Here is a 57,671-nt window from a genome sequence, read left to right as displayed (position 1 = left end):
GTGCGGTGATTTTGACGTTTGTATTGCCGTTTAGCGTACCGGTGCCGATCTTAAGTGCTATGGTGCTGGGCGTCAGTTTTCTGCTATTGCTGTTGGGAAAATACCGCGTGTTGGATGGTGTGTCTAAACTGATTATGATCTCGTTGACCATCGCCACAATTACCGCTGTAGCGATTGCAATGATGCGTGGTGCGGTGGCTGCGCCGGATTATGTAGCAGCAACGCCATGGAATTTAGGTGCGTTGGCGTTTATTGTGGCATTGATGGGCTGGATGCCGGCGCCGATTGAAATTTCTGCGATCAATTCCATGTGGGTGGTAGCAAAGCGCCGCTTGACTAAAGTCTCTTATCGTGACGGTCTGTTTGATTTCAACGTCGGTTATATCGGTACTGCAATATTGGCGCTGGTCTTTTTGGCATTAGGTGCGTTGGTGCAATACGGTTCCGGTGTGGAAGTGGAGAAAGTCGGTGGACGTTACATTGCTCAATTGATCAATATGTATGCGGTGACGATCGGTGAATGGTCGCGGCTGTTGATCGCTTTTATTGCTTTTGCCTGCATGTTCGGCACTACCATCACGGTGATTGACGGCTACAGCCGCAGCAATGTGGAAGCCATACGCTTATTACTGAACAAACAAGAAGCCCGCCAAGGTTACTTGAACTTGTCGATGTTTTTCACCACGGTGGCAGGTTTGGCAGTGTTGTTTTTCTTTAACAATGCACTGGCGCCGATGTTGCAATTTGCGATGATAGCCTCGTTTGTCACCACGCCGATTTTTGCTACCCTGAATCTATTGCTGGTGTTAAAAGGCGAGCATAAAATCAGCAAAGGCTTATATTGGCTGTCTGTCATAGGCTTGATTTATTTAACCGCCTTTGCGCTGTTGTTTATCGTACAACAACTGGGATTGTTGGGATAATCCCCTATTTTACAATATTAATCGTGTATTTTAACTTTTGTCAGCAGTCTGGGTCTGTCTAGACAGACCCTAGTGTAGCCATCTCCATAAATAAAAGCCAAGTGCGGTGCAAAGCAGGGCACCCAAGAGGTGGGCGGACACCACACCGAATCCATTCAGCCATTTGTCGCTCAGCAGCTTTTCGATTACTTCCGCCGAAAATGAGGAAAACGTGGTGAAGCTGCCCAGAAAACCGGTGATTAAAAACAACCGCCATTCGGCACTGACGGTGGGAAAACTGAGAAATACGCCCATTAAGATGCCGATCAGCAAACTGCCGAGGCAGTTGGCAAGCCAAGTACCGAGCGCCATTTGATTAAACAGCGGATTAAGCCACAACGCCAGCAGCCAACGTGCCGTAGCGCCCAAACTTGCCCCACCGCACAATAATAATAAGGTTTGCATTTTTAGCCTTTTCTTCTAGCTTTGATAGGGCTTGGTGCTGGCAAGACACGGATAGGTTGCGTTCATCTGTTGCGCCCAGCAATCTAAGTGCGGTACCACTTCTGCTGGATTGATGCCGATAACATTCAGGCGGAAATGGAAGAAATCGATCACGCACACCACATATAATGTGGCGATATTCAGTTCCGTACCCAGCTGTTCTAAGCGTTGTTCCAGATAACGCAACGAGCGGATATTGCGTTCCATCATCTGCTGATGACGGCTGTGCCACCACTCTGCCGGATCGCGCAGCATACGCTCGCCCAAATACATCAGGGTATTTTCCATGATGCCGTCGGCGATGGCGTGGAAATTCAACAGCTGCCAGCGGTTTTCCCCTTGCGGAAACAGCGACGGTTTTTTGCCGAGACTGTCGAGATATTCTGCGATTAAGCTGCTGTTAAACAGCCACTCGCCCTGATCGGTTTGTAATGCCGGAATACGCCCGAGCGGATTGTCCTGATTGTGCGGCGATTCCGCTTTGGCGGCGACGGTCGGCAGCAGCTCAACTTGTTGTTCCAGTTGATGATAAGCAATCACTGACCGCACTTTGCGCACAAACGGGCTAGTAGTGGAGTACCAAAGTTTCATGCTGACCTCTTAGACCAAATTAAATAGCGCACGCAAATAAGCGGCGACCGATTCATCACGGTTCAGTCCGATTTGCTGCAAGTGCGGTAGTGCTGCTTTCACTCGTGGATCGGCATTGCCCATCACACAGCCGCGCCCGACTTCGCTCAGCATCTCAATATCATTCATGCCGTCGCCAAAGGCGATGCAATCGCTGAGCGCATATTGGCGATCTTGCAGCAAATGCGCCAACGCATTGGCTTTGGTCACCCCTTGGTTCATCACTTCTAGGCATTGCGGAGTGGAGTAGGTGATACTGACTTGATCCGCATAGCGCTGGCGGATTTGTTGTTCGACCATTGCCAAATCGGCAGCAGTGCGCCCGACAAAAAACACTTTTTCCGTGCCTCTGCCGTGATGGCGGCTGAAATCGATCACGTTGTAATCAAAACCGGAATCTTTGTGGTATTTGCGTAACTGTTTTAAATCCACATTGATAAACCACCCGTCGTCTTGATAGGAATTCAGAATCACATTATTGTGGTCAATCTCCAGATTCATCAACTCAAACGCAATCTGTTCCGGCAAGCTGTTGCTGTAGAGCAAATTGCCGTGCAGATCATGAATTCGTGCGCCATTGGAGGTGATCATCGCGGCACGTTCAGATTCAATTTTGTTCAAAATATGTGAAACGTCAATATGGTTGCGTCCAGAAGCCAAGATGATATCAATCCCTTGATCTTCCAAGCGTTTAAGGGTTTCGGCACTGTAGCTGCCGACGATATGTTGGCTGGTGAGCAATGTGCCGTCCAAATCGGAAACAACAGCACGGAAAGAGCGGTTAAATGACATAATCTATCCTGAATGAAGAAAAAACAAACTGACTACGGCTAATCATAACAAAGTGCGCTATGCTTTGTACGCTTTATTCGTCAAATTATAAATAAAGATCAACAGACCCTACTGTAGCGTCGGGGATTTATCCGCCACCGGCTGCACCAACACCCACGGCGCCAGCACCACTGCCCACAGTTGTTGATTGGTCTGATAAAAATCCAGTGCCTGCTGTTCGCTGACCGGTGCGATTTTTTGTTGTTCGATCAGCTCGGCAATATAAACACTGTTATCCTGCAACATCGCTTGCGCCACTTCCAGCAAATTTAAGCTGGGGGAAAGATACAGTACCCGCCCGCGCGCAAAGTGCGGTTGCAGCTCGTGCCAGTGGATTTTGGCGGTGTGTTGGTTGAGATCGGAGTTATCAAATGGCATAAATTGACTTGATTAGAAATTTGGGTAAATTATAGCAGAAATAAGAGCCACTGGGGGATTCAGAATGCTCATTTTAAACCTTAGTAAAAATCGTTGTTTAGCCTTGTATGACTTACCGTGCAAGGCAGATAGTTCCGTGCACGATTTTATCGTACACGGCTAAGCATAATTGAGGGGCTTTGCGCCTCCTCTTAAGTTATGTTTGTCAGCGATTTAAATGATTTACTGCTTTTGTGCTGCAAAAACAGCATTCCAACTGGTATTATCATTAGCGGCTGCTAAACCACCTAATTGTTTTGCATTTTCCCCGAAAAATTGTCCCTGCACTTTTCCTTCTACAACTTCATTGACTGAAATTGCTTTCCCATCAAATTGGTTGCCGGTAATGTTTGCTTCGATGGTTACTGCTGTCATACTGGCATCTAATTTACCATTCAGGGTTTTGTTGCCAAAATCAACCTCAAATGTTGCCGCTCTTGTATTTCTACTTGTTTCATATCTACCTTGTGCTTCTGAGGAATAAAGGAATTCTCCTTTATAGGTGGCTTGACCTTCTTGTGGTATTTGTGCAACATTTGTTGGGATTCCGTTATAGAATAAATATTCATTTTCAACACCGAACACACCACCAATTTTGACTGAGTCATAGCTACCACAGCAAGTATTTTGATTGTTAAGTGCTGCCCAAGTACCACTATTTATCCCTGGGATTGTTATATGGATTGTCTGACCATCAACAATAATTGATGATAAATTAGTAGTATTTAAGTTTTCTATAACTCCATTTCCATTTTTAATTTTTAAAACTTGCCCCGTAGTATTATTGGTTTCCGTATTAGGTGTGTTCGGGGTATCAACATTGGTAGTCGGAGAAGTGGCATTATCGTTGATCGTTGTTGTGGTATTGCCACTGTTATCGCCACCACCGCCACTTCCGCCACAAGCGGTGATTAAGCCGAGGCAAAGTGCGGTTAAACTCAGTTTGATGAATTGCATAGGTCATTCCTTATTTATAGAAGTTATGGCTGAAAAGATCTTTAGAACAGACTTGTAAATATTACGTGAAGATAGCTTACACTTCAAATGGGATGCTACACGCATGACACAAAGTATGATCGTGATCAATTTTTGGCGGCTTTTTAGGCGTTAATCTTGACGAGAAAAGCATAAAAAACGCCACTGATTGTTATCAATGGCGCTATCTAAACCGAGAATGGAATTTTAAGTTATGCCGACCGCACTTTGGCAGCGGCAATCGCTTCAGTAACTCGTTGTGGAGCAACGCCGCCTTTGGCGCAGCGTTTGTCGAGGCAGGATTGCAGTGACAGAATCGGGTAAACATCGTGCTCGATGACCGAATTGAAACGTTTGAACTCCTCAAGGCTTAATGCTTCCAAGGCTTTTTGTTGCTGAATCGCATACACCACCACTTCGCCGACAATGTGGTGCGAGTCGCGGAACGGAATGCCTTTGGCGACCAGATAATCCGCTAATTCGGTGGCATTGGAGTAGCCTTTCAGTGCGGCTTCTTGGGTTTTTTCACGGTTGACTTTAATGTCGTCCAACACCAATGTTGCCATATCCAAACAGTCGTGCCAGGTATCCAGTGCGTCAAAAATACCCTCTTTGTCTTCCTGCATATCTTTGTTATACGCCAGCGGTAGACCTTTGACCGTCATTAACATGCCGTTTAACGCCCCAACCACACGCCCGGTTTTGCCGCGAATCAATTCACAGGCATCCGGATTTTTCTTTTGCGGCATTAACGATGAACCGGAAGTGACTTTGTCCGACAGCTCGACGAAATTGGCTTCGCCGCTGTTGAAAATAATCAAATCTTCGGCGAAACGGGAAAGATGCACCATGCTTAACGAAGCGGCAGACAGCAGTTCTATGATGTGATCACGATCGGACACCGTATCCAAACTGTTATGGGTGGCAGAGGCGAAACCGAGATCCAGCGCCAACTGCTCGCGGTCAATCGGATAGGCTGTGCCGGCCAGCGCTCCGCAGCCGAGCGGACAACTGTTCATGCGTTGATAGGCATCAGCAAGGCGTGAATAGTCCCGTTCTAACATTTCGAAATACGCCAGACACCAATGGGCAAAGGTGACCGGCTGTGCCCGTTGCAGGTGGGTGTAACCGGGCATCACCGCACTTTGATTGGCTTCGGCGGTCGCGATCAGCTTGTGTTGCAGCTGGCGGATGGATTTTTGCAGTTCGGTGACTTGCCGTTTACACCACAGTTTGATATCCAATGCTACTTGATCGTTACGGCTGCGGCCGGTGTGCAATTTTTTGCCTAAGTCGCCGACTTTTTCGATCAGTTTGCTCTCGACCCAGCTGTGAATATCCTCATGATCGTCTTGCAGGATAATCTGTGGATCGGCGGCAACCACGGCGTGCAACGCTTGCAACGCTTGTTCCAGCTGTTGCTGTTCAGCGGCAGTTAAAACCCCAACGGCAGTCAAGGCTTTCGACCAACCGATTGAACCTTCGATATCCTGCTCCGCCAAGCGGTAGTCAAACACCAATGAATCGTTAAATTGTTTAAACCGCTGATCCGCCGCTTGCGTGAAGCGCCCGCCCCAAAGTGCCATAAAATTCCTCTTTTGTTGTTTAAATTTTTAGTTTTTTAGTAACAAGACGTTGAGCTTTTTAATCCGCCCCGCATTTGTTGTCTATGTGTTGTCTATGGACAAATCCGTGTGCCGACAATTTCGCCGCTTAACAGGGCGGTCAGCTTGTCGGGATGTTTCCAGTTGGCGATGTCCACGCCACGACCTAAATCTTTTGCCGCTTCCAATGCTGCATTGACCTTGACGATCATGCCGTCGGTGATCACCCGGTCTGCAATCAACTGGGCGATTTGCGTGCTGTCGAGTTGCGCAATCCGTTGCTTATTGGCATCCAATACACCGTCCACGTCGGACAACATCACCAGATCCGCATCGATCAATTTGGCGATGGTAATCGCCGCTTGATCGGCATTGACGTTCATCAAGCGCCCTTGTTTGTCCAAACCGATTGAGCTGATAATCGGCAGAAAATCCGCTTGTAACAGTTGTGTCAATAGCGTTGGATCATTGGCAGTCACATTAGCAACGTGGCCTAACTCCTCATCAAACGGCTGCGCTTCGGTCATATTGCCGTCGCCCAGAAACAGCCCGACCGCATTCAGCTGCATGCTTAAGGCTTTTGCCAGCAGGGTTTTATTGGCAATACCGGCCAGTGCGCCGACGATAATATCAATCTGATCGCTCGGCGTGATGCGCAAACCGTTCTTTTTTGCCACCGGCAAATTCAGCTTTTTCATCAAGTTATCCACCACAATGCCGCCGCCGTGTACAATCACGATTTGGCGCTGGTGTTGTTGGCGATAGTGGCGAAGTGCGGTCAACAGGTTATCCATGGCTTGAGGCGTGTCGAGCAACACACCGCCGACTTTTAAGACTAAGGCTCTCATCAGCTGCTCCTATTAAAATAATCCGGCGGTTTCCGGGAAGTTATAACGGATATTGGCACATTGCACCGCCTGTGCCGACGCGCCTTTCAGCAAATTGTCCTCTGCACCGACGATAATAATGTGTTGATCTTTGACGGCAAAGGCAATATCACAGAACGGGGTGAATTCCACCTGTTTAATTGCCGGAAAATGACGACCGCACAAGCGCACCAATGGGCGGCCGTGATAGGCTTGCTCAAACGCCGCTTGCACTTGCTCGGCGCTGACACCGGCTTTCAGTTTGGCGGTGATGGTCGCCAAAATGCCACGTTTGAAATTGCCCAAGTGCGGGGTGAAAATCACGTCGCAGCCCAAATGGTTGGCGATTTCCGGCTGGTGGCGGTGGTTAAATACGCCGTAAGCGTTCAAACTGACTTCGCAGAAACTGCTGGTCAGATTGGCTTTGCGTCCGGCGCCACTCACACCGCTGACGGCATTAATCACCGGCAGCTGGGAACGGTCAATCAAATCATTTTCCAGCAGCGGTTTCAGGCTCAGTTGTGACACGGTCGGATAGCAGCCGGCAACCGCCACCAAATCGGTCTGTTTGATCTGTTCGTGGTTCCATTCCGCTAAGCCGTAAACCGCACTTTGCAACAGTTGCGGATGTTGGTGTTGGAAGCCATAATATTGGGTATAAAATTCAGCGTTATTTACCCGATATGCCCCGGACAGATCGAACACTTGGCAGCCGGCATTGAGGAAAATCGGCGCATAGTCGTGGCTGACCTCATGTGCGGTAGCCAAAAAAACCGTATCAAACTGCTGTGCCAAGTTGCCGATTTCGGCGTTGTCGGCAGGCAACGGCTGCAACGGCAGATCGACCAAACTGCGCAGCTGCGGATACAGATTGGAAATCGGTTTGTTGGCATCGGCGCTGTTGCTTGAAACATACAAGCCGCTCAGTTCAAACTGTGGATGACGGTTTAAGATCAGGGCAAGTTCGGCACCGGTGTAACCGCTGGCACCGACAATGATGGCTTTTAATTTTGACATAGGGTAGGCTAATCCTTATAAGTGGCAAAAAGTTAAAGCTATTGTATGTGATTTATACATGATTTGCACCACGTTAAATAAAGTTTAAGAATGATTAATTATGCATAATTTTGCATAATTATTGAAGTTAATCCCCCTATTATCAGGAAAAAATATGTCAATACCGCACTTTCTCGAGTTATACCGCACTTTAATCGGTTTGCCGACCATCAGCAGTTTGGAGGCGGAGCAGGATCAATCCAACCGCACTTTGATCGAAACTCTGGCGGATTGGTTGGCAACGCTGGGCTTTAAAACCGACATCATCGCGGTGGAAGGGACGCGCGATAAATACAACCTACTGGCGAGTTACGGTGAGGGCGAGGGTGGACTGCTGCTGGCCGGACACACCGACACCGTGCCGTTTGATGCCGGGCGCTGGAGTTTTGATCCGTTCAAACTGACCGAACAAGACGGCAAATTTTACGGCTTGGGCACGGCGGATATGAAAGGCTTCTTCGCCTTTGTGGTGGATACGGTGGCGAATTTGGATCTGAGCCAACTGAAAAAACCGCTGCGTATTCTTGCCACCGCCGATGAAGAAACCACCATGCTCGGCGCCCGCACCTTTGCTAAACATGCGCATATTCGCCCCGACTGTGCGATTATCGGCGAACCCTCTGGATTACAACCGATCCGCGCGCACAAAGGCTATATGGGCAATGCGGTGCGGGTGATCGGCAAATCGGGGCATTCCAGCGATCCGGACAAAGGGATCAATGCGATTGAAATTATGCATCAAGCGACCACGCATCTGATTGGACTGCGTGATACGCTGCGTGAAAAATACCGCCACGACGGGTTTGTGATTCCGTATCCGACCATGAACTTGGGCAATATTCACGGTGGCGATGCCCTCAATCGGATTTGCGCCTGCTGCGAACTGCAATTCGACGTGCGTCCGTTGCCGAATCTGGAATTGAAAGATCTGAACGAGATGATGCAGCAAGCGCTGCAACCGTTAATCGAACGTTGGGGCGATCGTGTGACCCTAACCGCACTTTACGAACCGATTCCCGGCTACGAATGCCCGCATTCGGCGCAAGTGGTACAGGTGGTGGAAAAACTGCTGGGAGAAACCGCGCAAACCGTCAACTACTGTACTGAAGCGCCATTTATTCAGCAGCTGTGCCCAACTTTGATCCTCGGCCCCGGCTCGATCGAACAGGCGCACCAACCGGATGAGTTTTTGGAAACGAAATATGTGCAACCGACTAGAGATTTATTGGCGAAGCTGATTGGGCATTTTTGTTGGTGATTTTTAATGTTAATTTATTAATGGCTCATGAAATTATAATCCTTCTCCCTTGATGGGAGAAGGTGCCCGAAGGGCGGATGAGGGGGAATCAGCAAGAATAAGGATAATAGTATTTGTGCCTTCATAATCACAGTATACTATTTTTACTTCATCGCCTCTTACTTCTTTCAGCCGCATACTTTTCAGGATACCACCCGAATATGAAAGGGCTAGATAAAAGTATCTATAGAAGCATGGAAACTCAGATTCAAAGACGTATAAAAAATCTAAAACCAGGAACTGAAATAAGAAAAGTAATAATTGCTTGGGATGAACTTATTTAAGTCCTATTAAAGGAGAAGAAATGGCAAAAGAAATATATAAAAATTATCCAGAAATTTTAAAAGCTTTAGGGTTATGAAAATAAAATATAGAATTACAAACAGTTTTGATAAAGAACAAGTATTCATATTGGAAAAATTAGGAATTGAAGTAGAGGTTGGATATGATAATTTTTATCTTTATGAAGACAATATTCACTTTGCAGAAATTGAAAAATTGGTAATTGAATGGGGTATGGGAAGTTATCCAGAAACAGAATTTTCTGAGTCTGACAGGGAAAAGGCAGTATATTTAAATATAAGTCCAACCAAGATATTTGGCTACCCTCAGCCAGAAGATGCCGAATACGAATATCCTTTTGATATTTATCCATATCTTAAAGATGTTTTTGAAATAGCAAAAACAGACCTTGAATATGGTGTGTTAAAAGGTAAGCAAATAGGTGGCTTTAGGCTAAAAAAAGAGCCGAATTGGGGGCGTTCATCGATTGGGTCAGCTCATTGGATTTCAGATTTTATTTTTGCAAAGCCCGAGGTCTATCAGGAAATATTTCAACCCTTGGGAATAAAATGTATGCCGGTATTGGAATATAACACAAAGAAAGAGTTAAAAACTGTAGTCCAGCTTGTACCTCAAGGAATAGCTAAAGCAAACCTGAATATAAAGCAAGAACAAATCAACGAAATACAAGAAGTAGAGAGTTGGGGGATTAAAAAATATATATTATTTGACAATGATTATTATCCAAGCTTTGACAGTAATCCGGGAGATTTCGATTTTTTTGTTACCCAAGAATATTTTGGTTCCGGAGGAATAACAAATAGAGAGGTTATTATTTCCCAAAAACTGTATCGGTTGCTCAAAAAACATAAGATTAAAGGATTGTATTATTCCCCTATGAATTTTAAATAACAAGAAATGGAACTGAAGGACACACTTGAATAAAATAAGAAAAGATTGGAATAGATTCTACGACCTATATAAGAAGTCGGGAACATCTCCGACAAAGCAAAGTATTTTGGATTACGCAAAACATATAGGAAAAAAATACGGATATTTATTTAATCCACCCATAAAATAATAAATAAAATGACTGAAAAAATTGAAATGTACAAAGATTTACCTGAACACTTGTACGAATTATTTGATAAAATGACAGATGAAGCGTATGAATTATTTTTGAATAAAAAATATGATGAATCTTTAAAAAAGTATGAAGAGTGCTTGGGAATATTTCCTGATCCAAAAGGAGATTATGGCGATTATTCAAATGTAATAGAATGGATGATTGAAAAATATTTAATAATAGAAGATTATCAAAACGCAATTATGTGGGTCGAAAAACTTGGAGATTATGTAAAAAATAAAGAAATAATGGGCGACTGGGAGTTTTTGAGAGGCATAGTATATTTTGAATCAAAAGATTGGAATAAATCTCTAAATAATTTTAAAGCAGCTGTAAAAAAAACAGGATTGCGAATATTCAGAGAACAACCTGAAAAATACATAGATTTCTACAAAAATCCTGACAAGTATATTAAAGAGCAATAAGGTATGCACGAATTATCAGATGAGCTATATGATTCCATAATGGATGATTTGGAAAGAGGTGATGACTTATCCGAAAAGACACACTTCAAAACGGCGTTAGTCAATTACCAACGTGGGTTAGATAAAGTACCCAACCCTAAAGCAGATTGGGAAATAGCACTGCATCTCTATACAGCATTAGGCGATTGTTATTTTAATTTGGGAGAATATGAAGTTTCAAATGATAGCTATAATCAAGCTTTGAAATGTCCGGACGCACTGGATAACGGTTATGTGTGGTTAGGTCTTGGACAATCCTATTATGAATTGGATGATAAGGAAAAGGCAAAAGATGCTTTGATGAGTGCTTATATGCTTGAAGGAAATGAAATATTTGAAGAACAGGATGAAAAATATTTTGAGTTAATAAAGCAGTATGTAGGCGAGGATAATATTCCTGACCAAGATAGTGAGTCCGATAATCCACAAGGTGATTTGCCTCGTTCAAAGAACCGCCCACCCGGCACGACTTGGTCGTTGCTGGACGAAGAATAAGAGATAAATAAGGTGAAAAGAAAAAGCTGGAAAAAAAACAAAGGTAAATTCTTAGAATTGTTTGAAAAAAATGTGAAAGACCCTGTTAGAAAAAACCCTGAAATACTTAGAAAATCAGGTTGGAAATAAAATATATTTAGAAATGAAAAAGAACATTTACTCCTTAAGGGAACATGAAGATTACGAAAAAGACAGCTATGGATATGCTGAGTCTCCTGATGAAGTGGATTCGATATAGATATACCAAGGTCAACCTTTAAAAGAAGGCGAAGAAGATAAAAATTGGGAAGTGCCAATATTTTGGACAGAGTATGGCAAGTTGGCTGATTATCTGGATAACGATTGTAACTGGGCATTATGTTCGGCTAAGATGAGAGATGTGATAGAAAAGCATGCCAATAACAGTTCTGAAATAACGTGGATACCCGTAAAAGCAAGAGATGGGGAAACGATAACCCCTTATTATGCTATTTTGATTGAAAAAGCATTCGAAGAAAATGTGGCGGTTAATTACGAAAAATCAAGAAAATTAAGAGATGGAGAAATCTATTCACCCCATTTCAATTACGATGTGGTTAAAGATAAAGACATATTCACGTTAGAGGATTACCCTAGTTATGTCTTCATTTCTGAAAAATTAAAAGATATTCTTGAAAAATCAGGGGTAACAGGTGTTGGTTTTGGAAACTGGCATGCTTCTTAAAATATATGTGATATGAGTCAAGCAAATGTGTTTTTTATAATAAAAAGTGAGGATTATGATGATGTACCCTATGGCTTCGTATTTTCTGAACCCGACATTTCTCCCAAAGAAATAAAAAATGTAAATAACCCTGACCTATGGGAACCACTGACAATGGAACTAAGGGATGGCAAATTTCCTGATTTTTTGGTTAATGACCTTGATATTCCCCTTTTCTCTGAAAGACTGAAGGGTATAGTTGATTCCTTTGTCAGTGATGCTAATTATATCAATTGGTTTCCATTTGCCATAAAAAGTAAAACCGAAATAAGAATATACTATTTCTGTAAAATAAACATTTATTCAGACGATTGTATGGATTTTGATAAATCTATTAAAGACGGAGAGATGATAATAGTTCCATATTTTATAACAAGTGGAATAAAAAGCATTTTCAGAGTAAAAATAGATTCCGGTTATTTATTTGTTTCAGAGGATTTAAAGAATGTGATAATTGATAATCAAATAACAGGTTTGGAATTTGCTAATTGGGATAAAATTGATTCCAATACATTAATAGAAATGAAGGATGATAGTCCGATAATAAATCAACCCTACAAAATCCACGAAGGAAAAGCATACACCAAAAAAGAATGGGAAACGTTTCGAGAAGAACAAAAGAAAAATCGCACACCCGGCACGACTTGGTCGTTGCTGGACGAAGAATAAGATATAAAAGCATGCTATTTTTTACCTCATTACCTCATTACCTCATTACCTCATTACCTCATTACCTCATTACCTCTTGCTTTTTTCAGCAGTATCCTTTTCAGGATACCACCAAATTTTTAATCCAACCCCAGCACCTTACGCCCATTGACACTGGCGATGTTGATCATCGCTTCGATATCCGGGAAGCGGCAGCCGGCGGCGAGCAGGCTGAGCTCTTGCCACATGTCGCCTTCGCACAACGGCACCATGTAGTCACAGATATTGTCGGTGCCGATGGCGACGGTGATGCCTTCCGGAATCATTTCATCGGCTGGGGTCAGAGCGTTGTGGAACGGCATTAAGTCTTCTTTACGGTTGCTGTCGATCCATGCCATCGGGCAGGCGATCATCATCAGTTGCGCTTGACGCATTTTTTCATATAGCCGATAGCGGTATTCTTTAGGATGTGCGCCAATGGAGATGCCGTGAATGGCGGCAACCCGCCCTTGCATACCGTGTTCGATGGTTTTGTCGCACAGCATCTCAGTCTCTTTTTCGCGCGGTGTGTTGAATTGATCAACGTGAACGTGGCACATAATGCCGCGTGATTTGGCGGCATCCATCAAAATATCAAATGCTTCTTCACCGCGTCCGTAATCCAGTTCATCACGATACGGCAAGCCACCGATCATATCCACCATATCGGCGCCGATGTCAAACCATTTGCGTGCGGTTGGCTCGATTACACCTTTCAGCGTTTGGTTGGCAAATTTCAGAATAATATCGTTTTTATACATTTCACGTGCACGGTGGGCGGCGATAATCGCTCGGTCTTCACAGACCGGATCGATGTCCACAAAGGTACCAAATGCCGTAACGCCCTGTTGAATCATCATCTCAATCGCTTGGCAAAAGCGGGCGTAGTAGTCGTCGACACTGGAGTTGCGTTTGATTTCGTCGACTAAATCCCATTTTTGTTGCAGATTGCAAGTGCGGTAAATATCAATTTTTTCCGGCGTCATGGTGAAAGCGCGGTCGGCGTGGGCGTGAGAGTTGACCCAACCGCCTTTTTTGATAATTTCATCGCGAATATAGGTATTAAACGTACGAACGTGTTGCATTGCGGTTACTCCATAAATTAGCTGTCAAAATAGGAATCAATCGAATGGTGCGTAAAGTTGCGGAGCTAAATTGCGGGCAAAAAAAATCCCCACTGGCGGAGGATATTTGTTGATCAGATAACAATAACGACAATAGGTTATGCAGAGATCGCATAACGGTTTTATTGGCGACAAAAGTGCGGTTATTGTTAAATGAGCGAGTTTGCATAATTCTAGTTCCTGATGGGCACTAGAATGATAGTATAAATAGTTGCGGCGCGGAAATAAAGCGTTTTTTCAGAACAGCAATTGCCGAGGCGAATTTTTAGGGTTGTGTTTGAGGTTTCGACAATGCTTATCGCTGGAAGTTATAATTTATCAGATGTAATTATGGTAGCGTTTTCGGCAATCTATTATACTAAAGCACTATTTTAAAACACAGTGGGAATAAAAAATGAAGTTAAGTAAAAAATGGTTTGCTATGATTGCCATGGCAGTTGCCGTGCTGGGCTTGAGTGCCTGTGATCAAGGTAAATCAACTGCAGCTAAGACCGAAGCAAAAGAAGCGACATTGGCAGAAACGTTGGCAAGCAGCAAAATATTGCGTGTCGGCACCGAAGGAACTTATCCACCGTTTACTTTTCATGATAAAGATGGCAATTTGACCGGTTTTGATGTGGAAGTCACTCGTGAAGTAGCAAAACGTTTGGGATTGGAAGTGCAGTTTTTTGAAACGCAGTGGGATGCGATGTTTGCCGGTTTAAATGCTAAACGTTTTGATATTATTGCCAACCAAGTGGACTTAAGTAATCCGGAGCGCCAGCAGAAATATTTGTTGTCTGAACCGTATAATTTCGAGCGCTCGGTGGTGGTGACGCCGGTCGAAACACCCAATTTAACCGCACTTGATGAAGTCAAAGGCAAAAAATCTGCACAAAGCATCAACAGCAGCTACTATGTGCTGGCAAAGGAAAACGGTGCTGAGATCTTACCGGTCGAAGGCATGGCGCAGGCGCTGGAATTGGTGAAACAAAAACGTGCCGATTTAACGTTGAACGGGCAATTGGCAATTTTAGATTATTTGAAACAGCAACCGAATTCCGGTTTAAAAATTGCTTACCGCGATGACAATAAAATTGGCTCCGGCTTTGTCTTTTTGAAAGGTAACGATGAGGTGGTGGCGGAGTTCAACCGCACTTTGAATGATATGCGCGGTGATGGAAGTTTAAAAGCCCTTTCTGTCCAGTGGTTTGGCGATGACGTTACTGAATAATCTGCTGTCAGCATTGCCGTTTTTAGATCAACAACAAGCGTCGATGCTGATCGACGCTTTTTTGCCCATGCTGCGTGGAGCGATTTTTAACACCGTTCCGCTGACGTTGTTGTCGTTTTTGTTCGGCATGTTGATTGCCGTGTTTATTGCGCTGATTCGGGTGATTCCACGTACTAATCCATTTTATGCGCTCGGGTATTATCTGGCACGGGTTTATGTCTCTGCGATTCGTGGCACGCCGTTGCTGGTGCAGCTGTTTATTATTTTCTATGGTTTACCGAATCTTGGAGTGAAGCTGGATCCGTTTCCATCAGCGGTGATCGCTTTTTCATTAAATATCGGTGCTTACGCTTCTGAAACGCTGCGTGCTGCTATTTTGTCGATCCCGAAAGGGCAATGGGAAGCCTCGTATTCAATTGGCATGAGCTACGCCCAGACTTTCCGCCGCACCATTATGCCACAGGCGATGCGGGTTTCGGTGCCACCGCTGTCTAACAGTTTTATCAGCTTGGTCAAAGATACCTCATTGGCGTCCACCGTGTTGGTGACCGAGCTGTTTCGTGAGGCACAAAACATTGCCGCCACCACCTATGAATTTCTCTGGATTTACAGTGAAGCAGCGTTGATTTACTGGGTTATCTGCTTCTCGCTGTCATTGCTGCAAGGCAGGCTGGAAAAGCACTTCTCTCGCTATGGTTAAGGATCTTGATGTTACAGGTAAAAGATATTCATAAACGATTTCACGGCATTGAAGTGCTGAAAGGGATTGATTTACAAATACAAAAAGGTGAAGTAATAGCGATTCTCGGGCCGTCAGGATCGGGCAAAACCACTTTTCTGCGCTGTCTGAATCTGTTGGAAACGCCGGATCAGGGTGTGCTTGAATTCAGCGACCGCACTTTGCAGATTGATTTTTCACACAAAATCAGCAAACAGCAGACATTGCAACTGCGCCGCCGTACTGCGATGGTATTTCAGCAGCATAATCTGTTTCCGCACCGCACGGTGGTGGAAAATGTGATGGAAGGCTTGATTGTGGTGCAGAAAAAAGATCCGGCGCTGGCACGGCAGGCAGCGCAAACGTTGCTGGAAAAGGTCGGATTGGGCGATAAATTGGATTACTATCCGTCACAGTTGTCCGGCGGACAGCAGCAACGAGTTGGGATTGCACGCGCATTAGCGGTGCAGCCGGAGGTGATTTTGCTGGACGAACCGACATCGGCACTGGATCCGGAATTGGTCAACGAAGTGTTGCAAACGTTGAAATTGTTGGCAAAAGAGGGCTGGACGATGGTGATCGTCACCCACGAAATCCGTTTTGCGCAAGAGGTGGCAGATCGGGTGATGTTTATCGATCAAGGCAAAGTGGTGGAGCAAGGTGAGGCGAAAGCATTTTTCAGTCGTCCGCAACACGAGCGTACCAAACAGTTTTTGCAACAGGTCGATCCGATCGATTATGCCGATTATTGCATTTAAGATAGTATTCTCATCAAGCAGACCCTAAAGTGCGGTGCGATTAAACAACAGACAACAGGAGCAATATGAAAGACAGCACACTGATAGATTTGTTCCTTAATGAACTGTGGTTAGAAAAAGGGTTGTCGGAAAATACCATCGCCTCTTACCGCTTGGATTTAACCGCACTTTGCCTCTGGCTACAACAGCGGCAACTCAGTTTGACCGCTCTTGATGTGTTTGATTTGCAAGCTTTTCTTGGCGATCGTTTGGCGCAGGGGTATAAAGCCACCAGCTTGGCGCGCTTGTTAAGTGCGATGCGCAAACTGTTTCAATATTTATATCGTGAAAAATATCGCAGCGATGATCCGACCGCACTTTTAACTTCACCCAAACTCCCGTCTCGCTTGCCGAAATACCTGAGCGAAGCACAGGTTACTGATTTGCTGAATGCGCCTGCAACCGACGATCCGTTGGAGTTACGCGATAAAGCGATGTTAGAACTGTTATACGCCACTGGCTTGCGTGTGACCGAATTGGTCACCTTAACCCTGAATCACCTCAGTTTGAATCAAGGTGTGGTGCGGGTGATTGGCAAAGGCGACAAAGAGCGGTTGGTGCCGATGGGCGAAGAAGCAACCTATTGGATTCAACAGTTTGTATTATACGGACGTACGGTGCTGCTGAAAGGGCAGAGTTCTGATGTGTTGTTCCCAAGCTTACGCGGCACGATGATGACTCGCCAGACATTCTGGCACCGGATTAAACACTACGCCTTATTGGCACAAATCGACCAAGACAGCCTCTCGCCACATGTGCTGCGCCACGCTTTCGCCACGCATTTGGTGAATCACGGTGCGGATTTACGCGTGGTGCAAATGCTACTCGGCCATAGTGATCTCTCCACCACCCAAATTTACACTCACGTTGCCAAAGAACGTCTGAAAAAACTGCACCGACAGTTTCATCCGAGGGGGTGATTTTGATTAAAGTAAAATATTGCCCTTATCATTAAAGTGGATATCGATAATATCGTTATATTCCCGCCGTTCCATTTTGATGAGCTCGTAATCATCGTCCAAAATAGGAAAAATATAAACTGGCGTTAGCCTCATGTGTGATCCTTGTACAGTTTTGTTTAACTCAATGTGTAAATGACCGTAGTGTAAGCCACCATCAATAAGATGTTTAACACCATTTTTATTTGTCTTCCAATATTCAGGCTCATGTTTTGTCGCACTCCAACGTGAATATGTGTTGTAGCTGAGTGGAATAAATTTTCCATCGTCTGTTTTGATCATTTTCTCTCCACGTAAGCCATCAGCAGCGACACCAACATCATAAATATGGATGCCTTTGCCGTCTCCATCACTATCTACCCAACTGCGTTCAAACATTTCATCGTGTCCAGCGATAACGGCAGCTACGTCATATTTCTCAAATAATGGTATAAAAACTCGCATGGCCACTCCAGATTGATTGTCACTGTATTGATGATTTGGTGGAGTGCCGTGTATACCACTAGAATAGGGGGCGTGATGAAACTGTACTAAAATAATTTGTCCATTTTGTCTAGCATCCTTTAGCTGTTCCTCTACCCATTGCCATTGTGCAGTACCCGGATTAAATCCTGGTATATCTGATTCACTTGGCATTTTCCCAGGGTATAATTGGCTGAAAGCATTATCATAATATGCTTTACTGAAGCTGCCTTGAGTATCAGTTGTAATATACTCATCACTTTCGGTATTCTGCGCACTCCATAAGTGCGGTTTCAACACGGAATCATTGCCTGTATATACCTTTCCACTGAAAATTTTTTGTTCGGTATTTTCATCAGGAATGCCTTTAGTAGAATCAAGGGTTAGTAATGTAATTGGCCCAATGTCAGTCCGGTAATATGAGTCTTTAAACTGTGGATTCTTTTTATCACCAGGGGTATCAAAATAGTCATGGTATTTATTTCGGGATATAACCGGAGGGAGTGGATTATCAGCATTACCATAGCCATCGTTTAGTGCAGCATAGGTTTCCCAATTACCTAATGCAGTCAAAAGCGGTGTGTGACTTGCAAAATCACTGAATTCACCGGCAAAATGGCGAAAAAATTCATCCCAAGCAGGTTGATAGCCGGATCCCTGTGTTAAATCTCCCGCGATTAAGAGTGCCGCGGGTTTTGCCTGTTGAATAATGCGTAAATTTTCGTTTAAGGCGCGTTGTTGATTGAGCGGATAGCGTACTAAAAACATTCCGTTACGAGAGCGGTTACCATATTTTTTATCAAAGGCAGAGTTTTGTTCCGGACGTGGTTCTGAGCCGGCTCGATATGGATTAACTGTGTGTATTTCCCATTCACGGTGTTCTAATTTGCCGTAAGGCTCTGTTTCAGTATCAGAAAAAGCAATTAATGTGATTTTTTGCCAGTTTTTATTAGTCGGATAAGTCTTAAATTCATTGGAATAGTTTTTTCCATCTTGTGAAACAGTATAGCGGTACAGAGTATTAGGTTCTAAATTGTTGAATTGAACAGAGTGTTTATAGTTGTTATTGGATAATAACCAAGAACCTTGTTCGAGAGTTTCTGTTTCACCGTTACCGCTTTTATATTCTAAAACTTGTTCTAGCTCTTTTGTAGAATATTCCATTAATTTTAGATAAAGCGGGGAAGATTTTAAACTCGTTGTCTGCTGATTCTCCGTATTTGTCAGGGTTATTTTGCCAATATTATTCAGTTCTGAAACCCAATTAATAGTAATGCTATTGCTGGCAGGTGCTTGCAAATAGGGCAGAACCCTAAACCCGGGCTGTGGTGTAGGTAATATTTTATAGGATTCATTTAGTACTATTTTTTCAGTATTAGGTATGTGAGTTGTTGCAATAGCAGTAACAGATAAAATGCTCAGACAAAATACGGTATAGATAAATTTTTTTTTCATATAAAATCCTTTATTAGTAAAAAATGGATTTACGCTAACAACGATAAGAATAAGCAAGTTTTACTAATTGAAGCTTACATAGTGTGTATGCTTGATTTGAATCTAGTATAAGTTGTGGACGATATAACAGATAACCCATTAAGCCATCATTATTTTGCCATCCAGTGAATTTAAATGACTGTTAACAACAGAAGTCTCTAGTTATGAACCGTACGCTTAACGGTAATAACGGTAAGCTTACGTTGCTATAGGACATTTTGGAATAATAATCCCCTTCCCCCAAAAAAATGAAGAGAAAAATTTAAAAAATGTGATCCATGATTAATTTTATCTAATTTGGTATATTCTTCCGAAGAAGTACAAAGTATATGCAGAGGTCTATTTTTACGATCCGGATCGTAAAAAACATCGGCACCCGTTTTTTCTTGACCGCACTTTTCTATACTGCTTGCTATTTCTTATTCAAGAGAGAGGCAAGATGTCGTTAGCGATTGTTTATAGTCGGGCGTGTATCGGAGTGGAAGCGCCGTTGGTCACAATTGAAGTGCATATGAGTCGTGGCAAACCGGGATTGACCTTGGTCGGCCTGCCGGAAACGGCGGTGAAAGAAGCGCGCGATCGGGTGCGCAGTGCGCTGATTAATGCGCGTTTTGAATATCCATTGTACCGCATGACGATTAACCTGGCGCCGGCGGATTTGCCAAAAGAAGGCGGGCGTTACGATTTGGCAATAGCATTGGGCATTTTGGCGGCCTCGGGGCAGATTTCGGCGGAGAATTTGGGACGTTATGAGTTTTTGGGTGAATTGGCATTAACCGGTGAACTGCGTGGCACGCAGGGCGTGATCCCGGCGATTATCGAGGCCGGAAAAGTCAAACGTAAATTGATTATAGCCAGTGAAAATGCGGAGCAAGCAGGGTTGCTCGGTGATTATCAAACTTATTTCGCTGATTCGTTGCTGCAAATTGCGACATTTTTGCAAGGACATGATGAATTGCCTTCGGCGCAGCTAACCTCATTTCCGGTACAGCAATTGCCACAGGAAAGCCGTTGTTTAACCGATATTATCGGGCAGCAGCATGCTAAGCGGGCACTGACAATCGCTGCTGCCGGACAACATAACTTGCTGTTTTTAGGGCCGCCCGGCACCGGAAAAACGATGTTAGCAAGTCGGTTGACCGCACTTTTGCCGGAAATGAATGAACATGAAGCTATAGAGAGTGCTGCCGTTGCCAGCTTGGTACAAACTCGATTACATAGCCAATATTGGCGTCAGCGACCATTTCGAACTCCACATCACAGCGCCTCACTTGCGGCACTGGTCGGTGGCGGTTCTAGCCCGAAACCGGGCGAGATTTCGCTGGCGCACAATGGTGTGTTGTTTCTGGATGAACTGCCTGAGTTCGAACGTAAAGTGCTGGATGCACTGCGTGAACCGTTGGAGTCGGGCGAGATTGTGATTTCTCGTGCTAATGCCAAAGTGCGGTTTCCGGCAAAGTTTCAACTGGTTGCAGCGATGAATCCGAGCCCGACCGGGCATTATCAAGGCTTGCACAACCGCACTTCGATTCAGCAGGTGATGCACTATCTCAATCGGTTATCCGGTCCGTTTCTCGATCGCTTTGATTTATCGATTGAAGTGCCGTTATTGCCGGCCGGCAGTTTGCAACAAGGCGGAGAACGTGGTGAAACGAGCGAACAAGTGCGGTCAAAAGTGGTTGTAGTACAAGAAAAACAGCTGGCACGCAGCGGAAAAATTAATGCACATTTGAGTGGTAAACTGTTGGAACAACATTGCGCATTGAGTTCGGCAGATTCGTTGTTTTTAGAAAATGCGTTATTAAAATTGGGACTGTCGGTGCGTGCGTATCACCGAATTTTAAAAGTCTCGCGTACTATTGCTGATTTGGACGGTTGTGAACAGATTGAACGACAACATTTAACCGAAGCCTTGGGATATCGTGCGATGGATCGATTATTGGCTCGTTTGGCGAATCAATCTGAGCGTTAAGTGTGCATGATAAGTGGTGGGATAACATGCGGTTTTCTCGATTTTTATAAGAAATTAGTTTAAATCTTCTTCATCTTGTTTAAAAAGCAATCGAACAATGAAAATTTGCCATTTTTTTGCAAAAAATGCTTGTCAGGGGAATTTATATCCCTATAATACGCCTCACTTGTTTGCGTCGCCGACTTAGCTCAGTAGGTAGAGCAACTGACTTGTAATCAGTAGGTCACCAGTTCGATTCCGGTAGTCGGCACCATTACTTAAGCAAGTAAGCGTAAATAAGTAGCGTGGAGGGATTCCCGAGCGGCCAAAGGGAGCAGACTGTAAATCTGCCGGCTCAGCCTTCGAAGGTTCGAATCCTTCTCCCTCCACCATTTTTTCATTCAAATCCAGATGATTGGGGTAGATGAATAAGAACGCGGGCATCGTATAATGGCTATTACCTCAGCCTTCCAAGCTGATGACGCGGGTTCGATTCCCGCTGCCCGCTCCAAAGCGCTGATATAGCTCAGTTGGTAGAGCGCACCCTTGGTAAGGGTGAGGTCGGCGGTTCGAATCCGCCTATCAGCACCACTTTTCTATTCTTATTGCAATCCCATTCAATTGAAATCAATTTCTACATTAGGTTAATGTGGTAACTGAACCATCGATAACCGTGTTTGTTTAGAGGGACTAAAATGTCTAAAGAAAAATTTGAACGTACAAAACCGCACGTTAACGTGGGAACAATCGGCCACGTTGACCATGGTAAAACAACCTTAACCGCAGCAATCACCACTGTATTGGCAAAAACCTACGGCGGTGCTGCGCGTGCTTTCGATCAAATCGATAATGCGCCGGAAGAAAAAGCGCGTGGTATCACCATCAACACTTCACACGTTGAATACGACACCCCGACTCGTCACTATGCGCACGTTGACTGTCCGGGACACGCCGACTATGTGAAAAACATGATCACCGGTGCGGCACAAATGGACGGCGCAATCTTAGTTGTTGCGGCGACTGACGGTCCGATGCCACAAACGCGTGAACACATCCTGTTAGGTCGCCAAGTAGGCGTGCCTTACATCATCGTATTCTTAAACAAATGCGATATGGTGGATGACGAAGAGTTATTAGAATTAGTTGAAATGGAAGTGCGTGAACTTCTGTCTCAATACGATTTCCCGGGCGATGACACGCCAATCGTACGTGGTTCTGCGCTGAAAGCGTTGGAAGGCGATGCTGAGTGGGAAGCAAAAATCATCGAATTAGCCGGTCACTTGGATACTTATATCCCGGAACCTGAGCGTGCGATTGACCAACCGTTCCTGTTACCAATTGAAGACGTATTCTCAATCTCCGGTCGTGGTACAGTAGTTACCGGCCGTGTTGAGCGCGGTATCGTGCGTACCGGTGACGAAGTTGAAATCGTCGGTATCAAAGCGACCACCAAAACCACCGTTACCGGTGTTGAAATGTTCCGTAAACTGTTAGACGAAGGTCGTGCAGGGGAGAACATCGGTGCGCTGTTGCGTGGTACAAAACGTGAAGAGATCGAACGTGGTCAAGTATTGGCGAAACCGGGTTCAATCACACCACACACTGATTTCGAATCAGAAGTGTACGTATTGTCGAAAGATGAAGGCGGCCGTCATACTCCGTTCTTCAAAGGCTACCGTCCACAGTTCTATTTCCGTACAACGGACGTAACCGGCACCATCGAGTTACCGGAAGGCGTGGAAATGGTTATGCCGGGCGACAACATCCAAATGGTTGTTAGCCTGATTCACCCAATCGCGATGGACCAAGGCTTACGCTTTGCGATTCGTGAAGGTGGTCGTACAGTAGGTGCGGGTGTTGTAGCGAAAATTATCAAATAATTGCGCTGCAAGATATCTGGAAAAGGGTGAACTTCGGTTCGCCCTTTTTGCTATTTGCCGCCTGACAAAAGAGACCATGCTATGTTACCGATTAATCTGTTTTATGGCTTGCTAATTCTATTAATTTTGCTGCCACTTATTATTTTCCGCTTTAGTCGCTATAAAAACGCCTTGAAAACAAATCGCTATTTAGCATTAAGCTTAGTGGCTTTGTCGAGTTTACTGTGGGGGATGGCAAATCAATTAGTGATTGTGCGTGATGACAATCAGTTTCAGGAGTATGCGTTGTTTTTTCCGCAGCAATATCAGTTGGCAAACCAACAACAACTTACAGTACCTTATCAATTCGGCTGGCGTAAAGCCGCTGTTGTTAATGACGGTCAGCTGCCGTTAATTTATGAAACCGTGAAATATGGTAGTTCGGATACTGAAGTGCAGATAATCGGTGTGTTGCCTTATGCGTTGTTAAAAAATCTGCCGGAACCGATCAGTTATCGTTTTACCCAACCACCAAGTGCGGTGCGTTTAACTTTTATCGGTTCAGATTTAAGGGGCTGGATACATCGCTGAAAAGATTAATCAATAAAACCGCGCTTTTACAAACCAAGATAAAGTGCGGTTTTTTAATTACTTTTAGAATAATCGGTTAAGCATTCAAAATCTGTTTGATTTCAGCAATACTCAAATGGAATTGGCGTGGGCATTTATGCCATACATCGAGCATTTTACTGTATTTGTCCCACATCGGGGTTTGTGCATCACAGCCGTTCGGGCATTGAATCAAATCTCGGTATTTTTTATCGTTATCCGCAATAAATCCGAGATAATTTAAATATTTTTTCTCACGAATTGCGCAATACCCCAAAAATTTCAAACGATGAACAGTCAAATCTTCTTTATGATGCAGATTGTTATAAGAGACTTGCAACGCTTGATACATCTCTAAAGTGTTGATTACTGCTTTGCACTCTTCTTCACTTATCTCACTGAAATCTTTATATAATTCTTTCAGATCCAGTTTATAACCGCCTTTAATGATATTTTGGTTACGTTTATATTTTCCGGCATTGTCTTTGTCGAGCAGTGCCATCAATTCATACTGATTGATTAGAATCAGGCGTTGTGTGAGTGTCAGTTCCATAGCATATTCCTTTATTCAATAATGATTAATCGATTTCTTTGAGTTCGTCTTCTGATAAAGTTTCTTTAATTTCGCTACCTTGCTTACCGTCGCTGACTTTAAATTCCAGATTTTGGAAATAAGCTTCACGCACCGTGAGATAGCTGTCTTGCGATTGTGCCAGAATAGGGTCTTGGCTGAGTAAATTGGCACGACGATCAACGGCTTGTACGCTAAATTTTAATACCGACCAAGGACCTAATAATGACAGCGCCGGATAGGTATGGTCAACCAATCTGCCCAAATCTTGGCGTGGCGTTGCAGGACCATACAGCGGCACCATCACATAAGCCCCCGTGCCGACACCATAGCTGCCGAGCATATCACCGAACGAACGTGAACCCGCAGGGCGTAAGCCTTCGCTGGCACTGGCGATATCCATCATACCGGCTAAACCGAAGACGGAATTAATCCAGAAGCGGTTGAAATGTACCATCGCTTTGCTAAATTCACCTTCCAATAAACGGTTTACAAAGCTTGCCGGTTCATCTAAATTGTTGGCAACATTGACAAGTGCGGTTTTAGCCGGCTGCGGCACATATTCTTTCCAGCCTGTAGCAATAGGTTTTAGCAAATAGGGATCGGCAACGTTATAGTTGAAATCCCACATGGTGCGGTTAAAACCTTCCAACGGATCTTGGCGTTGTCCGGTAGTTTCGTCGATACTTGAGCAGGCACCGATCGTTGTGGCTAATATCAGTGGCAGCCAAAATTTAATCGAATTAGATTTTTTCATATTGCGGTTCCATTGCAAAAAGAGTGGTTTTATTTTAGCAAGTTTAGGGGTAAAGAACAGCTTTTATTCGTTTCGCTAGTCGGGTAAATAGCAATAAAGTTGAATTTTTATTCATTTTATTGCATATTTTTTCATTTGGTATATAGTTTAAAAATTATTTGTCTTGAATTGCGCGTTTTGCTCCATTACAATAATTTGCTCAATTTTGCTACATTTCAGATACCTTTTATCCAGCAGGAGCAATGAGTAATGCATCGGGCTACAGCGCCAGTGTTTATCTAAAATTGAATACAAAATGATTATTCCGGGAGAGATTCATGTCTGAACCAGCCATTTTAGTCTTAGCTGACGGCTCTGTTTTCCACGGCACTTCGATTGGTTATCAAGGCCATACCATTGGCGAAGTGGTTTTTAATACCTCAATGACGGGCTATCAAGAAATTTTAACCGACCCGTCCTACACCAAACAAATTGTCACCCTCACCTATCCACATATCGGCAACACCGGCGTCAATCAAGAAGACTGCGAATCGGATAAAGTCTATGTTTCCGGCTTGGTGATCCGCGACTTACCGATGATTCACAGTAATTTCCGCAGTGAACAAAACCTCACCGATTATTTAATTGCCAATAAAATTGTGGCGATTGCCGATATTGATACCCGTCGTTTAACCCGTTTGCTGCGTGATAAAGGTGCGCAAGCCGGCTGCATTATGGCGGGGGAAATTGACGAAGCCAAAGCGCTGGAACTGGCGAAAAGTTTCGGCAGCATGGCAGGTAAGGATCTGGCGCAAGAAGTGACTTGCGACAAGGTTTATCGTTGGGAGCAAGGCGAATGGAAATTGGGTCAGGGCTTCAGCCATAAAGATGCCGGACGCTATCATGTGGTGGCCTATGATTTTGGGGTGAAACATAATATTTTACGCATGCTTGCCGAGCGTGGCTGCCAAATCACCGTGGTGCCGGCAAAAACCAGTGCACAAGAGGTGCTGGCACTGAATCCGGACGGTATTTTCTTATCAAACGGCCCCGGCGACCCGGAACCGTGCGATTATGCGGTGAATGCGATTCAACAACTATTGCAAAGTAAAAAACCGATTTTTGGTATCTGCTTGGGACACCAATTGCTCGGTTTGGCGGTGGGCGGTAAAACCAAAAAAATGACCTTCGGACACCACGGTGCCAACCATCCGGTGCAAAATTTGGCGACCGAACAAGTGTATATCACCAGTCAAAACCACGGTTTTGAAGTGGACGAAGCCAGTTTGCCGGACAATGTCAAAGTGACGCACCGCTCTTTATTCGACAATTCGGTGCAAGGGATTGAATTGACCACCCAATCGGCGTTTTCTTTCCAAGGACACCCTGAAGCCAGCCCGGGGCCACACGATGTTGCCGAGTTGTTCGACAAATTTGTGCATGAAATGGAAGTGGTGCGCCACACCCATACGCCGCAGGTTGTGGTTTAAGCGGGATTGCAACGATGAAAAGCTATGCTTATCAGTTGGTTAATGTGTTTGCCGAGCAACATTTTGGCGGTAACCCGTTGGCGGTGTTCCCACAAGCGGACGGACTGAATGAGCAGCAAATGCAACGGATTGCGCGCCAGTTTAATTTGTCGGAAACCGTGTTTGTACAACGTAGCGATAGGCAAAGTGCGGTCAGAAAGCTGAAAATTTTCACCCCTGAGTACGAAATGCCGTTCGCCGGACACCCGACCATCGGCGCAGCGTTTGTGTTACACCGGCAGTTGGGGTTGTCTGATAATTATCAGTTACAAACCGAGGCGGGTTTGGTCAGCCTGCACCATCAAACCGACACGATTACTTTTGCCTTAAATAACGGTGTACAGTTGCGAAATTCGGGATTAAGCAAAGCCGATTGTGCCCAGATGTTAGGCTTGCAACAGCATGATATCGCCGCCGAACCCGTTTGGGTGAATACCGGCACGGAGCAACTGTTGTTACAACTGACTTCGGCGCAAGCGGTGGCAAATTGCCGTATCAATACCGCACTTTTACTGCAAAAAGCCGTATCACAAAGTGGAGAAGCGCAGTTGTATGTGTGGTTTGAACAGCAAAACAAAGCCAAAGTGCGGTTGTTCTTTTCCGCACACGGCGAAGTGCGTGAAGATCCGGGCACAGGCTCTGCCGCTGCCAACTTAGGCGGTTGGGCGCTTCACAGCCAACGCGCACCGTTAAACTGGCAGATCACCCAAGGCGATGAAATTGGACGACCGAACCGCTTGAACTTAACTGTGGATGAGCAACAGACCATTTATGTCGGCGGCAAGGTAATCCCCGTCGGACAAGGTGAATTTTGGATTCCTGAAGATTAACGAGAATATTAGCAAGAGAAAAAACTATGCCAAAACGTACCGATATAGATATGTCTGATGGCGCTTATATCAACGATATTAAATATATTCTTGCAACGGCTCATCAGCAGACTTATATCGCCATTAATTCCGCAATGGTCAATGCCTATTGGCAAATCGGTAAACGGATCGTGCAAGAAGAACAGTGTGGACAAGCGCGTGCAGATTATGGCAAAGAAGTGATTAAGCAAGTTTCCCAAGTGCTGAGCCAAGAGTTTGGTAGAGGATTTGGGGAGCGAAATATTCGTAATTTTCGCCAATTCTATTTAATGTTTTCGGATTTAGATATTTGGAAATCAGTGATTTCCAAATTAACGTGGACTCATATTCAGCGGGTATTAAAAATTCAGAATGAGCAAGCCAGACGTTATTATTTAATTGAAGCCGCTGAAAACCATTGGTCGGTCAGAGTGTTAGATCGAAACATTTCAACGCTCTACTATGAACGTTTACTTGCTAGCGTAGATAAAGAACCCGTGCATACGGAAATGCAACAGAAAAGTGCAGTGTTACAACCCTGCGATTTTATTAAAAATCCGACCGTTTTAGAATTTCTTCGATTACCGACGCATTATAGCTATATACCGAAGCGGAACTGGAAAAGGCATTGATCGATAATTTACAGCAGTTTATGTTAGAGCCCGGTAAAGGGTTTGCGTTTGTCGCGCGACAACAGCATATTCGGACAGAAAACAGTGATTTTTTTATTGATTTGGTTTTTTATAATTATCTGATTAAGTGTTTTGTGATTGTAGAGTTAAAAACCGATAAGCTGACACACCAAGATATTGGGCAATTAGATATGTATGTCCGAATGTACGACGATTTAAAAAAACAACAAAATGATAACCCAACAATCGGATTATTGCTTTGCACTGAAACGGATAGCATTGTAGCGAAATATTCAGTCTTAAAAGACAACGCTCAACTTTTTGCCAGTAAATATATCCCTTATTTACCTACAGAAGATGAATTGGTCCGCGAAATTGAACAACAAAAATTACTGTTTGAATTACAACGTTAGAGAATGCAGGTTTAAGTGGCAATTTTAAACAACGGTTAAATTTACCATTAAGCGTTTTCAAAAACAGATTTAAAACAAAGAGAGAGAACTATGCCAAAACGTACAGACATAAACACGATTTTGATTATTGGCGCGGGTCCGATTGTGATCGGGCAGGCGTGTGAATTTGATTATTCAGGGGCGCAGGCGTGTAAGGCGTTGCGTGAAGAGGGTTATAAAGTGGTGTTGGTGAACTCCAACCCAGCCACAATTATGACCGATCCGAATATGGCGGACGTGACTTATATCGAGCCGATCACCTGGCAAACGGTGGAAAAAATCATCGCCAAAGAGCGTCCGGACGCAATTCTACCGACTATGGGCGGACAGACCGCACTTAACTGTGCCTTGGATCTGTCGAAACACGGCGTGCTGGCGAAATATAATGTCGAGTTGATTGGCGCAAAAGAAGATGCGATTGATAAAGCCGAAGACCGTGGACGTTTTAAAGACGCGATGACCAAAATCGGCTTGAGCACGCCGAAATCCTTTGTTTGCCATACGCTGGAAGAAGCTTGGAAGGCGCAGACGGAAGTCGGTTTCCCGACTTTGATTCGTCCGTCGTTTACCATGGGCGGTTCAGGTGGCGGGATTGCCTATAACAAAGATGAATTTAATGCAATTTGCGAACGTGGTTTTGATGCTTCGCCAACCCATGAGTTGTTGATTGAGCAGTCGGTGTTGGGCTGGAAAGAGTATGAAATGGAAGTGGTGCGCGATCAAGCGGACAACTGTATTATTATCTGCTCGATTGAAAACTTCGACCCGATGGGCGTGCACACCGGCGACTCGATCACCGTTGCTCCGGCGCAAACCCTGACCGACAAAGAGTATCAAATTATGCGTAATGCCTCGTTGGCGGTGTTGCGTGAAATCGGTGTGGATACCGGCGGTTCGAATGTACAATTTGCGATCAATCCGGAAAACGGCGAAATGATCGTAATTGAAATGAATCCGCGCGTCAGTCGCTCTTCAGCGCTGGCTTCAAAAGCAACCGGCTTCCCGATTGCCAAGGTGGCGGCGAAACTGGCGGTCGGTTATACCTTAAACGAACTGCGCAACGACATCACCGGCGGTTTGATTCCGGCGTCATTCGAACCGTCGATTGACTATGTGGTGACCAAAGTTCCCCGTTTTGCCTTTGAAAAATTCCCGAAAGCCGATAACCGCCTGACCACTCAAATGAAATCGGTGGGGGAAGTGATGGCGATGGGGCGTACGTTCCAAGAATCGTTGCAAAAAGCTCTGCGTGGTTTGGAAACCGGTATTTGTGGTTTCAATTTGAAAACCGAAGATATGGAAAAATTACGCACCGAGATTTCCAATCCGGGCCCTGAACGGATTTTGTACGTTGCCGATGCGTTCGGCATCGGCTGGAGTTTGGAAGAGGTGTATCACTATTCCAAAATCGATCCGTGGTTCTTGGTGCAAATTCGTGATTTGGTGCAAGAAGAACTGGCGCTGGAAAAGAAAACACTGGCCGATTTGGATTACACCGAACTGCGCCGTTTAAAACGCAAAGGCTTTGCCGACCGCCGTATCGCCCAGTTAGTGAAAAGCACTGAAAGTGCGGTGCGCGAGTTACGTCATCAATTTAATCTGCACCCGGTGTATAAACGGGTCGATACCTGTGCTGCCGAGTTTGCTTCGGATACCGCCTATCTCTATTCCTGCTATGAGGAAGAGTGCGAAGCCAACCCAAGTGACCGTAAAAAAATCATGATTTTAGGTGGCGGTCCGAACCGAATCGGGCAAGGGATTGAATTTGATTACTGCTGTGTGCATGCTGCGCTGGCTTTGCGAGAGTCAGGCTTTGAAACCATTATGGTCAACTGTAATCCGGAAACAGTCTCCACTGATTTTGATACTTCCGACCGCCTCTATTTCGAGCCGCTGACCTTGGAAGAAGTGCTGGAAATTATCCATGTGGAAAAACCGTACGGCGTAATTGTGCACTACGGCGGACAAACCCCATTGAAATTGGCGAATGCACTGCACGAAAACGGCGTGCATATCATCGGCACCTCGGCCGACAGTATTGATGCGGCGGAAGATCGTGAGCGTTTCCAAAAAGTACTACATAAATTAAACCTGAAACAGCCGCCGAACCGTACTGCGCGTAACAGTGAGGAAGCGCTAACCTTGGCAAATGAAGTCGGTTATCCGTTGGTGGTGCGTCCGTCGTATGTGTTGGGCGGACGGGCGATGCAAATTGTGTATAACGATGAAGAACTGCAAACCTATATGCGCGAAGCGGTGCGGGTCTCCGACGACAGCCCGATTCTGCTCGACCACTTCTTAAATGATGCGATTGAAGTCGATGTGGATTGCATCTGTGACGGCGAAGAGGTGGTGATTGGCGGCATCATGCAGCACATTGAGCAAGCCGGGATTCACAGCGGTGATTCGGCCTGTTCGTTGCCACCGTATTCGTTAAGTGCGGAAATTCAAGACGAAATCCGTCGCCAAACGGCGGCAATGGCGTTTGAATTGAAAGTGGTCGGCTTGATGAACGTCCAGTTTGCGGTGCAAAACGGCACTATTTATGTGCTGGAAGTCAATCCGCGCGCCTCGCGTACTGTGCCGTTTGTCAGCAAAGCCACCGGTGTGCCGCTGGCGAAAATTGCCGCACGGGTGATGGCTGGCATCAGTCTGAAGCAGCAAGGAATTAGCAAAGAAGTGATCCCGAATCTGTATTCGGTCAAAGAAGCGGTGTTCCCGTTCATTAAATTCCCTGGCGTAGACAGCATTTTAGGTCCTGAAATGCGCTCGACCGGTGAAGTGATGGGCGTGGGTAAAACCTTCTCGGAAGCTTTCCTGAAAGCACAAATCGGCGCCGGTGAACGCTTGCCGAAACTGGGTAAAATCTTCTTATCGGTCGAGAATGCCGACAAACCGAAACTGGTTGAAATCGCCAAACGCCTGCAAGACTTGGGCTACGGGCTATGTTCGACGTTGGGCACGGCAAGATTTTTACGCGAACACGGTATCGGTGTGCAAATTGTGAATAAAGTGCGTGAAGGACGACCGCATATCGTCGATGCGATCAAAAACGGCGAAATCGCCATGGTGATCAACACCGTCGGCAGCATGCCGGAATCGGTCTCTGATAGCCACTCGATCCGCAGCAGCTCGTTGCAACAACGGATTCCGGTGTACACCACCATCGCCGGCGCTGCCGCAATCAGCCAAGGTTTAAACAGCATTAATGAGACTGAGGTTTATCGTTTACAAGAGATGAATTAGCTGATTTGAAATAGAAAGAGCGGTTTTGAACCGTTTGGTCTACTTACAAAACCCTTGGTAAATATCAAGGGTTTTCAATTTATTAAGGCTTGTAAAGGTCTTTTTGTATTCAAATATCCTCTAACACACTAATCTGAAGCTGCAATACAAGCATTATTTTTCAGATAGCGCCTGATTATGAACATTGGAAATGAACGAGAATGTTCATTTTGTGTGTTAAAACCGCTACCATGCCACACTATTTCTTTTTTAAATTCAGTATAGTGTCAACTATGAAAAATCTTACGCAAAATGAACGCCAGCTTTTTATTTTAAAGCTACTGACTGAAACGGATGGGGTGTTGCTAACCGAGCATCTTGCGCAAAAGTTTTCAGTGACCGGCAAAACCATTCGACAAGATATTACTAAGTTGCAACAACAAGGTTTATTAAATCGTGTCCGTGGCGGTATTGAGAAAAAATGCGACATGAATTTGGATTTTACTGAAATCCAGTCACAATTTTTTCGGGAGTTTGATAAGAACTTAGCCAATATTTATGTGGCTCATGTCCAGAAGAATTTATTCACGAAAAGTAACGTATTAATTTTTGGTTCATTTAATATCGATATCGCATTAAAAATTGTTGATTTTCCAAAATTAGGCGAGACCATTTTAAGTCGAGAGAGTAATTATATGATTGGCGGCAAGGGCATGAATCAAGCCTTAGCCATGGTAGCGAATGAAAGTGCGGTTACATTTGTGGGAAAAATTGGGCAAGATCAATTTTATCAATATATTAGGAAATATTTAAATAGCAATAAATTAATTAAAGATATCATTTTCGAATCAACGGAATCACCAACCGGATTAGCTATCGTATTGGTGCGGGAAGATGGTGAAAAAGAGATTATTGTGAATAATGGTGCAAATAAAAAATTCACGTTAGAAGAAATTTATTCGATTGAAGAAGAAATACAACAGGCTGAATTTATTTCGTTGCAAATGGAAAATAATTTGGAGGCGACTTTAGCCATTATTCAAATTGCTAAAAAATATAGACGAAAAATTGTGCTGGACCCAACCCCTTTTGTGCCGGAAATATTAGATATATTGCCTAATATTTATCTACTTACCCCGAATAGAACGGAAGCGGAACAGATTACCAGCATTGAAATTAAAGATACTGAATCGGCAAAACGGGCAATTGAGATCTTGCATATCATGGGCGTACAAAATGTGGTACTGACCCTGGCTGAGCAAGGTGCGATGGTTTCTGACGGCAAGCAAATCAAAACAATTAACGGCTACAAAGCCGTGATTAATGATAAATCAGGGGTAGGTGATGGTTTTAACGGAGCATTGCTGGCACGTTTGGTTGGAGGCGATGATGTCTTTACTGCTTCTGATTATGCCTGCGCCTATGCCGCATTATGTATCGAACGCTTTGGTGCGTCAAATATGCCGAAAGGGCATTTGGTGCAATTGAAATTTCAACAAGCTAAGGGGATACACCTTTAGCATTTCTATCCACTTATTGAGGTGAAAAATGAAAAAACTAACCATGAAAACATTAGTATTGGGCACTTTATTAGCATCTTCAGTGGCATTAGCAACTTATCCTGAAAAACCGATCACAATTATTGTTCCTTGGGGAGCGGGCGGTAACACGGATACTATTGCTCGCCTAGTAGCAAAAGGGTTACAAGATGAACTCGGTACGAATGTTAATGTTGTTAATAGAACGGGTGGTAGCGGTGTTGTCGGACATAATGCAATTAAAACTGCAAAACCGGACGGTTATACTCTGGGTGTGGCGACGGCAGAAATCGCTTTGATGCGTCATCAGAAAATGGCCGATTTAAGCTATCAAGATTATACTCCAATCGTGCGTTTAGCGGTGGTGAATGGCGGGGTGCAAGTGGCTAAGGATTCTCCTTTTACTAACATTAACGAATTATTACAAAATGCAAAAGAGAACCCCGGTAAATTAAAGGCCTCAGGCAGCGGTTTAAATTCCATTTGGCATTTAAATTTATTAGGTATTTTGAAAAGTGCAGGATTGCCAGAGAACAGTATCAAATTTATACCGTCACAAGGGGCAACGGCGGCATTACAGGAGCTGGTTTCGGGTGGCGTTGATTTAGTGACTTCATCACCTGGCGAAGCAAAAAGTATGACTGATGCAGGGATGGTGAAACATTTAGCAATTACATCCGAAGCCCAAGATCCGCTTTATCCTGATGTGCCGGTCTATCAACAAGCGACGGGGAACCACTGGACACTGTTTGGTTGGAATGTCTTAGTTGGGCCTAAAGATTTACCTGCGGATGTACAAGAAAAACTGGTCAAAGCCATGGAAAAGGTTTATGCCAAAGGTGAGTTACAAGAATTTTCACATAAACAAGGATTTGGTGTGGGTGAATTATATGGCCAGCAATTAGAACAATTTATGGCGACAGAAGATAAAAAATTCGGAGAATTGCTTTCTGCACAATAATTTAATAATGAGGATACCCCCGAATGGGGGTATAGCAAGATGATCAGATTATTCATTCCTATCGTATTATTGATATTTGGTTTAATCATTTCTATCTATAGCTATTCTACATATGGTGATTTTGATAGCTATGGTGCGGCATATTACCCAACAATTATCGGTGCTTTAGTTTCGGTTTTTTCATTTGTTGATTTTATTATGGAATTAAAAATGAAAAAAACATACGTTTTCCAGTCATTTAATTTTAGTAGAGAAATCATAGCCGTCTGTTTTGTGGTCATAGCTGTTCTGTTTTATATTTTTCTTGCTGATGTGTTAGGTTTTGTGATTACGACCAGTTTGATCCTTATTTTTATGGCGGTTCCGTTAGTGAAAAAACAGAAAGTTTTCACCGCACTTTTTCTTATCGTTGTTGCAACGTTAATTTATTTACTGTTTGCTAAAGTATTACAGGTTTCACTGCCTGTTGGTTTATTTTTTGAATAGGGGTTGATGATGGATATTTTACTCAATGCTATCGCCTATATTGATCTAAACGCCATTTTAGCAATTATATTGGCAGGATTATTTGGCCTATTTGTCGGCTCAATTCCGGGCTTAACCGCTACCATGGCGGTTGCCTTGATGGTGCCGTTTACCTTTTTTATGGATCCCATTCCTGCTCTGGCGTTGATGATTTCCGTTGGTGCTTCCTCTATTTATGCCGGCGATATTCCAGGGGCATTATTACGCATTCCGGGTACACCGGCATCAGCGGCTTATGTTGACGATTCTTATTCATTAGTGAAACAAGGCAAAGTCAGTTTAGTGCTTGGTTTGGGTTTAACCAGTTCCGTTATTGGCGGGGTGATTGGCACAATTATTCTCGTTCTTGCGGCTCCCGTGTTAGCAAAATTTGCCTTGAAATTCAGTTCATTTGAATATATGTGGCTGTCATTACTCGGTTTGAGTTGTGCAACGCTAATTGCAGGAAAATTTATTACCAAAAGCCTATTAACCTTATTATTTGGTATCTTAATTTCCACGATTGGTTTTGACGAATTTACCGGGCAAGCTCGTTTTACATTTGGCGTAATTTCGCTGTATGAAGGTGTCAGTTTTATACCTGCCATGATCGGATTATTTGCCATTTCAGGCGCAATAGATTATTACGCAAATCGGCATAAAACAGGTGGGGTGCCAGAAGCGTCAGAATTACAAGCCAAGGCCACGCTTAATATTTTCAAAGGTGTGGGGGCAGCATTAAATAAACGAAAAGGCAGTATTACTCGCAGCAGTATTCTTGGCACATTAATCGGTGCATTACCCGGGGCAGGTGCAGATATTGCGGCTTGGATTTCTTATGCCATTTCCAAAAAATTTTCTAAAAATCCCGATCTTTACGGCAAAGGATCGCAAGATGCGGTTATTGATGCGTCAAGCAGCAATAATGCCAGTTTGGCTGGAAGTTGGATCCCGTCTTTGGTATTTGGTATTCCAGGCGATTCCGCGGCAGCAATTATTATTGGCGTATTATATATGAAAGATATGCAACCAGGACCGTCACTGTTTTTATTCCAACCGGAAAAATTGTATGCAGTATTTATTCTCTTTCTGATTGCAAATTTAGCCCTCATTCCATTGGCATTAATTGTGGTTAGTTTCCTGAAAAAAATCATTCAAATCAATAAAGATATTCTATATCCGATTGTGATTATTTTCAGTATCGTGGGCGCTTATGCCATTAACAATTCTCCCGAAGCGATAGTGGTGATGTTGGTGATGGGATTGTTAGGTTATTTCTTGCAAAAAAACCATTACCCAATTTCCCCGATTATTTTAGGTATGATTTTAGGGCCGATGTTAGAGCGGAATCTATTGGCATCACTCACTAAATCAGACGGGCAACTGATGGCATTTGTAGAGCGCCCGGTATCCGCAGTGCTCGCCAGTTTTTTCCTATTGGTGGTGATTCTCCAAATATGGGGAATTATGAAGAATTTTAAAGAACAACATTAAGTTTAGAGGTTATTATCATGCAACAACTTCAAGGTATTATCCCTGTTATGCTCACGCCATTCCACGCAAACAATGAAATTGATTATGACGGATTACGTCGCCTTACCGATTGGTATATTGATAACGGGGCGGATACGTTATTTGCGGCTTGTCAATCCAGTGAAATTCAGTTTTTAAGTTTGCAAGAGCGGATCAAAATTACAGAAACCGTTTTACAGCAAACCAATAATCGTATTCCTGTTGTGGCATCGGCGCACATCAGTGATAACCTCGATGATCAAGTGGAAGAGTTAACCGCAATCTATCATACAGGCGTTGACGCTGTGATCTTGATTACGAATCGTTTAGACGTGAATAATCAGGGAACGGCTGCATTAAAACAACATTTTGAACAGCTATTGGTACGTTTACCAAAGGACATCAAATTAGGTTTATATGAGTGTCCAGCGCCTTATCGTCGCTTATTAACCGATGAAGAGATCAGTTATTTTGCCGGTTTTGACAATATGCTGGTGCTGAAAGATGTCTCCTGTGATTTAGAAACGGTGAAAAGACGTGTTGAATTAACCAAAAACAGCAATTTAAAAATTGTTAATGCCAATGCCGCCATTGCCTTTGAGGCGATGAAAGCCGGTTCGCAAGGTTTTTCCGGGGTATTTAATAATATTCATCCCGATTTATATGCTTATCTTTATAAACACAAAGATAGCCAAGAACCAATTATTCAAGAATTAGCCCATTTTCTAGCGATTTCTGGCGCAGCAGAAAGTTTCGGTTATCCGAATATTGCGAAATTTATGCATACCAAAATTGGTACATTCAAGCACTATAATTCTCGTGTGATGAAAGATGAATTATTAGTGAAATGCTGGGCGGTTGAAGATTTGCTAAATCATATTATGCAGGCTTCCGATGATTTTAGGAAAAAATTAAATTTAAAATAAGTTGAGCCAAAAATGTAGTAAAAATGGCTATATTCCATAAGCATAAAATCATCCAATCATAAAAAGCATGATTGGATGATTAGGTTGTTATTCAGTTTTAATAGTATTACGTTTTATAAACCGCTCTTTCTAATTTAGCAACTACAACACTTGCCGTTGCAGTTGTCCGATAATTTGTGGGTTTTCCAAGGTGGAGACATCTTGGGTGATGACCTCGTTTTTGGCAATCGAACGCAGTAAGCGGCGCATAATTTTGCCGGAGCGGGTTTTTGGTAAGTTTTCGGCGAAGCGGATATCTTCCGGACGGGCGATTTTGCCGATCTCTTTTGAGACCCACTGTTTCAGCTGTTCCGCCAAATCGCGCGCTTCTTGTCCTTCCGGAAGTGCGGTATTCAGCACGACAAACGCTACCACAGCCTCACCTTTGATTTCATCTGGTCTGCCGACCACAGCTGCTTCGGCAACTTGCGGATTAGCCACCAACGCTGATTCGATTTCCATCGTGCCTAAGCGGTGTCCGGATACGTTCAGCACATCATCGGTGCGACCCAAAATCCAGAAATAGCCGTCTTCGTCGCGGTGTGCCGAGTCACCGGCGACATAGTATTTTCCGCCCAACTCCGCTGGGAAGTAGGTGGCTTGGTAGCGTTTGTCGTCATTCCAAATTGTGCGTAGCATCGACGGGAATGGGCGCTTAATCACTAAGAGCCCGCCGCTTTGTCCGCTGATTCTTTGCCCGGTTTCATCGACTACGTCCGCCATAATACCCGGTAACGGTAAGGCACAAGAGCCCGGCTTCATCGAGTTGATACCGGGAAGTGGTGACAACATAATCGAGCCGGTTTCGGTCTGCCACCAGGTGTCGACAATCGGACAGCGCTCTTTGCCGATGACCTCATACAACCACATCCATGCGGATGGGTTGATCGGTTCACCGACGCTGCCGAGCAAGCGCAATGAAGAGAGATCATATTTGTTCGGAATCCAGTCGCCAACCCGGGTTAAAGAGCGGATCAAAGTAGGGGAGGTGTAAAACACATTGATTTTATGCCGCTGAATTATCCGCCAAATCCGGCCGGGATCCGGATAGCTCGGTACACCTTCATAAATCACCTGTGTCGCGCCATTTGCCAATGGGCCATAACAGACATAGGAGTGTCCGGTGATCCAACCCACATCAGCGGTGCACCAATAAACATCATTTGGTTTATTATCAAAGACGTTGCGGAAAGTATTGATCGCCCCCAGCAAATAGCCGGCGCTGCTGTGCACAATACCTTTCGGTTTGCCGGTGGAGCCTGAGGTGTACAGAATAAATAGCGGATCTTCAGAATTCATCCACTCTGGTTCGCAAAACTCCGGCTGGTGTTTCGATAACTCGTGCCACCATAAATCGCGCCCGTTGCGCCAAGCGGTGTCAATATTCAAGCGGTAATACACCACCACATTTTCTACTGTCGGACAGCCCATATCCAACGCTTCGTCAACAGTCTCTTTCAACGGAATAATCTTGCCACCGCGTAGCCCGCCGTTGGCGGTGATCACCAATTTAGCGCCGGCATCTTCGATGCGATCGCGCAACGCACCGGCGGAAAAGCCACCAAATACCACGGAATGCACCGCCCCGATTCGAGCGCAGGCTTGCATCGCAATTACGGCCTCGACCAGCATCGGCATATAGATGACCACTCGGTCGCCCTTGCCGATGCCCAATTCACGCAGCGCATTGCCAAAACGGCATACTCGATTATGCAATTGGGCATAGCTAAAGCTGCTGACCTGCCCGAAGTCGGATTCAAAGATAAGTGCGGTTTTATTGCCTTTATCAGGCAGATGGCGATCCAAACAGTTGTAGGATACATTAAGCTTGCCGTCGGGGAACCACTTATAAAATGGGGCATTGCTGTCGTCAAAAATCGTCATAAACGGTTTTTTCCAACTGATCAAATCACGTGCTAAATCTGCCCAATACTGTAAATAATCTTTATCGGCAAATTCCCACAGATTTTGGTAATCCTCCAATTGCCCGATATTGGCAGCTTGTCGGAAATCATCACTTGGCTTAAAAATACGGTTTTCTTTTAATACGGAATCAAAGTGTTGCATAATCGGCGTTCCTCTTAACGATGTCGCAGGGAATGTTACAGGAAGCGAAAGAAAGCAAACGATCGCTGAAATTAAAAACGGACGGTATTACCCTATATTAAGTTAAAAAAATGAGCAATAGTTGTTAATGATTTGTTTCAAGATGTGGATCACAAAATAGAAGAATTTATAGGAGAGTGAGCGAGAAAATGATACTTCGCTCACAAATTGATCGGCATGGCGAATCCGCTATCGCCATGCCAAATGGGGATTATACGATGCCGAGGCTGGCCAAGCCGATAACCGTAATCAAAGAGACGGTCGGGATCACGAGTGATACCATGGCAATATCAAAGTAGCTTTGGCGGTGGCTCATGCCGGTAATCACTAACAACGTTAAAACGGCTCCGTTATGCGGCAAGGTATCCAGCCCGCCGGAAGCAATGGAAGCAACACGATGGAAATGTTCGATATTTAAACCCTGAGCCATTGCCAATTCATAATACTTTTGCCCCAAACTTTCCAGTGCAATTCCCATGCCGCCGCTGGCGGAACCGGTTGCTCCGGCAAGTGCGGTGACAGATACCGCTTCGGAAATCAGAGGCGAACCTTTGATATTCAACAGAAAATCAGATAGTGCTGCAAATCCGGGAACGGCTTTCACCACGGAACCAAAGCCAACGGCTGCCGAGGTGTTGACAATCGCCAGCACCGAGCCGTTTGCCCCTTCGTTAATGGCTTTAATAAAGCTTTTATATTGTGCGGCACTCAGGACTAAAATCAGGATAATCCCGATAAGCAAGGCAATTATTATGGATAACTTGACTACGTTTAGTGCGACAACAACAGAAATTAGCGGCAACATAGAGAGCCAGAAATTGGGTCTACTATTTTTTATTGGGTTAACGACTGTTTTTGTCTGGTCTGATGAGGCTTTTGCTAAATTCTCTTCATCTTCGGTTCGGACAGTTTGTGTGGATTCTGGTTCAATAAACACTAATCCTTTGTTACGAAGTGCGGTTTCACGATAAACCAGCCAATAGTATCCTAGTACTGCCATAATCAGTGCCGATACGGCACCCATTAATGGTGCGGCGGCAGGTGTGGTATGGAAATAGTGGGTCGGAATTAAATTTTGAATTTGCGGCGTACCAGGAATGGCGGTCATGGTGTAGGTGAATGCGCCCAAGGCAATAGTGCCCGGCAAAAGTTGGCGGGAGATATTGGCTTGGCGGAACAGTGCAACACCGAGTGGATAAACGGCAAAAACAACCACAAACAGGCTGACGCCACCATAGGTAAGAATCGAACAGGCGACAACCACCGCCAAAATCGCGCGTTTTGCTCCCAGCCATTTGCTAATGGTTTGCGCAATGGCGTTTGCCATTGAAGTGACTTCCATCAATTTGCCAAAGATTGCGCCCAGCATAAAGATGGGAAACCAGGTTTTGGCAAAACCGACGAAACCACTCATGTAATCACCGGTATAAGCCGTTAATAAGTCTAATCCGCCAAATAATGCGACAACACCGGCGGCTATTGGGGCGACCCAAATAATCGACCAGCCCCAAAAAGCCAATACAATGATGATCGTTAGACCAAGCAGGATTCCTAACATATTCATTCTCCTGTCTATCAATACAGAAATAAAATTATCGCTCGAGAAAAGCCGATGTCATCCCTGAAATCGGCTTTGGTCAGTTTACGTTGATTATTGTGCGGTATAACCGGCATCAATCACTAGGTTTGTGCCGGTGATGTGTTTGGCGCAAGGGCTGGAGGCAAACAGAACCAAGCTGGCAATATCGTCGATATCAATTAATGTTTTTTGCGGAATCAGTGGATACAACACTTCTTCCAACACATTTTCCAGACTAACGTTGCGGGTTTTGGCTAAATCTTTCATTTGATTCAGCACCAACGGCGTTTCGATATACCCAGGACAAATCGCATTGACGGTAACGCCGTCTTTGGCACATTCCAGCGCAGCGACCCGAGTGATTCCTATGATCCCGTGCTTAGCGGCGTTATAGGCTACCTTACCGGCAAAACCGACTAAACCGTTGATGGACGATACGTTGATAATGCGTCCGAATTTTTGCGCTTTCATAATCGGCAGGCAGTGCTTAATCGTAAGGAAGGATGCGCGCAACATAATTTGGATCATCAAATCGAATTTTTCGGTCGGGAAATCCTCTATCGATGCGACATGCTGAATACCGGCATTGTTGACAAAAATATCCAGTCTACCGAAATGCTTATGCGCAGTTGAAATTAAGTTTTCAATCTCAGCTTCTTTCGTGACATCCGTTTTCACCGCCAACAGGTTCGGATGATTTAACTCTTGCAGCCGTGCCGCCAATGCTTCTTCATTCACATCACTAATGACCACTTTCGCACCGTTTGCCAAAAATTTTTTTGCCATATGCAAGCCGATACCACTGGCAGAACCCGTAATGACAGCAACTTTTCCATTTACATCAATCATTTTTAACCTCAACTTGTTATTATTAATCAGATTATTACCGATAAAAGAGAAAAACTAGAGACGCTCAACCACCATTGAAATCCCTTGCCCTCCGCCAATACATAATGTTGCCAACCCTAATTTGGCTTGTTTTGCCTGCATGCCGTACAACAATGTCACTAAAATACGTGCGCCGCTGGCACCAATCGGGTGCCCTAGTGCAATGGCGCCGCCGTGGATATTGGTTTTTTCCAGATCAAAGAGTAATGTTTTTCCTACGCCTAAAAATTGAGCGGCAAAGGCTTCGTTGGCTTCGACAAGATCAATCTCTGCCAACGTCAGATTGGCTTTTTGCAGGGCAGCTTGTGTTGCTTGGACCGGCCCTAATCCCATCACGGCAGGATCATTGCCTACGCTGGCATAACTGCGGATGCGGGCTAACGGCTGCAATCCTAATTCAGCGGCTTTACTTTCACTCATGAGCAACAAGGCGGCGGCACCGTCGTTAAGGCCGGAAGCATTGCCCGCCGTCACGCTGCCTTCTTTTTTAAATGCGGGTTTCAATGCGGCAAGTTGTTCAAGGGTAGTGTCGAATTTAGGGTGTTCGTCACGATTGAACACCTTCTCACCCTTACGCGTTTTTACGCTTACCGGAATAATTTCTGCATCGAACACACCGGCTTGAACCGCCTGTGAAGCCAGTGTTTGCGAACGTAAGGCAAATTCATCTTGCTGCTGACGAGTAATGCCATAATGTTCGGCGATATTCTCTGCAGTGATTCCCATGTGATAATGGTTAATCGCGCAAGTTAAGCCGTCTTCAATCATGCTATCCTGCAAGGTTAAATTGCCCATTCTGGCGCCCAACCGCACTTTGCTGCTCAGCAGGTAAGGCGCTTGACTCATATTTTCCATGCCGCCGACCACGACAATATCGGCATCACCACTACGAATAGCCTGAGCCCCTAATACCACGCTTTTTAAGCCTGAGCCGCACACTTTATTAATTGTGAGCGAGGGGGCTTGCTGATAAATACCTGCTTTTAAAGCGGCTTGCCGTGCCGGGTTCTGTCCCAGGCCGGCTTGCAGCACATTGCCCATAATCACTTCATCAACTTGATCGGCAGCAACATTTGCCCGCTGTAACACTTCTTTGATCACCAAAGCGCCGAGATCAACCGCACTTACGGTAGCAAGGGCGCCGTTAAAGCTGCCAATCGGTGTTCTGACGGCGCTGACAATAACAATATTTTCCATATTGAGTTCCTTTTTGTTCTGTTGATTATGCTCAATGGCAAAAATTAATGATTAATCATCATCTGCTTAAAATCGTCTGCCACAACAAATTCGGCGTCGGTCTTGGCTTTAATGGTTGCCAAATCTACGTTAGGTGCATGTTCTTGTAAGGTTAATTTGCCATCAATAAAGCTAAAAACCGCCAACTCGGTCACGACCATATGCACTTTATTTTTTGCTGTTAAAGGTAGGGTGCATTTTTTGAGAATTTTTGAAGAACCCGATTTAGCACAATGCTCCATGCCGATGATGACTTTACGCGAGCCGGTGACGAGATCCATTGCTCCTCCCATACCCGGCACCATTTTTCCCGGCACCATCCAATTGGCAAGATTCGCTTCCTGATCAACTTCCAAGCCGCCCAATACGCAGGCATCAACATGTCCGCCGCGGATAAGGGCGAAAGAAAACCCGCTATCAAAAAACGCGCCGTCAGCCTTAATTGAACAAGGCTGCCCGCCGGCATTCACGATATTGGGGTTGGCATTTTCCGGATCATATGCGGTTAAGCCCAAGAAACCATTTTCTGACTGCAAGGTGATGTTCACATCCGCAGGCAGATAATTGGCCACCATCGTTGGCAAGCCGATTCCCAAATTGACGACATCACCGTCTTTTAATTCCATTGCAATACGGCGTGCAATTAATTCTTTTGCATTCATATCCTTTTCCTTTTTTAAAGCGTCACTTGACGGGTCAAAGTGCGGGTTTCAAAACAATATAGTCCACCAAGGTTGCCGGCGTGATGATGTGATTCGGTTCCAATTCTCCTACTTCCACCAAATAGTCGGTCTCGACAATCACGGTTTTGCAAGCCAACGCCATCAACGGATTGAAATTTCGGGCAGAGCCATCATAGATTAAATTTCCGGCAGTATCGGCGGTATGGGCTTTAATCAACGCCAAATCGGCTTTCAGCGGCAGTTCCAATAAATAATCGACCTGATCAATTTGTATTTTTTGTTTTCCCTCTTCCACCACGGTGCCAACGCCGGTTGGAGTTAAAATTCCGCCTAAACCGGCACCGCCTGCACGAATGCGTTCTGCAAACGTACCCTGTGGCACCAATTCGACTTCGATTTCACCGGCAATCATTTTTTTTCCGGTTTCTGGATTGGTTCCGATATGGGAGGCAATTACTTTTTTAATTCTATTATTGGCAATGAGTGGACCGACACCGGTATCGATCAAGGCAGTATCGCTACTAATCAGGGTAATATCTTTGGTACCGGCCTCTAAAATAGCCTGGACTAAGGTCTCCGCCGAACCAATCCCCATAAAACCGCCTGACATGATGCTCATTCCATCAAAAAGATGATGCTTTACCTCTGCAACAGAAATAACTTTAGACATAATAATTCTCCAAATGATATATATTTTATTTATACATTAATTAATGTCGTATAAAATCCATAGAATATAGAACAGACTATTTCTAATACCTATCCATCTCTATAGAACTAGGTGATTGCATAATTTTAATTATTTTTCAGTATGTTGTGATTGTCTCTATACTTGTTAAATTATCTGTAGTGAGCATATCAATAAAATAATAGAAAAAGAAATACTGATTTTTTAGACATCTATCAATTTTTTTTATAGAAATTTGATATACCATAGGCGAAGTTATGTAAGTTGACAGAGGAAAGGGTATGGATATACGGCATCTGCGTTATTTTATTGCTATTGTGGATAATAATTTTAATTTGAGTCGTACCTCACAGCATTTATATATTTCACAACCGGCACTCAGTATGATGATCAATGAATTTGAAAAACGTGAAGCTATACAGTTATTCAAACGAACACAAGGGAAAATAGTGGGTTTAACTTATGTGGGCGAGAATTATTATCGTGACGCAAAAGAAATTGTCGAAAAATATAATGAGATGAATCAAAATTTACATAAAATCACTAATCAAATCACCGGTAATATTACCATCGGTATTCCGCCATTGGTTTTATCGGTGGTGTTTTCTGAAATTATGCCATATCTTATTTTGGAAAATCCGACAATTAATTTCAGCATTAAAGAACAGGGTGCATATGTATTAAAAAAAGAATTGCTGTTAGAAAATATTGATTTGGCAGTATTGCTTTATCCAGAAGGGATATCTAAGAATATAATTGATTCTTTTGAGATTTCACATTCAGAACTCTCGGTGTTTTTCTCTCCGGAACACCATTTGGCACAAAAAGAGATTTTGACCTGGCAAGATTTACACAATGAAAAAATGGCGATATTTGATAAAACATTTATGATTTATCATCAATTAAGCGAGCACTTCAAACGGTATAATATTTATCCGAATATTATTTTGGAATCGAGCTCTTGGGATTTTCTATTAAATTCGACTAAAATTAATAAAGCATTATTAACTATTTTACCTTTTCCGATTTCTGAACTTTATCCCGCTTCTGATTATGTTTGCCGAAAAATTAAAGATCCGGTACCTTGGCGAGTGACATTATGTCGGTTACGCAAAAATAATTATAGCAATATTGAAAATTATATTTTAGATTCACTGCTTAAAGCATTTAAATCATAAAGGGGTAAGCGATATAATGTAACCGCACTTTATTTAATGTACAATTCAATCTAAAGTGCGGTGCTATGAAGTAAAAAGTTAGATTAAGCTACGCGAGATTGAGTGCATTGAGTGCCGTCATCTTCCATCAGTTTATATTCACCGACCACTTCATGGATTTTTTCGCCGTCTTTAAACATCACAAAGCCGCCGTGTTCCATTTTGACCCACGCTTCATTTTTGGTCAGTGGAAAAGTGGAGATGATATTCACTCGGTCATTTGGTTTAGCGAAGTCGTTGAAGTCGATCACACCGTCGTCATCAATGCGGAACGCTTTGCCGAACGGGGCTTTGCGCATCACATAATGCAAATGAGTGGAGCAGTGCGCCAGCATGATTTGCCCGTTAGAGAGGATAAAATTGAATGTGCCTAACTCGCCCAATTCTGCCGCAATGTCATAAACTGCGTTAAAAATCTCTTGGTCGCTCGGTTTTTTGTGATACCGCACTTTGAGTTTTTCCACCATATAACAAAATGCAGCTTCGGAATCGGTACTGCCAATCGGCTGCGCACGACTTTCGGACAGATCTGGCATGGTTTTCAAGTTGCCGTTATGCGCAAACACCCAGTTTTCGCCCCAAATTTCACGCATAAACGGATGGGTATTCTCCAGATTGACCACCCCTTGAGTCGCTTTGCGGATGTGAGCGATCACATTTAGTGATTTGATGTGATATTGTTTGACGCAATCAGCGATCGGTGATGAGCTGCATGGCTTGTCATCACGAAAAACCCGCACGCCTTTTCCTTCAAAAAACGCAATACCAAAGCCGTCGGAGTGGTGGTCGGTGATTCCTGCGCGGCGGCGAAAACCCTCAAATGAAAACACAATATCGGTAGGGCTGTTACAATTCATGCCCAAAAGTTGACACATAAAATGCGATCCTGTAAAGCTCAAAAACGCTTTCGTTAAAGAAACGAAAAGATAAGTCGAATGGTGCAGAATTATACGCTTTTTTTATCAATAGAAAATAGGGGGTTATTCTTTTTTAGCAGTTTTTTTACGCTTTTCAGATCGCCTGTGTCGAATTGAGTGACCGCACTTTTGATTTAGCAGCCAGTATTTTTCATGACTAAGTTTGCAGGGAAAAGTGTGGCTTGATTAGCGAGGGTAACTGTTTGATAAATAATTGTTACTATATCAAAATACATAATTCTGAATACGATACACAATAAAAAAACCGAGAAAATTTTCATCTCCTCAGTTTTTTATGGGTTAAAAGTGCGGTCTATCTTATTCGTTAATACACACCTTGCGCCAGCATGGCATCCGCCACTTTGACGAAGCCGGCAACATTGGCGCCGACTACATAGTTGATATTGGCTTCGCCTTCGCTTGTACCGTATTTTTTACAGTTGGCGTGGATATCCAGCATAATACGTTTTAACTGTGCGTCCACCTCTTCGCGGGTCCAGTATAAACGCTGCGAGCTTTGTGCCATTTCCAAACCGGAGGTGGCGACACCACCGGCGTTGGCGGCTTTGCCCGGTCCGAACAGAACACCGGCTTCCAATAAACGATCGGTTGCTTCGATAGTCGTTGGCATATTGGCACCTTCTGCAACCAGCTGAACACCATTGGCAATCAAGGTCTCAGCGTCGGCTAATTCCAGTTCGTTTTGGGTAGCGCAAGGCAGAGCAATATCGGCTTTAACTTCCCAAGGGCGTTTGCCAGCATGGTATTCTAAACCGAATTGTTCGGCATAATCTTTCACGCGGCCACGTTTGACTTCTTTGATCTCTTGCAGCGCAGCCAATTTTTCTGTGGTGAAACCGTCTTTATCATAGGCATAGCCCGAAGAGTCAGAACAGGTCACCACTTTTGCGCCCAGTTCCAACGCCTTTTCAATCGCATATTGCGCCACGTTGCCAGAACCGGATACCGTTACGGTTTTACCCGCAAACGATTGTCCTTTTTCTGCTAACATCGCTTGTGCGAAGTAAACCAAGCCGTAACCGGTAGCTTCCGGGCGAATCAAGGAACCGCCGAAAGACAGACCGCGTCCTGTAAACACACAGGCGGCTTGGTTAGAGAGTTTTTTCATGTAGCCTGCCAAGTAACCGACTTCACGTCCGCCTACGCCAATGTCGCCAGCCGGTACATCGGTGTCTGGTCCGACATGACGGTATAATTCCGTCATTAACGCTTGGCAGAAACGCATCACTTCCGCATCGGATTTGCCTTTCGGATCGAAGTCCGAGCCGCCTTTTCCGCCGCCCATCGGTAATGTGGTTAAGGCGTTTTTAAAGGTTTGCTCAAAGCCGAGAAATTTTAAAATTGAGAGGTTGACTGAAGGGTGGAAGCGCATGCCGCCTTTGTATGGCCCGATTGCACTGTTGTATTGCACGCGGAAAGCGCGGTTGACTTGTACTTGTCCTTTATCATCAGTCCATGCCACGCGGAACTGGATCGCACGTTCAGGTTCTACTAAGCGCTCGAGTAAGCTTTGCGAGGCGTATTTTGGATTCTTTTGCAGGAACGGCCATAATGAGGTGATGACTTCTTTTACGGCTTGCAGGAATTCGGCTTGGTGACCGTCACGTTTGGCGAGTTGTGCTAAAAAAGCATCAACGGTGGTTAAATTGCTCATGGATTTACCTTCTTTTTGTTTCAGTATGTGTTGTGTAAGTATTGTTGGTTTTATAATTGTAATAAAAAATCCTCTTGGCAATGTTATACCATAAGAGGATTTTTATTCTAAACGATATTTTTTCTAAAAAATAGACAATTTTTCCCATATTTCATCTATTTTTTTCACTATTTCTTCTTTTTTCCTTATTGGAACTCCCCATTCTCTGCTCGTTTCGCCAACCCATTTATTGGTGGCGTCGATCCCCATTTTAGACCCCAAACCGGCAACCGGAGAAGCAAAATCCAGGTAGTCAATCGGCGTGTGTTCTACGATAGTGCAGTCTCGCGCCGGATCGCTGCGGGTGGTGATTGCCCAAATCACATCTTTCCAGTCACGGGCGTTAATATCATCATCGCATACAATCACAAATTTGGTGTACATAAACTGACGCAGAAACGACCAGATTCCCATCATCACCCGTTTGGCGTGCCCCGGATACTGTTTTTTGATAGTTACCACCGCCAAACGGTAGGAACAACCTTCGGGCGGCAGGTAAAAATCAACGATTTCAGGGAACTGTTTTTGCAAAATTGGGATAAATACTTCATTCAACGCTTCGCCTAACACTGCCGGTTCATCGGGTGGACGACCGGTATAAGTGGAATGGTAGATCGGATTTTGCCGCATAGTGATGTGAGTGACGGTGAACACCGGAAAATATTCCTGTTCGTTATAATAACCGGTGTGATCGCCGTAAGGCCCTTCAAGTGCGGTTTCAGCTGGATCAATATAGCCTTCCAGCACGATTTCCGCACCGGCCGGCACGTCCAATTCATTGGAAACTGATTTGACTACTTCGCTTTTATGACCACGCAATAAACCGGCAAAGGCATATTCCGACAGGGTGTCGGGAATTGGGGTGACCGCACTTAAGATTGTCGCCGGATCCGCGCCCAGCGCCACCGACACCGGAAACGGTTGGTTAGGATGCGCCTCTTTCCACTCCTGAAAATCCAATGCCCCGCCGCGATGTGACAGCCAACGCATAATCAATTTGTTTTTTGCAATAAGTTGTTGGCGATAAATTCCCAAATTCTGCCGTTTTTTGTGCGGTCCTTTGGTGATGGTTAAGCCCCACGTTACCAATGGTGCCACATCGTCTGGCCAACAGTGCATAATCGGTAGCTTATATAGATCGACATCTTCTCCCTGCCATATAATCTGCTGACAATCGGCTTTGCCCAGCACCTTGGTCGGCATATTCAGTACCTGTTTGAACTGCGGCAGCTTGTCAATCAGGTCTTTAAAGCCTTTGGGTGGATCCGGTTCTTTTAGAAATGCCAGCAATTTGCCGACATCACGCAGGGCAGTTACATTCTCTTGCCCCATCCCCAGTGCCACCCGCCGTGCCGTACCAAACAGGTTACATAACACCGGCATATCATAACCGACCGGGTTTTCAAACAGTAACGCCGGCCCACCCAAACGCAAAGTGCGGTCAGCAATTTCGGTCATTTCCAAATGCGGATCAATCGCCTGTGAAATTCGCTTCAACTCGCCTTGCTGCTCCAACAAGTCAATAAAATCGCGTAGGTTTTTGTATTTCATGGTTATTATCTTTATATTGAGAACCCTACACGATGAGCGCACAGGGTTAAGTATTAGTCAGTCGTGCTGCGGCTGGAGAGGGAGTTGGCAATCGCACTCATTGCACGTTCATAAAATTCTTCAGAAGTAAAAAGACGACCATTTTTGATATCTTCGTTCGATTTTTTAACCCGCTCCGCAACAAATTTTTTGTATTCTGTTGTCTCTACTTCCATTTTTTAACTTCCTTGAATTGGCGGATAAAGTTGGCGACAATGAACAATCGTTACAATTAAAATTTTTTTCGCAGTAATACGATAAACAACTCGATAACCCCGAGGATAAATTTCGCGTGTACCTAAAATAGCGCCAACAACACCCATTTCAGGTGTCATCTGCAATAATTCCATTGATTTTTGAATATCACCAAGTACATTTATCGCACTTTGTAAGCCAACAAACTCCGTAATATTCGCCATAATATTTTCAAGGTCATTATTGGCAATATCAGAATACTCAAGCTCAAGCATGTTTTTTCATATCTTCAGCCGCTCTTAAAGCTGCTCTAATCGCATTTTCATATGCCTGCTCAGCCGTATAAGTCCGTCCTTCACGGATAGCCTGATCGCCAAGTTGAATTTTTTTAGCGAGGAATTTGTTATATTCTGTTGTTTTTGTTTCCACTATCTTAACTCCTTTAAAGAGATTATTCTTTACTCTACCCCTTGCACGATTTTTCGTCAATTCAACTAATGTGCTTCGTCCCAATTATCACCAATGCCCACTTCGGCAATCAGGGGAACGCTGAGCTCGGCGGCTTGTTCCATCAAGCTTTTAATCCGTTCGGCATAAAAATCCACTTTATCCGACCGCACTTCGAACACCAGTTCATCGTGTACCTGCATAATCATTTTGATCTCATCACTGTGGCGGATTTCATTGTCGATCAACAGCATCGCCCGTTTGATAATATCCGCGGCGGTGCCTTGCATTGGGGCGTTGATAGCCACCCGTTCTGCGCCTTTGCGGCGCATCGCATTGGCGGATTTGATTTCCGGCAGGTAGAGACGGCGTTTAAACAGCGTTTCGACGAAGCCCTGTTCGCGTGCTTTTTGTTGAATATCCTGCATGAACGTCTGTACGCCCGGATAGCGTTGGAAATAAAGGTCGATATATTGTTGTGCCTGCCCACGGGCAATGCCCAACTGGCGTGCCAAACCAAAGGCGCTCATGCCGTAGATCAACCCAAAGTTGATCGCTTTGGCGCTGCGGCGCTGCTCCGGTGTAACTTGATCCAAAGCGACGCCAAAAATTTCGGCTGCGGTGGCACGGTGAATATCCTGTCCTTCAGCAAATGCTCGGTTTAGCCCGGCATCATTAGATAGGTGCGCCATAATCCGCAATTCGATTTGTGAATAGTCGGCAGCGATAATTTTATTACCTTCAGCGGCAATAAAGGCTTTGCGAATGCGGCGTCCCTCTTCGGTGCGGATCGGGATATTTTGCAGATTCGGATCGCTGGACGACAAACGCCCGGTGATTGTCACTGCCTGATGATAAGAGGTGTGCACCCTGCCGCTGTTTTTATCCACCATTAACGGCAGTTTATCGGTGTAGGTTGATTTCAACTTGCTCAAACCACGGTGTTCGACCAAGAGTTTTGGCAGTTCATGTTCGTAAGCTAGCTCTTCCAACACCTCTTCATTGGTGGACGGGGCGCCTTTCGGGGTTTTTTTGATAATCGGTAAACCCAGTTTATTAAATAAAATCTCTTGCAACTGCTTGGTGGACGCCAGGTTAAACGGCTCACCCGCCAACTCGTGCGCTTGTTGCTCCAGTTGCGTCAGGCGGACGCCGATCTGGTTTGATTGTTCAAATAATAAATCGCTATCCAACAACACACCGTTGCGCTCAATGCTGGACAACACCGACACCAGCGGCATTTCCAATTTTTCAAACAACTCGACCAAGGTTGGCTCGGTTTGCAGTTTTTGCCATAAGGTTTGGTGCAGTTTCATGGTGACATCGGCATCTTCCGCCGCATATTCTGCGGCTTGCTCGATTGGAATTTGGTCAAACGTCAGCTGGTTTTTGCCCTTGCCTGCCACTTCCTCGAAACTAATGGTACTGTGCCCCAAATAGCGCTGCGCCAAGTCGTCCATATTGTGTCGCCCGGTGCTGTCGAGGGTATAGGATTCCAGCATAGTGTCGTAGGCGATACCTTGCAGTTGGATGCCGTGGCGGATAAAAATAGTTTCGTCATATTTGATATTTTGTCCGACTTTTTGAATCTGTGGATTTTCCAAAATCGGTTTTAAGGCGGCAAGTGCGGTCTGTAGCTCCAACTGTGGCGGCACATCTAAATAACGGTGTTGCAACGGCAGATAGGCCGCTTCGCCGTTGGGCAAGGCGAACGAAATCCCGACTAGATTGGCCTGCATATAATTCAGGCTGTCAGTTTCGGTGTCCAGTGCGATCAAATTTGCCGACGCCAATTTTTCCAGCCAGTGGGCAAAATCGCTTTCAGTCAGAATGGTTTGATATAAAGTGCGGTCAATCTGCACCGCTTCTACTGCATTAACAGGCGCGCTAACCGCACTTTCGCTGGTGGTCGGCGTTGCCTGATAGCGGTTGAAGGTTGCGGGTTGGACTTCACCTGAAGTGACCGAACTTGCCCCGTTTTGCAAGATTTCATTCAACCAACGCTTAAATTCATAACGTCCAAAGGCTTCGATCAGCTCATCGGTCTGTGCGCTTTGCATCGTCAGTTGCTCGTAAGTGGTTTCCAACTCAACATCGGTTTTAATCGTGGCAAGCAAGTAAGAAAGATCGGCAATTTCTTTGGCTTCCGCCAGTTTATCGCCCAGCTTTTTCGCACCACGAATCGGCAGTTCTGCTACTTGATCCAAGTGGGCATAAATCTGTTGCATACTGCCGATGCCTTGCAGCAGCCCAAGTGCGGTTTTTTCGCCGACACCCGCTACACCGGGGATATTGTCCGAACTGTCACCGCGTAATGCCAGATAATCAATGATCAACTCCGGCGGAATGCCGTATTTCTCCACCACACCATCGCGATCCAATAAGGTGTTGTTCATGGTGTTGATCAGCATAATGTTGTCGTCTACCAACTGCGCCATATCTTTATCGCCGGTGCTGATCAACACTTTCTGACCGCACTTTGACGCACGCACGGCGAGCGTGCCAATTACATCGTCCGCCTCCACGCCGTCAATCACCAACAGCGGAATGCCCAACGCTTTAATCATGCTGTGCAACGGTTGAATCTGCTTGCGTAAATCGTCCGGCATCGGCGGACGGTGCGATTTGTACTGCTCGAACAGTTCATCACGAAAGGTCTTGCCTTTGGCATCAAACACCACCGCCAAATAGCGTGGATTGGCTTGGGCAATCAGGCTTTTCAGCATATTCAACACCCCATACATCGCCCCGGTCGGCTCACCCAGCGAGTTGGTCAATGGCGGAAAGGCGTGAAAGGCACGGTAAAGATAGGAAGAACCGTCCACAAGGACAAGGGGGTTATCGGCAATTTTGGCTGTCATAAATGATCACTTTTTTAATAGATGAAGTTGAATGGTATTGTAGCAAAAGTGCGGTCGAAAAAGGGATTAAATTACAAACCTTTCCCGCCTGGAATACACCGTCGCCCGATTTTCGCGGGCGAAGCCGACGAGGGAAAGGTTGTACTGCTGCGCTAGATTGACCGCAAAGTCGGTGGCGGCGGAGACGGCAATCAAAATTTCAATCCCGCAGGCGACACTTTTTTGCACCATTTCGTAACTGGCTCGGCTAGTGACTAAGACAACACCTTGCAGCTGACCGCACTTTTGCTTCTCTTTAGCATGCCAACCGAGTAATTTATCCAGCGCCACATGACGACCAACATCTTCACGGATTGCCAACAGTTCACCATGTAAATTAAAAAATGCAGCGGCATGGGTGGCGCCGCTTTGTTGCGCCAACTGTTGCGCTTGTTGCAGCTGTTGCAAGCAGCCGTTGAGTTTGGTTAAGTCAAATTGCAAAGTGCGGTCGAGCGGTTGCAGCGGACGGGTGACGTGCTGTAATTGTTCCACTCCGCATAAACCGCATCCGGTGCGTCCGGCAAGGGTGCGTCGTTTCTCTTTTAACGCCATAAAACAACGGCTTGCCATTTCAATTTGCACTTCAATGCCGTTGCTGACGACCACTACCTCAAGCGAATAAATCTCGCTTGGCTGGTCGATAATGCCTTCGGCAAGGGAAAAACCCAGCGCGAAATCCTTCAAATCAGCGGGACTGCACATCATCACCGTGTGCGCAATGCCGTTATACACCAGAGCGACCGGCACTTCATTGGCTAAAATATCTTGTTTTTGCAGCCAATGTGACGGTTTTTCAGTGGCATTATCGTGGCAATTAAATTGCATAACCGCTCTTTGGCACAAGGTTGACGACATATTTCCCTCTAATCATAAATGGGTAAATTATACTAATTTTGATATAACTCACAAAATTACGTTATATCACATTGATCTGGATTATATAAACTGATTTTGTATATTGCACGGCGCGTGGAACAAGAGTAAGCTACGCTTGAAATGTAACTTATTTTACATTTCCGTTACAACTGAAAAAACGAATGATTATTTTACTCTATCTCTCACAATTTTGAGGAGTTCTTATGCAACTCAGCAGAAGAAAATTCTTTAAAGTTTGTGCAGGAAGCATGGCAGGGACAACCGCTGCCGCATTGGGTTTTGCGCCGGCAACCGCACTTGCTGCGCCGCGCTCGTATAAACTTTTACGCGCACGCGAAACCCGTAACACCTGTACTTACTGTGCCGTAGGCTGTGGCATGTTGCTATACAGCTTGGGCGACGGGGCAATGAACGCCCGTGAAAAACTGGTTCACATCGAAGGCGATGCGGATCACCCGGTCAGCCGTGGGGCGTTGTGCCCGAAAGGCGCCGGCGCATTGGATTATGTCAACAGTGAACGCCGGGTGCAGTATCCGGAATACCGTGCGCCGGGGGCAAAAGAGTGGACTCGCATCAGTTGGGAAGAAGCCTATGAGCGTATCGCCCGCCTGATGAAAGATGACCGTGATGCCAATTTTATTCCGACTAACGCTGATGGGTTGCCGGTCAACCGCTGGTTGTCGACCGGGATGTTGATGGCATCGGCTTCCAGCAACGAAACCGGATTACTCAGCCAAAAATGGGCGCGTGCGCTCGGCATGATTGCCATTAACAACCAAGCGAGTATCTGACACGGACCAACGGTAGCAAGTCTTGCTCCATCATTTGGTCGCGGTGCCATGACAAATCACTGGGTTGATATTGCCAATGCCGATTTGGTTATCGTGATGGGCGGTAATGCCGCTGAAGCACATCCTGTCGGTTTCCGTTGGGTTATCGAAGCGAAAAAACGCCGTGGGGCGAAGTTGATGGTGGTCGATCCGCGCTTCAACCGTACCGCAGCAGTCGCAGATTTCTATTCACCGATTCGTTCCGGCACTGATATTGCGTTTTTATCCGGTGTTATCAAATATTTGTTGGATAACGATAAAATTCAGCACGAATATGTGCAGCAATACACCAATGCCAGCTATTTAGTGAATGAAGGTTTTCAGTTTGAAGACGGACTGTTTACCGGCTATAACGAAGAGAAGCACCAGTACGATAAATCGACTTGGAACTATCAATTTGACGAAGAAGGTTTTGCCAAACAAGACCCGACTTTGCAGGATCCACGTTGTGTCATCAACTTGTTGAAAGCGCACGTTTCTCGCTATACTCCGGAAATGGTAGAGCGAATTTGCGGCACTAAGCAAAAAGATTTCCTGCATTTCTGTGAAGAGATTGCCAAAACGGCAGCACGGGACAAAAACGCTACTTTCTTATATGCGTTGGGCTGGACCCAACATACGGTCGGTTCGCAAAATATTCGTACCATGGCGATGATCCAATTGCTGTTAGGCAATATTGGAGTTGCCGGCGGTGGCGTGAATGCGTTGCGTGGCCACTCTAACGTACAAGGGATTACCGATCTCGGCTTGTTCCCGAATATGTTGACCGGTTATATGCCGTTGCCGACCGATAAAGATGCGTCTTTGGAAGCGTTTTTAACTCGGATTACACCAAAATTGACCCAGAAAGATCAGGTTAACTATTGGAAAAACACCCCGAAATTCTTTATTAGTTTGCTCAAAACCTTCTACGGCGACAAAGCGACGAAAGACAATGAATTCGGTTATCACTACCTGCCGAAAATTGATGGCGCTTATGATCATTTCCGCTACATCGATATGATGTTTGAAGGTAAAGTTAATGGCTATCTGTGCCAGGGCTTTAACCCGATAGCTTCTTATCCGAACCGGGCGAAAATGATGACTGCACTGAGCAAGTTGAAATATCTGGTGATTTTTGATCCGCTCAAAACCGATACCTCGGATTTCTGGCAGAACTACGGCGAATATAACGATGTGGACACTGCCTCTATTCAAACTGAAGTATTCCGCTTGCCGACGACCTGCTTTACCGAAGAAGACGGCTCGATTGCCAACTCCGGTCGTTGGTTGCAATGGCACTGGAAAGGTAATGATGCGCCGCAAGAAGCTAAACCGGATGTGGAAATTTTATCCGAACTGCGCGAATACCTGTTACACCTGTACCAAAAAGAGGGTGGTCAGGGAATTGAGCCGTTGCAAGCGATGCAATGGAACTATCGTAATCCGTTAGAACCGCTGCCGGCTGAACTGGCAAAAGAAAATAACGGTTATGCCTTAGAAGATTTGCTGGATGAAAACGGCAACGTGCTGGTTAAAAAAGGCGAACTGCTGTCCAGTTTTGCACAATTGCGTGACGATGGCACCACCTCGTCCGGCTGTTGGATCTACACCGGTCAATGGACGGAGCAGGGCAATATGATGGCACGGCGTGATAATTCTGACCCATCAGGCTTGGGCAATACCTTGAATTGGGCGTTTGCATGGCCGTTGAACCGTCGGGTGATCTATAACCGTGCTTCTGCCGATCGCCAGGGCAATCCTTGGGATCCGACCCGTCAATTGGTGAAGTGGAACGGCAAAAACTGGAACTACACCGATATTGCCGATTACACCACTGCGCCTCCGGGCAGCAATATCAGTCCGTTTATCATGCAGCCGGAAGGGGTTAGCCGTCTGTTTGCGATTGATAAAATGGCGGAAGGTCCGTTCCCGGAACATTACGAACCGATTGAAAGTCCGATCGGCACCAATCCGCTGCATCCGAAGGTGATTCACAATCCGGCGGCACGTATTTTGCCAAACGATAAGAAAACTATGGGCAGTGCGGATGAATTCCCTTACGTAGCGACCACTTACCGCTTAACTGAGCATTTCCACTATTGGACCAAAAATGCCTTGTTAAATGTGATTGCTCAGCCTGAGCAGTTTATCGAAATGGGCGAGGTGCTGGCAAAAGAGAAGGGTATCAACAATGGCGATACGGTGAAAGTGTTCTCCAAACGGGGTTATATCAAAGCCGTTGCGGTGGTGACCAAGCGGGTGAAAGAGCTGGAAGTGGATGGTAAA

Annotated in this window: 52 protein-coding genes and 4 tRNA genes (2 of these 56 running past the window's edge); 30 read left to right on the top strand and 26 right to left on the bottom strand. The window is 44.8% G+C overall.

The window, feature by feature from the left end; all coding sequences use genetic code 11:
* Positions 1 to 923, top strand: the 3' portion of a protein-coding gene (locus tag EDC16_RS04830) for an NRAMP family divalent metal transporter (RefSeq protein WP_132965952.1). The gene continues 352 nt to the left of window position 1, outside the view; the window shows 923 of its 1,275 coding nt (coding positions 353-1,275); its start codon lies beyond the left edge, outside the window; the stop codon is at positions 921 to 923.
* 69 nt (positions 924 to 992) lie between these two features.
* Here EDC16_RS04830 and EDC16_RS04825 read toward each other — a convergent pair whose 3' ends face one another.
* From EDC16_RS04825 to argC, 8 genes are all read right to left on the bottom strand, one after another.
* The gene (locus tag EDC16_RS04825) at positions 993 to 1,367 is read right to left on the bottom strand and encodes a fluoride efflux transporter CrcB (RefSeq protein WP_132965950.1); all 375 of its coding nucleotides are present in this window, start codon (positions 1,365 to 1,367) and stop codon (positions 993 to 995) included.
* Between the two features lie 15 nt (positions 1,368 to 1,382).
* Complete coding sequence (locus EDC16_RS04820) at positions 1,383 to 1,997, bottom strand: glutathione S-transferase N-terminal domain-containing protein (protein WP_132965948.1); 615 nt, start codon at positions 1,995 to 1,997, stop codon at positions 1,383 to 1,385.
* A 9-nt stretch (positions 1,998 to 2,006) separates the two neighbouring features.
* Positions 2,007 to 2,828, bottom strand: coding sequence for a Cof-type HAD-IIB family hydrolase (locus EDC16_RS04815; RefSeq protein ID WP_132965946.1), 822 nt, complete (start codon positions 2,826 to 2,828; stop codon positions 2,007 to 2,009).
* A gap of 108 nt (positions 2,829 to 2,936) precedes the next feature.
* Complete coding sequence (locus tag EDC16_RS04810; RefSeq protein ID WP_132965944.1) at positions 2,937 to 3,245, bottom strand: DUF2288 domain-containing protein; 309 nt, start codon at positions 3,243 to 3,245, stop codon at positions 2,937 to 2,939.
* A gap of 222 nt (positions 3,246 to 3,467) precedes the next feature.
* On the bottom strand, positions 3,468 to 4,241 hold the full coding sequence (locus EDC16_RS04805; protein ID WP_132965942.1) for a Slam-dependent surface lipoprotein: 774 nt from the start codon (positions 4,239 to 4,241) through the stop codon (positions 3,468 to 3,470).
* A gap of 230 nt (positions 4,242 to 4,471) precedes the next feature.
* Positions 4,472 to 5,845: an argininosuccinate lyase gene (gene argH, locus EDC16_RS04800; protein ID WP_132965940.1), complete on the bottom strand. Its 1,374-nt coding sequence runs from the start codon at positions 5,843 to 5,845 to the stop codon at positions 4,472 to 4,474.
* A 92-nt stretch (positions 5,846 to 5,937) separates the two neighbouring features.
* A complete protein-coding gene (gene argB, locus EDC16_RS04795) occupies positions 5,938 to 6,711 on the bottom strand; it encodes an acetylglutamate kinase (protein WP_165894192.1) in 774 nt (257 codons plus the stop codon).
* A gap of 12 nt (positions 6,712 to 6,723) precedes the next feature.
* Positions 6,724 to 7,746 (bottom strand): N-acetyl-gamma-glutamyl-phosphate reductase, encoded by a 1,023-nt coding sequence (gene argC, locus EDC16_RS04790; RefSeq protein WP_132965936.1) that lies wholly within the window; start codon positions 7,744 to 7,746, stop codon positions 6,724 to 6,726.
* A 154-nt stretch (positions 7,747 to 7,900) separates the two neighbouring features.
* Here argC and argE point away from each other — a divergent pair, with 154 nt between their 5' ends.
* From argE to EDC16_RS04760, 6 genes are all read left to right on the top strand, one after another.
* Positions 7,901 to 9,043, top strand: a complete 1,143-nt coding sequence (argE, locus tag EDC16_RS04785) for an acetylornithine deacetylase (RefSeq protein ID WP_132965934.1) — start codon at positions 7,901 to 7,903, stop codon at positions 9,041 to 9,043.
* A gap of 396 nt (positions 9,044 to 9,439) precedes the next feature.
* Positions 9,440 to 10,276: a hypothetical protein gene (locus tag EDC16_RS04780; RefSeq protein ID WP_132965932.1), complete on the top strand. Its 837-nt coding sequence runs from the start codon at positions 9,440 to 9,442 to the stop codon at positions 10,274 to 10,276.
* Between the two features lie 177 nt (positions 10,277 to 10,453).
* Complete coding sequence (locus tag EDC16_RS04775) at positions 10,454 to 10,915, top strand: hypothetical protein (RefSeq protein WP_132965930.1); 462 nt, start codon at positions 10,454 to 10,456, stop codon at positions 10,913 to 10,915.
* A 3-nt stretch (positions 10,916 to 10,918) separates the two neighbouring features.
* A complete protein-coding gene (locus EDC16_RS04770; protein WP_132965928.1) occupies positions 10,919 to 11,449 on the top strand; it encodes a tetratricopeptide repeat protein in 531 nt (176 codons plus the stop codon).
* A gap of 319 nt (positions 11,450 to 11,768) precedes the next feature.
* Positions 11,769 to 12,152: an imm11 family protein gene (locus EDC16_RS04765; RefSeq protein WP_198362756.1), complete on the top strand. Its 384-nt coding sequence runs from the start codon at positions 11,769 to 11,771 to the stop codon at positions 12,150 to 12,152.
* A gap of 12 nt (positions 12,153 to 12,164) precedes the next feature.
* Positions 12,165 to 12,860, top strand: coding sequence for a hypothetical protein (locus tag EDC16_RS04760; RefSeq protein WP_132965927.1), 696 nt, complete (start codon positions 12,165 to 12,167; stop codon positions 12,858 to 12,860).
* Between the two features lie 119 nt (positions 12,861 to 12,979).
* On the opposite strand, the gene EDC16_RS04755 is transcribed toward EDC16_RS04760, so the two are convergent.
* Positions 12,980 to 13,963, bottom strand: coding sequence for an amidohydrolase family protein (locus tag EDC16_RS04755; protein ID WP_132965925.1), 984 nt, complete (start codon positions 13,961 to 13,963; stop codon positions 12,980 to 12,982).
* 469 nt (positions 13,964 to 14,432) lie between these two features.
* Between EDC16_RS04755 and EDC16_RS04750 the strand changes: the two genes are divergently transcribed.
* The 4 genes from EDC16_RS04750 to xerD all read left to right on the top strand — a co-directional run bounded on the left by EDC16_RS04750 (position 14,433) and on the right by xerD (position 17,650).
* Positions 14,433 to 15,215, top strand: a complete 783-nt coding sequence (locus EDC16_RS04750) for a transporter substrate-binding domain-containing protein (protein ID WP_416069084.1) — start codon at positions 14,433 to 14,435, stop codon at positions 15,213 to 15,215.
* Positions 15,199 to 15,915, top strand: a complete 717-nt coding sequence (locus EDC16_RS04745) for an amino acid ABC transporter permease (RefSeq protein WP_132965922.1) — start codon at positions 15,199 to 15,201, stop codon at positions 15,913 to 15,915. The genes EDC16_RS04750 and EDC16_RS04745 overlap by 17 nt, the downstream gene beginning before the upstream one ends.
* 8 nt (positions 15,916 to 15,923) lie before the next feature.
* Entirely contained in the window at positions 15,924 to 16,691 is a 768-nt protein-coding gene (locus tag EDC16_RS04740) for an amino acid ABC transporter ATP-binding protein (RefSeq protein WP_132965920.1), read from the top strand.
* A gap of 65 nt (positions 16,692 to 16,756) precedes the next feature.
* On the top strand, positions 16,757 to 17,650 hold the full coding sequence (gene xerD / locus EDC16_RS04735; protein WP_132965918.1) for a site-specific tyrosine recombinase XerD: 894 nt from the start codon (positions 16,757 to 16,759) through the stop codon (positions 17,648 to 17,650).
* Between the two features lie 6 nt (positions 17,651 to 17,656).
* On the opposite strand, the gene EDC16_RS04730 is transcribed toward xerD, so the two are convergent.
* Entirely contained in the window at positions 17,657 to 19,606 is a 1,950-nt protein-coding gene (locus tag EDC16_RS04730; protein ID WP_132965916.1) for a purple acid phosphatase family protein, read from the bottom strand.
* A gap of 478 nt (positions 19,607 to 20,084) precedes the next feature.
* Here EDC16_RS04730 and EDC16_RS04725 point away from each other — a divergent pair, with 478 nt between their 5' ends.
* From EDC16_RS04725 to EDC16_RS04695, 7 genes are all read left to right on the top strand, one after another.
* Positions 20,085 to 21,617: a YifB family Mg chelatase-like AAA ATPase gene (locus tag EDC16_RS04725; protein WP_132965914.1), complete on the top strand. Its 1,533-nt coding sequence runs from the start codon at positions 20,085 to 20,087 to the stop codon at positions 21,615 to 21,617.
* 177 nt (positions 21,618 to 21,794) lie between these two features.
* Positions 21,795 to 21,870 (top strand) — tRNA-Thr (locus EDC16_RS04720).
* Between the two features lie 33 nt (positions 21,871 to 21,903).
* Positions 21,904 to 21,988 (top strand) — tRNA-Tyr (locus tag EDC16_RS04715).
* 44 nt (positions 21,989 to 22,032) lie between these two features.
* Positions 22,033 to 22,107: transfer RNA gene (locus EDC16_RS04710), tRNA-Gly, on the top strand.
* Positions 22,108 to 22,111: 4 nt separating this feature from the next.
* Positions 22,112 to 22,187 (top strand) — tRNA-Thr (locus EDC16_RS04705).
* A 104-nt stretch (positions 22,188 to 22,291) separates the two neighbouring features.
* Complete coding sequence (gene tuf, locus EDC16_RS04700) at positions 22,292 to 23,476, top strand: elongation factor Tu (RefSeq protein WP_132965711.1); 1,185 nt, start codon at positions 22,292 to 22,294, stop codon at positions 23,474 to 23,476.
* A gap of 81 nt (positions 23,477 to 23,557) precedes the next feature.
* Complete coding sequence (locus EDC16_RS04695) at positions 23,558 to 24,046, top strand: hypothetical protein (protein WP_132965912.1); 489 nt, start codon at positions 23,558 to 23,560, stop codon at positions 24,044 to 24,046.
* 76 nt (positions 24,047 to 24,122) lie between these two features.
* Here the strand turns inward: EDC16_RS04695 and EDC16_RS04690 are convergent, their stop codons facing one another.
* Both EDC16_RS04690 and EDC16_RS04685 read right to left on the bottom strand, forming a co-directional pair.
* Positions 24,123 to 24,617 (bottom strand): YfbU family protein, encoded by a 495-nt coding sequence (locus EDC16_RS04690; protein WP_132965910.1) that lies wholly within the window; start codon positions 24,615 to 24,617, stop codon positions 24,123 to 24,125.
* Between the two features lie 25 nt (positions 24,618 to 24,642).
* Positions 24,643 to 25,392, bottom strand: coding sequence for an MlaA family lipoprotein (locus EDC16_RS04685; RefSeq protein WP_132965908.1), 750 nt, complete (start codon positions 25,390 to 25,392; stop codon positions 24,643 to 24,645).
* A gap of 317 nt (positions 25,393 to 25,709) precedes the next feature.
* Here EDC16_RS04685 and carA point away from each other — a divergent pair, with 317 nt between their 5' ends.
* The 10 genes from carA (at position 25,710) to EDC16_RS04640 (ending at position 37,498) form a co-directional block, all read left to right on the top strand.
* On the top strand, positions 25,710 to 26,861 hold the full coding sequence (carA, locus tag EDC16_RS04680) for a glutamine-hydrolyzing carbamoyl-phosphate synthase small subunit (RefSeq protein ID WP_132965906.1): 1,152 nt from the start codon (positions 25,710 to 25,712) through the stop codon (positions 26,859 to 26,861).
* Positions 26,862 to 26,875: 14 nt separating this feature from the next.
* On the top strand, positions 26,876 to 27,730 hold the full coding sequence (locus EDC16_RS04675; protein WP_132965904.1) for a PhzF family phenazine biosynthesis protein: 855 nt from the start codon (positions 26,876 to 26,878) through the stop codon (positions 27,728 to 27,730).
* Positions 27,731 to 27,756: 26 nt separating this feature from the next.
* Positions 27,757 to 28,380 carry a DUF1016 N-terminal domain-containing protein gene (locus EDC16_RS12815; RefSeq protein ID WP_232517233.1) on the top strand — a complete coding sequence of 208 codons (624 nt, stop codon included), beginning with the start codon at positions 27,757 to 27,759 and terminating at the stop codon, positions 28,378 to 28,380.
* Positions 28,377 to 28,793, top strand: coding sequence for a PDDEXK nuclease domain-containing protein (locus EDC16_RS12810; RefSeq protein ID WP_232517234.1), 417 nt, complete (start codon positions 28,377 to 28,379; stop codon positions 28,791 to 28,793). Before EDC16_RS12815 ends, EDC16_RS12810 begins: the two co-directional genes overlap by 4 nt.
* A 90-nt stretch (positions 28,794 to 28,883) precedes the next feature.
* Complete coding sequence (gene carB, locus EDC16_RS04665) at positions 28,884 to 32,078, top strand: carbamoyl-phosphate synthase large subunit (protein ID WP_132965902.1); 3,195 nt, start codon at positions 28,884 to 28,886, stop codon at positions 32,076 to 32,078.
* A gap of 272 nt (positions 32,079 to 32,350) precedes the next feature.
* On the top strand, positions 32,351 to 33,577 hold the full coding sequence (locus EDC16_RS04660; RefSeq protein WP_165894191.1) for a PfkB family carbohydrate kinase: 1,227 nt from the start codon (positions 32,351 to 32,353) through the stop codon (positions 33,575 to 33,577).
* Positions 33,578 to 33,605: 28 nt separating this feature from the next.
* On the top strand, positions 33,606 to 34,556 hold the full coding sequence (locus EDC16_RS04655) for a tripartite tricarboxylate transporter substrate binding protein (RefSeq protein WP_198362744.1): 951 nt from the start codon (positions 33,606 to 33,608) through the stop codon (positions 34,554 to 34,556).
* A 39-nt stretch (positions 34,557 to 34,595) separates the two neighbouring features.
* Positions 34,596 to 35,042, top strand: a complete 447-nt coding sequence (locus tag EDC16_RS04650) for a tripartite tricarboxylate transporter TctB family protein (protein ID WP_132965898.1) — start codon at positions 34,596 to 34,598, stop codon at positions 35,040 to 35,042.
* A 6-nt stretch (positions 35,043 to 35,048) separates the two neighbouring features.
* Positions 35,049 to 36,554, top strand: a complete 1,506-nt coding sequence (locus EDC16_RS04645; protein WP_244271060.1) for a tripartite tricarboxylate transporter permease — start codon at positions 35,049 to 35,051, stop codon at positions 36,552 to 36,554.
* 17 nt (positions 36,555 to 36,571) lie between these two features.
* Positions 36,572 to 37,498 carry a dihydrodipicolinate synthase family protein gene (locus EDC16_RS04640; protein WP_132965896.1) on the top strand — a complete coding sequence of 309 codons (927 nt, stop codon included), beginning with the start codon at positions 36,572 to 36,574 and terminating at the stop codon, positions 37,496 to 37,498.
* Positions 37,499 to 37,639: 141 nt separating this feature from the next.
* Here EDC16_RS04640 and acs read toward each other — a convergent pair whose 3' ends face one another.
* From acs to atoD, 6 genes are all read right to left on the bottom strand, one after another.
* Positions 37,640 to 39,604, bottom strand: coding sequence for an acetate--CoA ligase (acs, locus tag EDC16_RS04635; RefSeq protein ID WP_132965894.1), 1,965 nt, complete (start codon positions 39,602 to 39,604; stop codon positions 37,640 to 37,642).
* 250 nt (positions 39,605 to 39,854) lie between these two features.
* Positions 39,855 to 41,201 (bottom strand): GntP family permease, encoded by a 1,347-nt coding sequence (locus EDC16_RS04630; RefSeq protein ID WP_132965892.1) that lies wholly within the window; start codon positions 41,199 to 41,201, stop codon positions 39,855 to 39,857.
* Between the two features lie 93 nt (positions 41,202 to 41,294).
* On the bottom strand, positions 41,295 to 42,071 hold the full coding sequence (locus tag EDC16_RS04625; RefSeq protein ID WP_132965890.1) for a 3-hydroxybutyrate dehydrogenase: 777 nt from the start codon (positions 42,069 to 42,071) through the stop codon (positions 41,295 to 41,297).
* Between the two features lie 54 nt (positions 42,072 to 42,125).
* Entirely contained in the window at positions 42,126 to 43,307 is a 1,182-nt protein-coding gene (locus tag EDC16_RS04620) for an acetyl-CoA C-acetyltransferase (RefSeq protein WP_132965888.1), read from the bottom strand.
* A gap of 44 nt (positions 43,308 to 43,351) precedes the next feature.
* Entirely contained in the window at positions 43,352 to 44,008 is a 657-nt protein-coding gene (locus EDC16_RS04615; protein ID WP_132965886.1) for a 3-oxoacid CoA-transferase subunit B, read from the bottom strand.
* Between the two features lie 34 nt (positions 44,009 to 44,042).
* Positions 44,043 to 44,699, bottom strand: a complete 657-nt coding sequence (gene atoD, locus EDC16_RS04610; RefSeq protein ID WP_132965884.1) for an acetate CoA-transferase subunit alpha — start codon at positions 44,697 to 44,699, stop codon at positions 44,043 to 44,045.
* Between the two features lie 299 nt (positions 44,700 to 44,998).
* Between atoD and EDC16_RS04605 the strand changes: the two genes are divergently transcribed.
* Positions 44,999 to 45,895, top strand: a complete 897-nt coding sequence (locus EDC16_RS04605; protein WP_132965882.1) for a LysR family transcriptional regulator — start codon at positions 44,999 to 45,001, stop codon at positions 45,893 to 45,895.
* Positions 45,896 to 45,978: 83 nt separating this feature from the next.
* Here the strand turns inward: EDC16_RS04605 and EDC16_RS04600 are convergent, their stop codons facing one another.
* The 8 genes from EDC16_RS04600 to fdhD all read right to left on the bottom strand — a co-directional run bounded on the left by EDC16_RS04600 (position 45,979) and on the right by fdhD (position 54,522).
* Positions 45,979 to 46,809, bottom strand: a complete 831-nt coding sequence (locus tag EDC16_RS04600) for a class II glutamine amidotransferase (RefSeq protein ID WP_132965880.1) — start codon at positions 46,807 to 46,809, stop codon at positions 45,979 to 45,981.
* Positions 46,810 to 47,176: 367 nt separating this feature from the next.
* The gene (gene gdhA / locus EDC16_RS04595; protein ID WP_132965878.1) at positions 47,177 to 48,526 is read right to left on the bottom strand and encodes an NADP-specific glutamate dehydrogenase; all 1,350 of its coding nucleotides are present in this window, start codon (positions 48,524 to 48,526) and stop codon (positions 47,177 to 47,179) included.
* A gap of 123 nt (positions 48,527 to 48,649) precedes the next feature.
* The gene (gene ubiD / locus EDC16_RS04590) at positions 48,650 to 50,116 is read right to left on the bottom strand and encodes a 4-hydroxy-3-polyprenylbenzoate decarboxylase (RefSeq protein WP_132965876.1); all 1,467 of its coding nucleotides are present in this window, start codon (positions 50,114 to 50,116) and stop codon (positions 48,650 to 48,652) included.
* Positions 50,117 to 50,169: 53 nt separating this feature from the next.
* A complete protein-coding gene (locus EDC16_RS12670; protein ID WP_157330475.1) occupies positions 50,170 to 50,331 on the bottom strand; it encodes a hypothetical protein in 162 nt (53 codons plus the stop codon).
* Between the two features lie 3 nt (positions 50,332 to 50,334).
* Entirely contained in the window at positions 50,335 to 50,625 is a 291-nt protein-coding gene (locus tag EDC16_RS04585) for a type II toxin-antitoxin system RelE/ParE family toxin (RefSeq protein ID WP_132965874.1), read from the bottom strand.
* Positions 50,618 to 50,779, bottom strand: coding sequence for a hypothetical protein (locus EDC16_RS12665; protein WP_157330477.1), 162 nt, complete (start codon positions 50,777 to 50,779; stop codon positions 50,618 to 50,620). Before EDC16_RS12665 ends, EDC16_RS04585 begins: the two co-directional genes overlap by 8 nt.
* A 65-nt stretch (positions 50,780 to 50,844) precedes the next feature.
* A complete protein-coding gene (gene polA / locus EDC16_RS04580) occupies positions 50,845 to 53,658 on the bottom strand; it encodes a DNA polymerase I (RefSeq protein ID WP_132965872.1) in 2,814 nt (937 codons plus the stop codon).
* Between the two features lie 66 nt (positions 53,659 to 53,724).
* Complete coding sequence (fdhD, locus tag EDC16_RS04575) at positions 53,725 to 54,522, bottom strand: formate dehydrogenase accessory sulfurtransferase FdhD (protein ID WP_332835431.1); 798 nt, start codon at positions 54,520 to 54,522, stop codon at positions 53,725 to 53,727.
* Positions 54,523 to 54,776: 254 nt separating this feature from the next.
* Here fdhD and fdnG point away from each other — a divergent pair, with 254 nt between their 5' ends.
* On the top strand, positions 54,777 to 57,671 hold the 5' portion of the coding sequence (fdnG, locus tag EDC16_RS04565) for a formate dehydrogenase-N subunit alpha (RefSeq protein WP_139690358.1). 162 nt of this gene lie beyond the right edge of the window; only the first 2,895 of its 3,057 coding nucleotides appear in the window; the start codon lies at positions 54,777 to 54,779; its stop codon lies off the right edge, out of view.

The sequence above is a fragment of the Testudinibacter aquarius genome, assembly GCF_004342725.1.
GTDB classification, from domain to species: Bacteria; Pseudomonadota; Gammaproteobacteria; order Enterobacterales; family Pasteurellaceae; genus Chelonobacter; species Chelonobacter aquarius.
This window is presented reverse-complemented; position numbering and strand designations above follow the sequence as displayed.

Excerpts from the sequence above, each read along its gene's own strand:
- EDC16_RS04825 (WP_132965950.1), bottom strand. The coding sequence starts at position 1,367 with ATGCAAACCTTATTATTATTGTGCGGTGGGGCAAGTTTGGGCGCTACG.
- EDC16_RS04820 (WP_132965948.1), bottom strand. The coding sequence starts at position 1,997 with ATGAAACTTTGGTACTCCACTACTAGCCCGTTTGTGCGCAAAGTGCGG.
- EDC16_RS04815 (WP_132965946.1), bottom strand. The coding sequence starts at position 2,828 with ATGTCATTTAACCGCTCTTTCCGTGCTGTTGTTTCCGATTTGGACGGC.
- EDC16_RS04810 (WP_132965944.1), bottom strand. The coding sequence starts at position 3,245 with ATGCCATTTGATAACTCCGATCTCAACCAACACACCGCCAAAATCCAC.
- EDC16_RS04805 (WP_132965942.1), bottom strand. The coding sequence starts at position 4,241 with ATGCAATTCATCAAACTGAGTTTAACCGCACTTTGCCTCGGCTTAATC.
- argH (WP_132965940.1), bottom strand. The coding sequence starts at position 5,845 with ATGGCACTTTGGGGCGGGCGCTTCACGCAAGCGGCGGATCAGCGGTTT.
- argB (WP_165894192.1), bottom strand. The coding sequence starts at position 6,711 with ATGAGAGCCTTAGTCTTAAAAGTCGGCGGTGTGTTGCTCGACACGCCT.
- argC (WP_132965936.1), bottom strand. The coding sequence starts at position 7,746 with ATGTCAAAATTAAAAGCCATCATTGTCGGTGCCAGCGGTTACACCGGT.
- argE (WP_132965934.1), top strand. The coding sequence starts at position 7,901 with ATGTCAATACCGCACTTTCTCGAGTTATACCGCACTTTAATCGGTTTG.
- EDC16_RS04780 (WP_132965932.1), top strand. The coding sequence starts at position 9,440 with ATGAAAATAAAATATAGAATTACAAACAGTTTTGATAAAGAACAAGTA.
- EDC16_RS04775 (WP_132965930.1), top strand. The coding sequence starts at position 10,454 with ATGACTGAAAAAATTGAAATGTACAAAGATTTACCTGAACACTTGTAC.
- EDC16_RS04770 (WP_132965928.1), top strand. The coding sequence starts at position 10,919 with ATGCACGAATTATCAGATGAGCTATATGATTCCATAATGGATGATTTG.
- EDC16_RS04760 (WP_132965927.1), top strand. The coding sequence starts at position 12,165 with ATGAGTCAAGCAAATGTGTTTTTTATAATAAAAAGTGAGGATTATGAT.
- EDC16_RS04755 (WP_132965925.1), bottom strand. The coding sequence starts at position 13,963 with ATGCAACACGTTCGTACGTTTAATACCTATATTCGCGATGAAATTATC.
- EDC16_RS04750 (WP_416069084.1), top strand. The coding sequence starts at position 14,433 with ATGGCAGTTGCCGTGCTGGGCTTGAGTGCCTGTGATCAAGGTAAATCA.
- EDC16_RS04745 (WP_132965922.1), top strand. The coding sequence starts at position 15,199 with ATGACGTTACTGAATAATCTGCTGTCAGCATTGCCGTTTTTAGATCAA.
- EDC16_RS04740 (WP_132965920.1), top strand. The coding sequence starts at position 15,924 with ATGTTACAGGTAAAAGATATTCATAAACGATTTCACGGCATTGAAGTG.
- xerD (WP_132965918.1), top strand. The coding sequence starts at position 16,757 with ATGAAAGACAGCACACTGATAGATTTGTTCCTTAATGAACTGTGGTTA.
- EDC16_RS04730 (WP_132965916.1), bottom strand. The coding sequence starts at position 19,606 with ATGAAAAAAAAATTTATCTATACCGTATTTTGTCTGAGCATTTTATCT.
- EDC16_RS04725 (WP_132965914.1), top strand. The coding sequence starts at position 20,085 with ATGTCGTTAGCGATTGTTTATAGTCGGGCGTGTATCGGAGTGGAAGCG.
- tuf (WP_132965711.1), top strand. The coding sequence starts at position 22,292 with ATGTCTAAAGAAAAATTTGAACGTACAAAACCGCACGTTAACGTGGGA.
- EDC16_RS04695 (WP_132965912.1), top strand. The coding sequence starts at position 23,558 with ATGTTACCGATTAATCTGTTTTATGGCTTGCTAATTCTATTAATTTTG.
- EDC16_RS04690 (WP_132965910.1), bottom strand. The coding sequence starts at position 24,617 with ATGGAACTGACACTCACACAACGCCTGATTCTAATCAATCAGTATGAA.
- EDC16_RS04685 (WP_132965908.1), bottom strand. The coding sequence starts at position 25,392 with ATGAAAAAATCTAATTCGATTAAATTTTGGCTGCCACTGATATTAGCC.
- carA (WP_132965906.1), top strand. The coding sequence starts at position 25,710 with ATGTCTGAACCAGCCATTTTAGTCTTAGCTGACGGCTCTGTTTTCCAC.
- EDC16_RS04675 (WP_132965904.1), top strand. The coding sequence starts at position 26,876 with ATGAAAAGCTATGCTTATCAGTTGGTTAATGTGTTTGCCGAGCAACAT.
- EDC16_RS12815 (WP_232517233.1), top strand. The coding sequence starts at position 27,757 with ATGCCAAAACGTACCGATATAGATATGTCTGATGGCGCTTATATCAAC.
- carB (WP_132965902.1), top strand. The coding sequence starts at position 28,884 with ATGCCAAAACGTACAGACATAAACACGATTTTGATTATTGGCGCGGGT.
- EDC16_RS04660 (WP_165894191.1), top strand. The coding sequence starts at position 32,351 with ATGAAAAATCTTACGCAAAATGAACGCCAGCTTTTTATTTTAAAGCTA.
- EDC16_RS04655 (WP_198362744.1), top strand. The coding sequence starts at position 33,606 with ATGAAAAAACTAACCATGAAAACATTAGTATTGGGCACTTTATTAGCA.
- EDC16_RS04650 (WP_132965898.1), top strand. The coding sequence starts at position 34,596 with ATGATCAGATTATTCATTCCTATCGTATTATTGATATTTGGTTTAATC.
- EDC16_RS04645 (WP_244271060.1), top strand. The coding sequence starts at position 35,049 with ATGATGGATATTTTACTCAATGCTATCGCCTATATTGATCTAAACGCC.
- EDC16_RS04640 (WP_132965896.1), top strand. The coding sequence starts at position 36,572 with ATGCAACAACTTCAAGGTATTATCCCTGTTATGCTCACGCCATTCCAC.
- acs (WP_132965894.1), bottom strand. The coding sequence starts at position 39,604 with ATGCAACACTTTGATTCCGTATTAAAAGAAAACCGTATTTTTAAGCCA.
- EDC16_RS04630 (WP_132965892.1), bottom strand. The coding sequence starts at position 41,201 with ATGTTAGGAATCCTGCTTGGTCTAACGATCATCATTGTATTGGCTTTT.
- EDC16_RS04625 (WP_132965890.1), bottom strand. The coding sequence starts at position 42,071 with ATGATTGATGTAAATGGAAAAGTTGCTGTCATTACGGGTTCTGCCAGT.
- EDC16_RS04620 (WP_132965888.1), bottom strand. The coding sequence starts at position 43,307 with ATGGAAAATATTGTTATTGTCAGCGCCGTCAGAACACCGATTGGCAGC.
- EDC16_RS04615 (WP_132965886.1), bottom strand. The coding sequence starts at position 44,008 with ATGAATGCAAAAGAATTAATTGCACGCCGTATTGCAATGGAATTAAAA.
- atoD (WP_132965884.1), bottom strand. The coding sequence starts at position 44,699 with ATGTCTAAAGTTATTTCTGTTGCAGAGGTAAAGCATCATCTTTTTGAT.
- EDC16_RS04605 (WP_132965882.1), top strand. The coding sequence starts at position 44,999 with ATGGATATACGGCATCTGCGTTATTTTATTGCTATTGTGGATAATAAT.
- EDC16_RS04600 (WP_132965880.1), bottom strand. The coding sequence starts at position 46,809 with ATGTGTCAACTTTTGGGCATGAATTGTAACAGCCCTACCGATATTGTG.
- gdhA (WP_132965878.1), bottom strand. The coding sequence starts at position 48,526 with ATGAGCAATTTAACCACCGTTGATGCTTTTTTAGCACAACTCGCCAAA.
- ubiD (WP_132965876.1), bottom strand. The coding sequence starts at position 50,116 with ATGAAATACAAAAACCTACGCGATTTTATTGACTTGTTGGAGCAGCAA.
- EDC16_RS12670 (WP_157330475.1), bottom strand. The coding sequence starts at position 50,331 with ATGGAAGTAGAGACAACAGAATACAAAAAATTTGTTGCGGAGCGGGTT.
- EDC16_RS04585 (WP_132965874.1), bottom strand. The coding sequence starts at position 50,625 with ATGCTTGAGCTTGAGTATTCTGATATTGCCAATAATGACCTTGAAAAT.
- polA (WP_132965872.1), bottom strand. The coding sequence starts at position 53,658 with ATGACAGCCAAAATTGCCGATAACCCCCTTGTCCTTGTGGACGGTTCT.
- fdhD (WP_332835431.1), bottom strand. The coding sequence starts at position 54,522 with ATGCAATTTAATTGCCACGATAATGCCACTGAAAAACCGTCACATTGG.